Origin of the sequence: Paraburkholderia sp. Cy-641, from assembly GCF_011752945.1 — a bacterium.
Taxonomy (GTDB): domain Bacteria; phylum Pseudomonadota; class Gammaproteobacteria; order Burkholderiales; family Burkholderiaceae; genus Paraburkholderia.
The window spans coordinates 115,344-170,202 of record NZ_VWWM01000007.1 but is presented as its reverse complement, the minus strand read 5'-3'; the positions used below and the strand labels follow the sequence as shown (position 1 = coordinate 170,202).

Annotated in this window: 54 protein-coding genes and 1 pseudogene; 30 read left to right on the top strand and 25 right to left on the bottom strand. The window is 65.3% G+C overall.

Annotated elements, in window-relative coordinates; all coding sequences use genetic code 11:
* A pseudogene (locus tag F3J20_RS32015) lies at positions 1 to 82 on the bottom strand (IS5/IS1182 family transposase); the annotation flags it as partial.
* Positions 83 to 430: 348 nt separating this feature from the next.
* Between F3J20_RS32015 and F3J20_RS32375 the strand changes: the two are divergent.
* Both F3J20_RS32375 and F3J20_RS06275 read left to right on the top strand, forming a co-directional pair.
* Complete coding sequence (locus F3J20_RS32375) at positions 431 to 562, top strand: hypothetical protein (RefSeq protein WP_275691442.1); 132 nt, start codon at positions 431 to 433, stop codon at positions 560 to 562.
* 325 nt (positions 563 to 887) lie between these two features.
* Entirely contained in the window at positions 888 to 1,439 is a 552-nt protein-coding gene (locus F3J20_RS06275; RefSeq protein WP_167038909.1) for an NADPH-dependent FMN reductase, read from the top strand.
* A 113-nt stretch (positions 1,440 to 1,552) separates the two neighbouring features.
* Here F3J20_RS06275 and F3J20_RS06270 read toward each other — a convergent pair whose 3' ends face one another.
* The 3 genes from F3J20_RS06270 to F3J20_RS06260 form a co-directional block, all read right to left on the bottom strand.
* Entirely contained in the window at positions 1,553 to 2,665 is a 1,113-nt protein-coding gene (locus F3J20_RS06270; protein WP_167282524.1) for a hypothetical protein, read from the bottom strand.
* A 321-nt stretch (positions 2,666 to 2,986) separates the two neighbouring features.
* Positions 2,987 to 5,281, bottom strand: coding sequence for a hybrid sensor histidine kinase/response regulator (locus tag F3J20_RS06265; RefSeq protein ID WP_167038905.1), 2,295 nt, complete (start codon positions 5,279 to 5,281; stop codon positions 2,987 to 2,989).
* A 275-nt stretch (positions 5,282 to 5,556) separates the two neighbouring features.
* A complete protein-coding gene (locus tag F3J20_RS06260; RefSeq protein ID WP_167282522.1) occupies positions 5,557 to 5,802 on the bottom strand; it encodes a hypothetical protein in 246 nt (81 codons plus the stop codon).
* A gap of 33 nt (positions 5,803 to 5,835) precedes the next feature.
* Between F3J20_RS06260 and F3J20_RS06255 the strand changes: the two genes are divergently transcribed.
* The 7 genes from F3J20_RS06255 to F3J20_RS06225 all read left to right on the top strand — a co-directional run bounded on the left by F3J20_RS06255 (position 5,836) and on the right by F3J20_RS06225 (position 13,006).
* Positions 5,836 to 6,201, top strand: coding sequence for a response regulator (locus F3J20_RS06255; protein ID WP_167038903.1), 366 nt, complete (start codon positions 5,836 to 5,838; stop codon positions 6,199 to 6,201).
* A complete protein-coding gene (locus tag F3J20_RS06250; RefSeq protein WP_167282520.1) occupies positions 6,194 to 6,817 on the top strand; it encodes a chemotaxis protein CheC in 624 nt (207 codons plus the stop codon). Before F3J20_RS06255 ends, F3J20_RS06250 begins: the two co-directional genes overlap by 8 nt.
* Entirely contained in the window at positions 6,814 to 7,761 is a 948-nt protein-coding gene (locus F3J20_RS06245) for a diguanylate cyclase (RefSeq protein ID WP_167038899.1), read from the top strand. Before F3J20_RS06250 ends, F3J20_RS06245 begins: the two co-directional genes overlap by 4 nt.
* A 244-nt stretch (positions 7,762 to 8,005) precedes the next feature.
* On the top strand, positions 8,006 to 8,857 hold the full coding sequence (gene hpnD / locus F3J20_RS06240) for a presqualene diphosphate synthase HpnD (protein WP_167038897.1): 852 nt from the start codon (positions 8,006 to 8,008) through the stop codon (positions 8,855 to 8,857).
* Positions 8,858 to 8,861: 4 nt separating this feature from the next.
* Positions 8,862 to 10,130 carry a hydroxysqualene dehydroxylase HpnE gene (gene hpnE, locus F3J20_RS06235; RefSeq protein ID WP_167282518.1) on the top strand — a complete coding sequence of 423 codons (1,269 nt, stop codon included), beginning with the start codon at positions 8,862 to 8,864 and terminating at the stop codon, positions 10,128 to 10,130.
* The gene (gene shc / locus F3J20_RS06230) at positions 10,127 to 12,247 is read left to right on the top strand and encodes a squalene--hopene cyclase (protein ID WP_167282516.1); all 2,121 of its coding nucleotides are present in this window, start codon (positions 10,127 to 10,129) and stop codon (positions 12,245 to 12,247) included. Before hpnE ends, shc begins: the two co-directional genes overlap by 4 nt.
* Positions 12,248 to 12,250: 3 nt before the next feature.
* Entirely contained in the window at positions 12,251 to 13,006 is a 756-nt protein-coding gene (locus F3J20_RS06225) for a phosphorylase (protein ID WP_167282514.1), read from the top strand.
* A 157-nt stretch (positions 13,007 to 13,163) separates the two neighbouring features.
* On the opposite strand, the gene F3J20_RS06220 is transcribed toward F3J20_RS06225, so the two are convergent.
* Both F3J20_RS06220 and F3J20_RS06215 read right to left on the bottom strand, forming a co-directional pair.
* Entirely contained in the window at positions 13,164 to 14,225 is a 1,062-nt protein-coding gene (locus tag F3J20_RS06220; RefSeq protein WP_167282512.1) for a VacJ family lipoprotein, read from the bottom strand.
* 2 nt (positions 14,226 to 14,227) lie between these two features.
* On the bottom strand, positions 14,228 to 16,843 hold the full coding sequence (locus tag F3J20_RS06215) for an MMPL family transporter (RefSeq protein ID WP_167282510.1): 2,616 nt from the start codon (positions 16,841 to 16,843) through the stop codon (positions 14,228 to 14,230).
* A 212-nt stretch (positions 16,844 to 17,055) separates the two neighbouring features.
* On the opposite strand from F3J20_RS06215, the gene F3J20_RS06210 reads away from it, so the two are divergent.
* Positions 17,056 to 17,658 (top strand): ABC transporter substrate-binding protein, encoded by a 603-nt coding sequence (locus tag F3J20_RS06210; RefSeq protein ID WP_167038884.1) that lies wholly within the window; start codon positions 17,056 to 17,058, stop codon positions 17,656 to 17,658.
* A 160-nt stretch (positions 17,659 to 17,818) separates the two neighbouring features.
* On the opposite strand, the gene hpnH is transcribed toward F3J20_RS06210, so the two are convergent.
* Complete coding sequence (gene hpnH, locus F3J20_RS06205; RefSeq protein WP_167282508.1) at positions 17,819 to 18,973, bottom strand: adenosyl-hopene transferase HpnH; 1,155 nt, start codon at positions 18,971 to 18,973, stop codon at positions 17,819 to 17,821.
* Between the two features lie 10 nt (positions 18,974 to 18,983).
* Positions 18,984 to 19,928, bottom strand: a complete 945-nt coding sequence (gene ispH / locus F3J20_RS06200) for a 4-hydroxy-3-methylbut-2-enyl diphosphate reductase (RefSeq protein WP_167282500.1) — start codon at positions 19,926 to 19,928, stop codon at positions 18,984 to 18,986.
* Positions 19,929 to 20,285: 357 nt separating this feature from the next.
* Between ispH and hpnC the strand changes: the two genes are divergently transcribed.
* A complete protein-coding gene (hpnC, locus tag F3J20_RS06195) occupies positions 20,286 to 21,152 on the top strand; it encodes a squalene synthase HpnC (protein WP_167038879.1) in 867 nt (288 codons plus the stop codon).
* Between the two features lie 11 nt (positions 21,153 to 21,163).
* A complete protein-coding gene (locus F3J20_RS06190) occupies positions 21,164 to 22,336 on the top strand; it encodes a glycosyltransferase (RefSeq protein WP_167038877.1) in 1,173 nt (390 codons plus the stop codon).
* A 138-nt stretch (positions 22,337 to 22,474) separates the two neighbouring features.
* Here F3J20_RS06190 and F3J20_RS06185 read toward each other — a convergent pair whose 3' ends face one another.
* Together F3J20_RS06185 and hpnA are read right to left on the bottom strand one after the other, a co-directional pair.
* Positions 22,475 to 23,044 (bottom strand): hypothetical protein, encoded by a 570-nt coding sequence (locus tag F3J20_RS06185; RefSeq protein WP_167282498.1) that lies wholly within the window; start codon positions 23,042 to 23,044, stop codon positions 22,475 to 22,477.
* 120 nt (positions 23,045 to 23,164) lie between these two features.
* Positions 23,165 to 24,175, bottom strand: a complete 1,011-nt coding sequence (gene hpnA, locus F3J20_RS06180) for a hopanoid-associated sugar epimerase (RefSeq protein ID WP_167038874.1) — start codon at positions 24,173 to 24,175, stop codon at positions 23,165 to 23,167.
* Positions 24,176 to 24,312: 137 nt separating this feature from the next.
* Between hpnA and F3J20_RS06175 the strand changes: the two genes are divergently transcribed.
* Positions 24,313 to 24,606, top strand: a complete 294-nt coding sequence (locus F3J20_RS06175) for an acylphosphatase (protein WP_167038872.1) — start codon at positions 24,313 to 24,315, stop codon at positions 24,604 to 24,606.
* A gap of 62 nt (positions 24,607 to 24,668) precedes the next feature.
* On the opposite strand, the gene egtD is transcribed toward F3J20_RS06175, so the two are convergent.
* The gene (egtD, locus tag F3J20_RS06170; RefSeq protein WP_167282496.1) at positions 24,669 to 25,673 is read right to left on the bottom strand and encodes an L-histidine N(alpha)-methyltransferase; all 1,005 of its coding nucleotides are present in this window, start codon (positions 25,671 to 25,673) and stop codon (positions 24,669 to 24,671) included.
* Between the two features lie 586 nt (positions 25,674 to 26,259).
* On the opposite strand from egtD, the gene rarD reads away from it, so the two are divergent.
* A complete protein-coding gene (gene rarD / locus F3J20_RS06165) occupies positions 26,260 to 27,162 on the top strand; it encodes an EamA family transporter RarD (RefSeq protein WP_167282494.1) in 903 nt (300 codons plus the stop codon).
* A gap of 39 nt (positions 27,163 to 27,201) precedes the next feature.
* Here rarD and F3J20_RS06160 read toward each other — a convergent pair whose 3' ends face one another.
* Entirely contained in the window at positions 27,202 to 27,741 is a 540-nt protein-coding gene (locus F3J20_RS06160) for an Mpo1-like protein (protein ID WP_167282492.1), read from the bottom strand.
* A gap of 101 nt (positions 27,742 to 27,842) precedes the next feature.
* On the opposite strand from F3J20_RS06160, the gene F3J20_RS06155 reads away from it, so the two are divergent.
* Positions 27,843 to 28,556, top strand: coding sequence for a Crp/Fnr family transcriptional regulator (locus tag F3J20_RS06155; protein WP_167038864.1), 714 nt, complete (start codon positions 27,843 to 27,845; stop codon positions 28,554 to 28,556).
* Positions 28,557 to 28,684: 128 nt separating this feature from the next.
* Here the strand turns inward: F3J20_RS06155 and F3J20_RS06150 are convergent, their stop codons facing one another.
* The 6 genes from F3J20_RS06150 to F3J20_RS06125 all read right to left on the bottom strand — a co-directional run bounded on the left by F3J20_RS06150 (position 28,685) and on the right by F3J20_RS06125 (position 33,711).
* Complete coding sequence (locus F3J20_RS06150) at positions 28,685 to 29,071, bottom strand: hypothetical protein (RefSeq protein ID WP_167038862.1); 387 nt, start codon at positions 29,069 to 29,071, stop codon at positions 28,685 to 28,687.
* A gap of 481 nt (positions 29,072 to 29,552) precedes the next feature.
* Positions 29,553 to 29,813, bottom strand: a complete 261-nt coding sequence (locus F3J20_RS06145; RefSeq protein WP_167038860.1) for a hypothetical protein — start codon at positions 29,811 to 29,813, stop codon at positions 29,553 to 29,555.
* Positions 29,806 to 30,555, bottom strand: a complete 750-nt coding sequence (locus tag F3J20_RS06140; protein WP_167038858.1) for a DNA/RNA non-specific endonuclease — start codon at positions 30,553 to 30,555, stop codon at positions 29,806 to 29,808. The genes F3J20_RS06145 and F3J20_RS06140 overlap by 8 nt, the downstream gene beginning before the upstream one ends.
* A 449-nt stretch (positions 30,556 to 31,004) precedes the next feature.
* Positions 31,005 to 31,367: a DUF3564 domain-containing protein gene (locus F3J20_RS06135; protein ID WP_167038856.1), complete on the bottom strand. Its 363-nt coding sequence runs from the start codon at positions 31,365 to 31,367 to the stop codon at positions 31,005 to 31,007.
* Between the two features lie 219 nt (positions 31,368 to 31,586).
* On the bottom strand, positions 31,587 to 33,299 hold the full coding sequence (locus F3J20_RS06130; RefSeq protein WP_167282490.1) for an acid phosphatase: 1,713 nt from the start codon (positions 33,297 to 33,299) through the stop codon (positions 31,587 to 31,589).
* Between the two features lie 106 nt (positions 33,300 to 33,405).
* On the bottom strand, positions 33,406 to 33,711 hold the full coding sequence (locus F3J20_RS06125) for a hypothetical protein (RefSeq protein WP_167038851.1): 306 nt from the start codon (positions 33,709 to 33,711) through the stop codon (positions 33,406 to 33,408).
* 222 nt (positions 33,712 to 33,933) lie between these two features.
* On the opposite strand from F3J20_RS06125, the gene F3J20_RS06120 reads away from it, so the two are divergent.
* Positions 33,934 to 34,905, top strand: coding sequence for an IclR family transcriptional regulator (locus F3J20_RS06120; RefSeq protein WP_167282488.1), 972 nt, complete (start codon positions 33,934 to 33,936; stop codon positions 34,903 to 34,905).
* A 107-nt stretch (positions 34,906 to 35,012) separates the two neighbouring features.
* Here the strand turns inward: F3J20_RS06120 and F3J20_RS06115 are convergent, their stop codons facing one another.
* Positions 35,013 to 36,086 carry a porin gene (locus tag F3J20_RS06115; protein WP_167282486.1) on the bottom strand — a complete coding sequence of 358 codons (1,074 nt, stop codon included), beginning with the start codon at positions 36,084 to 36,086 and terminating at the stop codon, positions 35,013 to 35,015.
* A gap of 445 nt (positions 36,087 to 36,531) precedes the next feature.
* Here F3J20_RS06115 and F3J20_RS06110 point away from each other — a divergent pair, with 445 nt between their 5' ends.
* The 14 genes from F3J20_RS06110 (at position 36,532) to F3J20_RS06045 (ending at position 49,987) form a co-directional block, all read left to right on the top strand.
* The gene (locus tag F3J20_RS06110) at positions 36,532 to 36,846 is read left to right on the top strand and encodes a non-heme iron oxygenase ferredoxin subunit (protein ID WP_167038845.1); all 315 of its coding nucleotides are present in this window, start codon (positions 36,532 to 36,534) and stop codon (positions 36,844 to 36,846) included.
* A 1-nt stretch (position 36,847) separates the two neighbouring features.
* Positions 36,848 to 37,159 carry a recombinase-like helix-turn-helix domain-containing protein gene (locus F3J20_RS06105; RefSeq protein WP_167038843.1) on the top strand — a complete coding sequence of 104 codons (312 nt, stop codon included), beginning with the start codon at positions 36,848 to 36,850 and terminating at the stop codon, positions 37,157 to 37,159.
* 48 nt (positions 37,160 to 37,207) lie between these two features.
* Positions 37,208 to 38,299, top strand: a complete 1,092-nt coding sequence (locus F3J20_RS06100) for an aromatic ring-hydroxylating dioxygenase subunit alpha (protein WP_167038842.1) — start codon at positions 37,208 to 37,210, stop codon at positions 38,297 to 38,299.
* A complete protein-coding gene (locus F3J20_RS06095) occupies positions 38,292 to 39,059 on the top strand; it encodes an SDR family oxidoreductase (protein ID WP_167282484.1) in 768 nt (255 codons plus the stop codon). Before F3J20_RS06100 ends, F3J20_RS06095 begins: the two co-directional genes overlap by 8 nt.
* Positions 39,060 to 39,085: 26 nt before the next feature.
* Positions 39,086 to 39,634, top strand: a complete 549-nt coding sequence (locus F3J20_RS06090; RefSeq protein ID WP_167038837.1) for a cupin domain-containing protein — start codon at positions 39,086 to 39,088, stop codon at positions 39,632 to 39,634.
* 83 nt (positions 39,635 to 39,717) lie between these two features.
* The gene (locus F3J20_RS06085) at positions 39,718 to 40,596 is read left to right on the top strand and encodes an alpha/beta fold hydrolase (protein ID WP_167282481.1); all 879 of its coding nucleotides are present in this window, start codon (positions 39,718 to 39,720) and stop codon (positions 40,594 to 40,596) included.
* 23 nt (positions 40,597 to 40,619) lie between these two features.
* Positions 40,620 to 41,495 (top strand): IclR family transcriptional regulator, encoded by an 876-nt coding sequence (locus tag F3J20_RS06080; protein ID WP_167038833.1) that lies wholly within the window; start codon positions 40,620 to 40,622, stop codon positions 41,493 to 41,495.
* Entirely contained in the window at positions 41,495 to 42,304 is an 810-nt protein-coding gene (locus F3J20_RS06075) for an SDR family oxidoreductase (RefSeq protein WP_167038831.1), read from the top strand. Before F3J20_RS06080 ends, F3J20_RS06075 begins: the two co-directional genes overlap by 1 nt.
* Positions 42,297 to 43,955, top strand: coding sequence for a thiamine pyrophosphate-binding protein (locus tag F3J20_RS06070; protein WP_167038829.1), 1,659 nt, complete (start codon positions 42,297 to 42,299; stop codon positions 43,953 to 43,955). The genes F3J20_RS06075 and F3J20_RS06070 overlap by 8 nt, the downstream gene beginning before the upstream one ends.
* Complete coding sequence (locus F3J20_RS06065; RefSeq protein WP_167038827.1) at positions 43,948 to 44,778, top strand: aspartate dehydrogenase; 831 nt, start codon at positions 43,948 to 43,950, stop codon at positions 44,776 to 44,778. The genes F3J20_RS06070 and F3J20_RS06065 overlap by 8 nt, the downstream gene beginning before the upstream one ends.
* A gap of 43 nt (positions 44,779 to 44,821) precedes the next feature.
* On the top strand, positions 44,822 to 46,312 hold the full coding sequence (locus F3J20_RS06060) for an aldehyde dehydrogenase (protein WP_167282479.1): 1,491 nt from the start codon (positions 44,822 to 44,824) through the stop codon (positions 46,310 to 46,312).
* Between the two features lie 22 nt (positions 46,313 to 46,334).
* On the top strand, positions 46,335 to 47,300 hold the full coding sequence (locus tag F3J20_RS06055) for a VOC family protein (RefSeq protein WP_167282477.1): 966 nt from the start codon (positions 46,335 to 46,337) through the stop codon (positions 47,298 to 47,300).
* A complete protein-coding gene (locus tag F3J20_RS06050) occupies positions 47,293 to 48,558 on the top strand; it encodes an FAD-dependent oxidoreductase (RefSeq protein WP_167282475.1) in 1,266 nt (421 codons plus the stop codon). Before F3J20_RS06055 ends, F3J20_RS06050 begins: the two co-directional genes overlap by 8 nt.
* A gap of 25 nt (positions 48,559 to 48,583) precedes the next feature.
* Complete coding sequence (locus F3J20_RS06045; protein ID WP_167038819.1) at positions 48,584 to 49,987, top strand: MFS transporter; 1,404 nt, start codon at positions 48,584 to 48,586, stop codon at positions 49,985 to 49,987.
* Positions 49,988 to 50,100: 113 nt separating this feature from the next.
* Here F3J20_RS06045 and F3J20_RS06040 read toward each other — a convergent pair whose 3' ends face one another.
* The 6 genes from F3J20_RS06040 to F3J20_RS06015 form a co-directional block, all read right to left on the bottom strand.
* Positions 50,101 to 50,562, bottom strand: a complete 462-nt coding sequence (locus F3J20_RS06040; protein WP_167282473.1) for a GNAT family N-acetyltransferase — start codon at positions 50,560 to 50,562, stop codon at positions 50,101 to 50,103.
* 226 nt (positions 50,563 to 50,788) lie between these two features.
* Positions 50,789 to 50,992 (bottom strand): DUF3562 domain-containing protein, encoded by a 204-nt coding sequence (locus F3J20_RS06035; RefSeq protein WP_167038815.1) that lies wholly within the window; start codon positions 50,990 to 50,992, stop codon positions 50,789 to 50,791.
* A 185-nt stretch (positions 50,993 to 51,177) separates the two neighbouring features.
* Positions 51,178 to 52,287, bottom strand: a complete 1,110-nt coding sequence (locus F3J20_RS06030; RefSeq protein ID WP_167282471.1) for a DMT family transporter — start codon at positions 52,285 to 52,287, stop codon at positions 51,178 to 51,180.
* Between the two features lie 121 nt (positions 52,288 to 52,408).
* Entirely contained in the window at positions 52,409 to 53,707 is a 1,299-nt protein-coding gene (locus F3J20_RS06025; protein ID WP_167282469.1) for a TAXI family TRAP transporter solute-binding subunit, read from the bottom strand.
* Positions 53,708 to 53,832: 125 nt separating this feature from the next.
* Complete coding sequence (locus tag F3J20_RS06020; protein ID WP_167282467.1) at positions 53,833 to 54,123, bottom strand: contact-dependent growth inhibition system immunity protein; 291 nt, start codon at positions 54,121 to 54,123, stop codon at positions 53,833 to 53,835.
* The gene (locus F3J20_RS06015) at positions 54,116 to 54,397 is read right to left on the bottom strand and encodes an RNase A-like domain-containing protein (RefSeq protein WP_167282465.1); all 282 of its coding nucleotides are present in this window, start codon (positions 54,395 to 54,397) and stop codon (positions 54,116 to 54,118) included. The genes F3J20_RS06020 and F3J20_RS06015 overlap by 8 nt, the downstream gene beginning before the upstream one ends.
* Positions 54,398 to 54,859 lie beyond the last annotated feature (462 nt).

Here is a 54,859-nt window from a genome sequence, read left to right as displayed (position 1 = left end):
CGCTCATCAGGACGAGGTACGGAGCGGCAAAGCTCCACTCCTCGTCCGATACATCTGTTGGGTACGGTTTGCGTTCTGGCATTGCGCCAGGTTACCAGGTTTGGCACAAAGTGCCTAACACGCTCTAGATCTCCGGTCTGCGATCGCCAGATAGCTTGGTCGCGCGACGCGGCAGCTTATGACAACGGCAAGAGATTATTTCGAAAAATGAAATTAAAGTCGTGGGGCGAAACGGTGGTCAATCGGCAGCACGGCAAACAGGCATGCGCCGTTCTGCCACCGAATTGACACAGAGGGGCAATGCCGATTATTTCATTTTATAAGAAAATATCTTCCCATCTTCGCTGTTTGTGGGCAGTGAGCGGCTCGCTATGCTTCACGCCAACGATCACCCGAGATCGCAAACCACACGCTGACGAGGACCTTTGCCATGAAACGCATTCTTTCCGCCCTGATCGCTTCCGCCGCCCTGTTTGCCGCTGCTTCCGGCGTGGCTCACGCTGCCGCTCCGGCCGCGTGCAACGGCCCCCCGTCGTACTGCAACGTGTTCTTCGGCAACTGATCGAAGCACGCGCAGGGCCGGACAGGACATCGACCCGGTCCGGTCCTCGATAAATGCATTGCATCGCTTTGCCTCAAATCGTCCCGGCCCGGGGGCGGGCTTGATTGACAAGGCAAAAGTCTCAGTTATCCACAAGGTTATTCAGTGAATTTGTGGATAACTTTCAGGGATAAATCGTTATCCACCGGCACGATCTCCGTAGCCGCCTTCCGGCCTGTCCCGCTCCGCCAATTTGTCGCCCCGCGTCGCCACTCGCGCGGCTTTTGCCTATGATGAACACCTCGTACTCTTTGCGCGTCGAGCGCCTTACCCGAGGAAGCGAACCATGGCTTATCACATTGCAGTTGTCGTTGGCAGTCTGCGGCGGGATTCGTTCAATCGCCAGTTGGCCCAAGCGGTCATTTCCCTTGCTCCATCCGATTTCACCTTCGAGTTCATCGATATCGGCTCCTTGCCCCTCTACTGCCAGGACTACGATGCCGACTATCCCGAAGCCGGTAAAAAGCTCAAGGAACGGGTCGAGGCCGCGAACGGCCTGCTGTTCGTGACGCCCGAATACAACCGCTCGATGCCGGGCGTGCTGAAGAACGCGCTCGACTGGGGTTCGCGCCCGTGGGGCACGAACTCGTGGGGCAACAAGCCCGGCGCGATTATCGGCACGTCGCTTGGCGCAACCGGCACGGCGCTCGCGCAGCAGCATCTGCGCAACGTGCTCGCCTACCTCGACGTCGCCACGCTTGCCCAACCCGAAGTCTTCATCAAGCACGATCTGTCGGTCATCAACGAAAAAGGAGAGATCGTGAACGACGGCACGCGCAAGTTCCTGCAAACCTTCGTCGACCGCTACGTCGCCTGGGTCAAGCGGCACGCGGCGTAACGGGCCGTTTCGCTAACGCAACAACCGGCGGCGCGTCGCATGCCCGAAGGCCGCGCCCGCGTGTGAGAGGCCCACGCGGGCGGCGACCACAGCCTGATCCGCCGCTCGCCTGTCTAGGCGTGGTGATGTCCCGTCACCCGCTCCCACCCATGACGCACCGCGAGCTTGAAGCGCTCCCACGTGCTCTCCGGCGACGTGGTTTCCCAGTAGCGCCGCGCTTCGGGCTCGATCTCTTCCCACGGACGATCGCGGAATCGCGCATCGTTGCCGATCTCCGCGCCATAGCGATAAGCCGGCACATAGTCCTCGTAACGCGGGTTGTCGGACGCGTACTGTTCGTCGTAATGGGCGCGGAAATCTTCTTCGTACTCCAGATACTCGTTAGGCATCCGGGCACCGGGCTCCGCAGTCGGCTGCCCGCGTTCGGGGATGACTTCCGGCGGCTGCATGACCGCGCCCGAGCCCGGCACCAAGCCGGCGGCAATCGCGCTGCGGTCCACGTCGCTGGCTCGCGCGTTCAGCGGATCGGACTTCGGATGCTCGTCGAGCGGCGACGGCGCGAACGGTTCGGCTCGGAGGCTGTCCGGCGGCGTGGTGTGGCGCGGATCGCGTGGCGTGGCACCCATCGGCACAGTCGCGCTCGTCGTTCCGGCTACACCGGTGTTTTCACTTGCCGCGGTGGCGGGCGCCGCGCCAGCCGCACCCGGCGCCCCCGCCGCCCGCAGTGACGTAGCCGCCCCGGCCGCCGCCGTCGTTGCGCTGGACGTGTGCGGCGTGCCCGGCATCACCGCGCCGATGCCCAGTTCGTCGAGCACCGAATATTCGCGCCGTGCCGCGGCCTGCGCACCTGCTGTCTGCGCGTCCCAATCGGGCAGGCGGTCGTCGACCTCGGTCGCACCGAGCCGCACGAGCGTATTGCGCGCAAGCTCCGCATGCGATTCGCTCGCGGCATTGACGCACACGAGCACTGCGCCGCGCCGCAGCGCTTCCGCGTAGCGCGTGGTGTCCAGCGCGCGCGAACCGGTCGCGAACAGGCTCGACAGAAAGCGCTCGATATTCGCAAACATCCCCGCATTGGTGACATCGTCGCTCGCCGGGCCGGCGGACGGCTCGGGGTTCGTCCGCAGATCGATCGCCTCGCGTGCAAAACCGGTCTGCACGAGCGTGTCGCGGGCGCTTTCGGCTTGCACGCGGGTGTCGAATAAACCCATCACGGTGTGTTGCATGGCTATCTCCCGACATGTTCAGGCGGAACGGGCAGCGCCGCACGCGCTATCCGCCTTGCCCCCGTGGACGCCGCAACGATCGTGCCGGAGCGTGGCCGCGCGCTCGCGTATCCGCTGTGATCTGCCGTGAGGCCACGCCGCGTGGGGCGTCCATGCAAAAAAGCGCGGCGTGTCGCCGCCGCGCTTTTACAAGTCCTGGTAAATGACGCCTGAGTGACGCCTGAGTGACGTGCGGGTGATGCCTGCATGACCCCCGGATTCAGGCGCACGGAGCACACGGCCGAGAAGCTGCGAGGCCATGAGGTCAGGAGGCCCCGCCCCTCAGGAATCGGCCGGATGCGTCACCGGATCGTTATCCGTCTGCGCGAGATTGCGCTGGATCGTTTCGAGCAGCTTCTCGAGCAGACCGATGTCGAACGGCTTGGACAGCACGCGCACGTTCACATGCCGCGCGCGGTCGAGTTCTTCCGCGTAGCCGGTGACGAGAATGACCGGCAGTTGCGTATCGAAGGCGAGCACCGCTTCTGCCAGATCGATGCCGTTCAGCTTGCCGGGCATGTGAATGTCCGACAGCACGAGATCGAACGGCAGCGGCTCGCCGGTGTCCGCGCGCTTCGCGCGGGCGTCGTCGAGCAGGCGCAGCGCGAGGTCGGCGTTGAATACGCCGGTGACCTTGTGGCCCATCATCTGCAGTAGCGCTTCGGTGCCGGCGGCCACTTCCTGGTTGTCCTCGACGAGCAGCACGCGCAGCCCCTGCGGCGCTTCGATCTCCTGCGGACCCGCTTCGTCCGGGCTGACGCTTTGCGGCTCGGCCGACGCGCGCGGCAGATACAGGCGCACCGAGGTGCCCGCGCCGATCGCGCTGTCGATCGCGGCAAGCCCGCCCGAACTCTCGCAGAACGCAAACACCTGCGGCAGCCCGAGGCCCGTGCCCATGCCCTTCGGCTTGGTCGTGAAGAGCGGCTCGAAGGCGCGCGCGAGCACCTCGGGCGCCATGCCGGTGCCGGTGTCCTCGAGCGAGATCTGCACGAATTCGCCGGTGAGCGGGAAACCGTCCTCGTGACGGAACACCACGTTGCTCGCGCGCACCGCGAAGCGCCCGCCGTTGGCCATTGCGTCGCGCGCGTTCACGGCGACGTTGATGAGCGCGAGCTCGAGTTCCGCGACGTCGACGCGCACCGGCCACGTATCGGCGCCGCTGTCGATCACGAGCGACACCTTCGCGCCGAGCGACGCGCGCAGCAGTTCGCGGCAGGTCGGCAGCCAGCGTTCGAGCGACAGCGTCTCGGTGCGCAGCGGCTGCTTGCGCGCGACGCCGAGCAACTGCCGCGTGAGCGACTGGCCGCTCTTCAACGCGCGCTCCATCGCCGAGAGTTCGCGCTCGACCCCGCCGACGCCGCGCCGCCGCACGATCTGCACGTTGGCGGAGAGGATCATCAGCAGGTTGTTGAAGTCGTGCGCGACGCTGCCGACCAGCGTGCCGAGCGCTTCCATCTTGCGCGACTGGCGGTATGCCGATTCGATCGAGCGGCGCATCGACGCCTCGGCCTGCCAGCGCTGCCACGCTTCCTCTTCGGCGCTCAGACGCCGCAGCGACAGCCAGATCACGCACCACAGCGCGATCGACGGCGTGAACATCGACAGGATCAGCACGCTCAGGTGCGTGTACCAGGCGGTCCAGATCGCCGAGGTGCGGTAGCCGCACAGCACGTACACGGGATACGAGCCGACGCGCCGGAATGCGACGATCAGGTTGCCGCCGGCGAGGGGCGAATGCATCCGCACGACGCCCGTGCGCTGGCCTTGCGCGACCGCTTTCGTGAACGGCGTGTCGGGCGAGATCGCCGTCGCCTCGCGCGGGCCGGGCGGATAGTGCGCGAGAACCGCGCCGTCGGTGCGCACGAGACTCATGATCATCGGCGTATCGCCGCTGCCGCCGAGCAGTTCGCGATAGAACGCGTCGAAATAGCTCGGCCGCAGCGCGATCGACACGACCCCCGCGAACGAGCCGTCGGGCATCTTGCGCTCGACGCCCATGTTGAACACCTCTTCGCTCGCCACGCGTCCGCTCATCACCTTCGAGACGTGCTGGAGTTCGTTGCCGTCGCGGATGCCGACGAAGTCGTCGCGCTCGCCGATCGACAGCACCGGTGATGGATAGAAGCGGCTGCTCGCGAGCAGGTCGCCCCCGAGCCCGAAGATCGACACCGCGGCGACCTGCGGATAGCCGCCGCCCATCGTGCGCAGCTTGTCGTGAATCGTGTGTTCGCGCCCGCGAATGCCGTCGTCGTCGAGGCCCGCGGTCAGATCGACGATGCGCGAGTTGAGCGTCTCGTTCATGTCGAACACCTTCAGCGCGTGTTCTTCGGCGACGCGCACGGTACGTCGCGTCATGTCGGTCGCGTCGGCCTCGCGCGAGCGCAGATCGGTGAACGCCATCGCCGCGACGTAGACGAACGGCAGCACGACGGCCGCGACCAGCAGCGCGATCAGCGTGATGCGCCGCACATGGAAATTCTGTTCCGGCACGGCGGGGAACGAGGCGTCGTCCTGTTCGCGGACAGAACGGCGGGGAAGGCGGCTCGCACGTGGTGAGTCGACCCGGTCAGGTGTCATTTTCGTTGATGCCAAAAGTCATTTGAAGCGGGCAGCCCCGTAGCGGCCCGGTAGTTTGTCGCCGCTTTCAGAGGAAGCATAGACCCCGAGCGGCAAAAGTTGCCGCAAAGCGCCGGGAGCCAGGGTTTGCCGTTCCCGCTGTTCTTTAAAAGTAGTCTTAAAACAAACAGCGACGAATCGGCAAGCGCAAACGTACACAAAAGTATAAAGATAAAAGAATGGGCACTGGAACTAGTTAATCATTTTTAAAATCTGCTTCGCATAGAAAAATCTCATTAATGAACCTCGTCCTGGTGAGTTGCCTTTGCGCGAGTTTGCTTCGACAATCCTTGCCACGACAAAAAAGCCGTTGCCACGTCCGTGCCGCGGATCGTCAGGGTCCGCTGAACGCGTCCCGCCGCACACGCTCCCTTCTCGCCAGGCAAGCCGTATTTCGACAGGCGCCAGTGTGCTTTGTCGCGCATCGGTCGATTGCGCGCCGAAGCCCAGGCCGCCATCCGTTGCAGATACGAACGAGCCATTCCGCTTTTCAACCCGTCCGAGCCGACGTTGCCATGCTGCCCATTGTGATCGCCGACGATTCGCTGCTTGCCCGCCGTGTGCTGACGAAAGCGCTGCCGCCGGACTGGGACGTCGAGGTGTCCTACGCGGCGAACGGGCGCGAGGCGCTGGCGCTGTATCGCGCGGGCAAGGCGCCAGTGATGTTCCTCGATCTGACGATGCCGGACATGACCGGCTACCAGGTGCTCGAAACGTTGCAGCACGAGGACCTGAACTGCTTCGTGATCGTCGTTTCCGCCGACGTGCAGCCGCTCGCCCGGGCACGCGTGCGCGAACTCGGCGCGCTCGCGTTCATCGCCAAGCCCGTGACGTCCGAGGCGCTCCTGCCGGTCCTCAAGGAGTACGGGCTGTATGTCTGAGACGGACTTCACCGAGGACCAGCGCGACGCGCTGCAGGAGATCGCCAATCTCGCGATGGGCCGGGCCGCGATGCGGCTCGCGCGGCTGCTCGATTCGTTCATCGAACTCTCGGTGCCGCGCGTGCGGATGGTGGCCGTGAGCGAGGCGGCGCGCGCGCTGCGCGAGATGACCGGCATCGACGATACGGTCAGCGCGGTGCGCCAGGGCTTTCGCTCGGACATCAAGGGCGAGGCGCTCGTGATCTGCCGCAGCGACAGCATCGCGCAGCTGTGCGCGCTCGTCGGCGATCCCTACGCGCGCTCGAGCTACGAGTCGATCAGCCAGCGGGAGCTGATGTTCGACGTGGCGAATCTGCTGAGCGGCGCGTGCGTATCGTCGATACTCGACCAGCTTGGCCGCACGCCGGTGTTCTCCGCGCCGGGCCTGCTCGGCGAGGCGCTCACGCTCGACGAGGTGTTCCAGCCCGGCGTGCTGCAATGGCGCGTCGCGCTGCTTCTCGAAGTCAATTTCACGCTCGAGGATCGGGACTTCCGCGCGCATCTCGTGATGCTGATGGCCGAGGAATCGATTCTCCCCATGAACGACGCGCTCGACGCGCTGCTGTCCAGCCTATGAATGAACCGGTGGAATCGTTGAGCGACCTCGTGGTCGAGCGGGTCGGCTTTGGCATTTTCGTGCTCGACCGCGAGATGAACGTGCTGATGTGGAATCGCTTCATGCAGGACCACAGCGGGCTGTCGGCGCAACAGGTGGTCGGCCGCCCGATCTTCGCGCATTTTCCGGAGCTGCCGCGCGTGTGGCTCGCGCGCAAGATCGAGAGCGTGTTCCAGCTCGGCACCTTCGCGTTCAGTTCGTGGGAGCAGCGCCCGTATCTGTTCAGATTCGATCACGACCGGCCGATCACCGGCGGCGTCGACTTCATGCAGCAGGACTGCACGTTCATGCCGCTGATGCGCGAGCGCGAGGTGGTGGCCGTCTGCGTGACGATCTCCGACGTCACGCACGTGAGCATCGTGCAGCGCGAACGCGAGGAAGCGGTCGAGAAGCTGCGCGAATATGCGAACCGCGACGGACTGACCGGCATCGCCAACCGCCGTTTCTTCGAGACGCGTCTGCAGGACGAATTCGCGCGCTGGCAGCGCTATGGCGGCGACATGTCGATGCTGCTGTTCGATCTCGACCACTTCAAAAAAATCAACGACCAGTTCGGCCACAGCGTCGGCGACACGGTATTGCGCGTGATGACGCAGCGCGTCGCGGGCGTCGTGCGCGCGCAGGACACGTTCGGGCGCTTCGGCGGCGAGGAGTTCGCGCTGCTGCTGCCGTGCACGCCGCTCGAAGATGCGATGCGCGTCGCGGACAAGATTCGCAGCGTGATCGCCGAAACGCCGGTCGAACTGCTCGGCACGAGCGTGCCGGTGACGGCGAGCCTCGGCGGCGCGGCGGCGCGCGAAGGCGTGCCGAGCTACGACGTGCTGATCAACGAGGCCGACGCGGCGCTCTACAGCGCGAAGCGGCAGGGGCGCAACCGCTCGGTCGCTTTCCGGCCACCGGGCTGACCGGGCGGCGGGCGCGCTGGCCGCTGGCCGCTGGCCGGAGCGCCTCGCCCGGCGGCCTTCCTGTCTGTCCCTAAATGGGGCAGCGAAACTGCGGCCACCGGCAAAGGTTGTTATACTTTTCGCCGTTTCCGGCCTCCCAGCCGGATGTTTCGCGCGTGTCCGCGCGCGCGGGCCCACTGTCCTGCGGGTCGGCATAAAACCTTCTTTGAACGCCTTTCAGCAGGCGCCTCCAGCGGAGATCGTCTTGGCTGTTTCCAATCTCGTCGTGGACGACAACGAAATCGATGCCGCTGCCGCCACGTCCGGCAGCTCGTTTTATCTCGCCATGCGCATCCTGCCGGCTGCGCAGCGCGATGCGATGTATCAGGTCTATGCTTTCTGCCGCGCCGTCGACGACATCGCCGACAGCGACGACATACCGCGCGCCGAGCGCTCGGCCGCGCTCGATCAATGGCGCGCCGACATCGACGCGTGCTATGCCGGCCAGCCGCGCGCCTCGTTGCGCGCGCTCACGCGGCACATTCACACGTTTCATCTGCAACGCGAAGATTTTCACGCGATGATCGACGGCATGGCGATGGACGCCGCCGCCGACATCTGCGCCCCCGACGACGCCACGCTCGACCTCTATTGCGACCGTGTCGCGAGCGCGGCGGGCCGTCTGTCGGTGAGGATATTCGGGATGCGGGAAGAGCCCGGCCGGCTGCTCGCGCACCACCTCGGCCGCGCGCTGCAGCTGACGAACATCCTGCGCGATATCGACGAAGACGCCGGCATCAACCGCTGCTATCTGCCGCGCGAGCTGCTCGCGCGCGAGGGCATCGCGATCACGAACCCCACGCAGATCGCCGACGATCCGCTCCTGCCGCGCGTCTGCGCGACGCTTGCCGAGCGCGCGAGGCAGCACTTCGCGGCGTCCGACGCGATCATGGATCGCGAGCCGCGCGCCCACGTGCGCGCGCCGCGCATCATGTCGGGCGTCTATCGGGTGCTGTTCGAGCGCACGCTGGAGCGCGGCTTCGACATTCCGCGCACGAAGGTCCGCAAGCCGAAGCTGCGTCTGCTGTTGATCGTCGCGCGGTACGCGCTTTTCTGAGCTGATGCCGAAGCTCGTCCACGTGGTCGGCGCGGGCGTGGCGGGCCTCGCCGCCGCCGTGCAGTTGCAGCGGCGCGGCGCGCGGGTCGTGCTGCACGAGGCGCGGGACCACGCCGGCGGCCGCTGCCGTTCGTACTACGATGCGAAGCTCGGCATGACGATCGACAGCGGCAATCACATCGTGCTGTCGGGCAATGCCGCGACGCTCAACTACGTGCGCGCGATCGGCGCGATCGACGAACTGAGCGGCCCGTCGCGGCCCGAGTATCCGTTCGTGGATCTGGCGACGCGGGCGCGCTGGACCGTGCGGTTGTCGCCGGGGCTCGTGCCGTGGTGGATTTTCGATGCGCATGCGCGCGTGCCGGACACGCACCCGGCCGATTACCTGGCGCTCGTGCCGCTGCTGTTCGCCAAGCCGGCGCGCAGCGTCGCGCAGACCATGCGTTGTCACGGGCCGCTGTGGGACCGGCTGCTGCAGCCGCTGTTTCATGCGCTGCTGAACGTCGAGCCTCGTGAGGCGTCGGCCGAGCTGACCGGCGCGATCGTGCGCGAGACGCTGCTGGCCGGCGGCCTCGCCGGCCGACCGCTGGTGGCGCGCAACGGCCTCGGCAGCGCGTTCGTCGATCCGGCGCTGCGGCTGCTGCAACACGGCGGCACGACGATCCGGCTCGGCTCGCGTCTGCGCGAGATCACGTTCGCCGCCGAGCCGGCGCGCGTGCAGGCGCTGCATTTCGCCGACGAAAGCATCGCGCTCGACGCGAACGATGCCGTGATCCTCGCGCTGTCGTCCGAAGACGCACCGGCGCTCGTGCCGGGTCTGTGCGCGCCGACCCGCTTCGCGGCGGCGCTCAACGTGCATTTCGCGGTCGAGCCGCCGTTCGGCTGGCCGCAGATCACCGCGTTGCTCAACGGGACGGCCGCCTGGCTGTTTGCGTTGGACGGCCGCTTCTCCGTGACGCTGAACGGCGCGGAGAGCCTGCTCGACACGCCGCACGAAGCGCTCGCGGCGAGCGTCTGGGCCGAGGTCGCGCAGGCGGTCGATCTGCCGCTCGCGCCGCTGCCGCCGTGGCAGGTGGTGAGCGAACGACGCGCGACGTTTGCCGCGTTGCCCGATCAGGAAACGCGGCGGCCGGGCATGCGTACCCGCTGGAACAATCTCATGCTCGCGGGCGACTGGACGGCCACTGGCCTGCCCGCGACACTTGAAGGCGCGATCCGCTCCGGCCAGAAGGCTGCGGACACGCTGCTGAATCAACCGATGGAACGCCGATGAACGACCTATCTCAGAACCCGCCGCTCGACGCGGTCCTGCCTGACGCCGAAGCCGCCGGAACGGCGCCTGGGGCTGCCGCCGCGCAGAACGCGCCGGAAGCTGGCGCAACGTCAACGACCGCGCAAGCGGCGGCGCCTGAGGCGGCGGCTGCGGCGGCAACCGAAGCGACTGCTGCTGCTACCCCCGACGCGGCCTCGCTCGACGCCGCGATCACGCGCGCGACCGACGCGATCCTCGCCGCTCAGCAGCCCGACGGCCACTGGGTCTACGAACTCGAAGTCGACGTGACGATTCCCGCCGAGTACGTGCTGCTCGTCCACTATCTCGGCGAAACGCCGAACCTCGAACTCGAACAGAAGATCGCGCGCTATCTGCGCCGCACCCAGTTGCCGAACGGCGGCTGGCCGCTCTTCACCGACGGCGCGCTCGACGTCAGCGCGAGCGTGAAGGCGTACTTCGCGCTAAAGATGATCGGCGATTCGCCCGACGCCGAGCACATGGTGCTCGCGCGCGAGGCGATCCTCGCGCATGGCGGCGCGGAAAACGTGAACGTGTTCACGCGGATTCTGCTTGCGCTGTTCGGCGTGGTCTCGTGGCGCGCGGTGCCGATGATGCCGGTCGAGATCATGCTGCTGCCGACGTGGTTTCCGTTCCATTTGTCGAAGGTGTCGTACTGGGCGCGCACCGTGATCGTGCCGCTGCTTGTGCTCAACGCGAAGCGGCCGCTCGCGCGCAACCCGCGCAAGGTATGCATCGACGAAGTGTTCCGCGGCGCGCCCGTGAATACTGGCATGAACGAGCGCGCACCGCATCAGCATGCGGGCTGGTTCGGCTTCTTCCGCTGTGTCGATACGGTGCTGCGCGCGGTCGATGGCCTGTTCCCGAAGGCGATGCGCGAGCGCGCGATCCGCGCGGCGGTCGCGTTCGTCGACGAACGGCTGAACGGCGAGGACGGCCTCGGCGCGATTTTCCCGGCGATGGCGAACTCGGTGATGATGTACGACGTGCTCGGCTACCCGGCCGATCATCCGAATCGCGCCATCGCGCGCAAGTCGCTCGACAAGCTGCTCGTCGTCAAGGACGACGAAGCGTATTGCCAGCCGTGTCTGTCGCCGGTGTGGGATACCTCGCTCGTCGCGCATGCGCTGCTCGAAACCGGCGAGAAGCACGCCGAGCAGGCGGCCGAACACGGGCTCGAATGGCTGCGTCCGCTGCAGATTCTCGACGTGCGCGGCGACTGGATTTCGCGCCGCCCGAACCTGCGGCCGGGCGGCTGGGCGTTCCAGTACAACAATGCGCATTATCCCGACGTCGACGATACGGCCGTGGTCGTGATGGCGATGCAGCGCTCGGCGGCGCTCACGCAGTCCGACGCCTATCGCGAAGCGATCGCGCGCGCGCGCGAGTGGGTCGTCGGCATGCAGAGCAGCGACGGCGGCTGGGGCGCGTTCGAGCCCGAAAACACTCAGTACTACCTGAACAACATTCCGTTCTCCGATCACGGCGCGCTGCTCGATCCGCCGACCGCGGACGTGTCGGGCCGTTGCCTGTCGATGCTCGCGCAGCTCGGTGAACTGCCGCAGGGCAGCGAGCCTACGCGGCGCGCGTTCGACTACATGCTGAACGAGCAGGAATCGGACGGCAGCTGGTACGGCCGCTGGGGCATGAACTACATCTACGGTACGTGGACCGCGCTGTGCTCGCTGAACGCGGCCGGCATGCCGCATGACGATCCGCGCATGAAGCGCGCGGTGCAGTGGCTTCTGTCGATCCAGAACAAGGACGGCGGCTGGGGCGAGGGCGGCGAGAGCTACAAGCTCGACTATCGCGGCTACGAGCGCGCGCCGAGCACGGCCTCGCAGACCGCCTGGGCGCTGCTCGGCCTGATGGCGGTGGGCGAGGTCAATCACGAGGCGGTCGCGCGCGGCATCGATTACCTGCAGCGCGAGCAGCGCGAGCATGGGCTGTGGGAAGAAGAGCGATTTACCGCAACCGGTTTCCCGCGCGTGTTCTATCTGCGTTATCACGGTTATTGCAAGTTCTTCCCGCTGTGGGCGCTCGCGCGCTTCCGTCATCTGAAGCGCAACGGGTTGACGCGCGTCGCGGTCGGGATGTAACGGATGCCTTTTTCGACAGCGCGTTCCGCCGATGCGGACCGCCGCGGTTTGCCCGTGATCGTCGTGACGGGCATGGCGTTCGAGGCGCGCATTGCGCGCGGCGACGGCAGCGATGGCGTCGAGGTGGTCTACGCGGCGCGGGCCGATCTGCTCGAACGCGCGCTGAACGCGGCGCTCGAGCGCGGGGCGGCGGGCATCGTCAGCTTCGGGACAGCGGGCGGGCTTGCGCCGGACCTGGAGCCGGGCGCGCTGATCGTCGCCGATGCGGTGCATGGGCCGTCTGGGCGGATCGAAACCGACCGGCCATGGGCGGATCGGATCGCCGCTGCCGTGAGCGCGGCGGGGGCCGCGCGTGGCGTTGCCGCGCGGCTGCGGCGCGGCCCGACGGCAGCAGTCGCCGCACCGCTGATTACCGCTGCCGACAAACGCGCTCTGCACGACTCGACCGGCGCGCTCGCGGTGGATATGGAATCGCACATCGCGGGCAGGATCGCCGCCGCGCATGGGTTGCCGTTCGCCGTGTGCCGCACGATTGTCGATCCGGCCTGGCGCACGTTGCCGCCGGCCGCCACGGCTGGCTTGCGCGACGACGGCAGTACGGCGCTCTGGCCGATTCTGCGGGAATTGCTGCGGCAGCCGTCGCAACTCGGCGCGCTGCTCCAGTTGGCCGCCGACGCGCGCGCCGCGAAGCGCACGCTGGTCGAGACACGCGAGGCGCTAGGCGAGAGCGGCGCGCTGCGGATGGCGGCGGGCAACTGAGATCAGGCGGCGGCGCGTGGTGCCGTGAAGGTGGCTGACAAACGCTTTGGCCCAGACTGATTGGGATGCCCGGATGCCCAGCCGATGTAGCTCGCTCGACCGGGGCGCCCATTGCGGACGCCCCGTTTTGCTTCAAGGGCTTTCGCTCAAAGCAGCCTTATTGCGGAGCCGCCACAGCCGCCGGTTGTTTAGCGTCGGCGGGCGCGGCTTGCGGTGCTTCAGCGGCAGGCGATGCCGAAACCGGCGTTGCGCCGGGATCGCTGTAGTTGGGCAAATCGCTCGGCTCGCCCTTATCGGCTCCGGCTCCGGCTCCACCGCCGGATACCCCCGATGCTCCACCGGTCGCCGGGGCAGCCTCACCCGGATCGGTGTAATTCGGCAGATCACTCGGCGCACCCGTCGCACCCTTCGCGGCCCCAGCACCAGACGCCCCATTCGGCGCCTGCGCCGCCTCACCCGGATCCGCATAGTTCGGCAGTCCGGCCGGCGTCCCCGAACCGGACTCGCCGTGATCCTCGTAGTCGGGCAGGGGCGCGGCATTCTCGCTCGTGCCGCGCAGACGCGCGCGCCGCTGCTGCGTATAGGCGTCACGCACGAACGAGTACTTGTCGAGCGCGGCCTGCTGCAGCAGATCGGTCGCGCCGAGCAGATCGGAGCGCGTGCTCACGAACTGCAGCACATACAGCGGATTGCGCGTTGCCGGTTCCACGTAGTTGAGCGGATTGAATTTCACGTCGACGACGAGCCCCATGCTGTCGCGCACGGTGCTCGGCCCGAACAGCGGCAGCACCAGATACGGACCCGACGGAATGCCCCAATGCCCGAGCGTCAGACCGAAGTCCTGATGATGCTTCGGCAGCCCGGCCGGGGTCGCCCAGTCGAGCAGACCGCCGATACCGAACACCGAGTTGAAGGCGAAGCGCACGATGTCTTCGGTCGCGTCGGTCACATTCAATTGCAGCAGCGCGTTCGCGGCGTTGGTGAGGTCGCCGAGATTCGAGAAGAAGTTGCTGACGGCCGTGCGCAGCGGCTGCGGCGTGACCTTCTGATAGCCCTTCGCCACCGGCACCGCGACATAGCGGTCCACGCCGTCGTTGAAGTTGAAAATGACCCGGTTCACGGGCTCGAACGGATCGCCCGGCTTGCGGTCGGGCGCGGTTGCGCAACCTGAGATCAGACCGGCGGCGGCGAGCGCCAGCGCGGTGTTATACAGCTTCATGCTTAGATTCCCTTTTGCTTCGCGCGACGTTGGCGCGGCTTGCCCATCAGTACGGGCTGAAATACCACTGCACCGATCAGTGTGCAGAACAGCGAAAGCGCGAGCAGCCTCCCCATGCTGGACGTGCCTGGATGATGCGACAGCCAGAGGCTACCAAACGCGGTGGCCGTTGTCGCTGCGCTGAACAGAACTGCGTGCGTGAGGCTCGACTGCAACAGGCTCGTCTGGCCGTGGCGCCACGCCATCACGAAATAGATCTTGAAGGCCACGCCGACGCCGAGCATCAGCGGCAGCGCGATGATGTTCGCGAAGTTCAGCGGCATGCCGAACACGACGCACAGTTCCAGCGTGACGAGCGCGGAGACCAGCAGCGGCACCAGCGTGCGCAGTACGTCGCCGATGCGGCGCAGCGCGATCCAGAGCAGGATCGCGATCGACAGCAGCGCATAGATGGCGGCTTGCAGGAACGCCTTGATGATCGTGTCGGCCGAATGCAGGATCGAAATCGGCCCGCCGATCGTGCCCGGCTCCGTCTTTTTCACCGCGTGCGCGAAGCGCGCGAGCATCGTGTCGTCGTTCGGATCGACGCCGGCCGGCACCTTCGGCGCGATGTCGACGAGCGCGCGGCCACCCTTGCCGATCCATGACGCGACGATGTCCTTCGGCAAGTTCTCCTGCGTAATTTCGGTCGGTTGCAGCAGATTTTCCAGTTGCTTCAGCGCGATGCGCAGCGGCTCGGACAGCGCGGCTTCGGCACGGTCGCGCGTGGCGGCGTCGGCGGCGGCGAGCTTCTGCAACGTCGCCGACAGATGCTGCGCCTCGGCGGCGCCCGGCCCTGGATGATCCTCGGCCGCGAGCGCAAGCTGGTTAGAGGCGCGCCTGAGCGCGGCGACGCGGACCTCGTCGGTGGCCGGCGCCGCGGGCTGCTGCTGCAACGCGGGCAGCAACTGCTGCGCAGCGCTCGCGATCAGCATCATCTTCTGCTGCTGGTCGGCGGGCACGAACGTGCTCAGCGTCGTCACGCGGCCTACCTCGGGCAGCTGGCGCAGGCGCGCGGCGATGGCATCGGCGTCGGCGAGCGACGGCGCGAGCGCATGCACATTGTTGACCGCGGCTTCCGGCGAATCCTTCAGCGACAGCAGCGTCGCCATCGATTCCGTATGCGGGTCCTTCAGGTGCAGCGGATTGAAGTCGAAGCGCAGATGCGTGAGCAACGGCGTGGCGCCGATCACGACGATCAGCGTGCCGATCAGCACCGGCTTGCGATGGCGATCGAGGAAGTCGTCGACGGGTGCGAGCTGCTTGAAGCCGGGCGAGGCAGCTTCGCCCGGCGGATTGAAGACCTTCAGCAGTGCCGGCAGCAGCGTCATGTTCGTGAAGTACGCGACGAACATGCCGACGCCGGCGATCTGGCCGAGCTCGGACACGCCGCGATACGCGGTCGGCAGGAACGAGAAGAAGCTCAGCGCGACCGCGACGGCCGCGAGCGTGAGCGGCACGCCGATGCTGTGCGCGGTGTGCATGAGCGCGGCGGAGAGCCGGTCGTCGCGGTTGCGCTCCTCGCGATACTTGACGCCGAACTGCACGCCGAAATCGACGCCGAGCCCGACGAACAGCACCATGAACGCAACCGAAATCATGTTGAGCGCGCCGACCATCATCAGACCGAGCGCGGCCGTGATCGCGAGCCCGACGAACAGCGTGATGAACACGGCCGCGATCATGCGGCCCGAGCGCAACGCGAGCCACAGAATAATCAGTACGACGATGAACGTGCCGATGCCGTTGAGCACCGCGCCGTCCTGCACGGATGCGAACTCTTCGTCGGCGAGCGGTTGTTCGCCGGTCAGGCGGATCGTCGCGCCGAAGCGCGAGTCGAGATGCAGCGACGCGGCCGTCGCGCGAATCGCTTTCGAGGCGCTCGCGCCGGCTTCGAGGGCGTCGTAATTGACGACCGGCTGTACGACCACGAACGCGCGCGCGGGATCAGTGGCGACCGTTTTGTCGACGAGCGCGCGCCATGAGAAGGCGGCCGGCTGGCCGGCCAGCACACGATCGAGCGTGTTCGCGCTTTGCGAGAGCAGATGGCTCATGTCGGCGAGCTTCACCTGGCCGAGTTGCAGCGGCAGCAGCAGGCTCGTGGTTAGCGTGCCGGCGAGGCCGGTCAGGCTCGGATCGTGCGCCAGCGCGTTGACGAGCGGGCGCGACTGCACGAGTTGCGAGGTGGTGGACATCACCTCGTCGGTGGACGGAAACAGCAGGCCGTTGTGTTCGAAGAACGGCCCGCCGGCCGGCTGCGAGACCGCGGTGAACTCCTTCGAATCGGCCTTGAGCGCGGCGCTCAGCACGTTGGCGGCGGCGTCGGCGAATTCGGGCGCGCGCGCCTCGACGACCACGAGCACGGTGTCGCCGCGTTCGGGGAAGGCGGCGTCGAGCGCGTGCTCGAGTGCCGACCATTGCTTGTCGGTCTCGATGAGACGACTGATGTCCGTGTTGATCTTGAAGTTGTGCGCGACGTAGACGCCGCTCAGAACGGCGAGCACGATCGACAGCGCGATGATCCTCAGCGGATGACGCACCGAGTACGCGACGAGACGGACGATATATGACTTCAGCATGTAGGCGGACGTAGCCTTATCACGGAGATGGTTCTTGACGAAGGTGCATAAGTATACAGAGCCGCGGCAACGTAGCCCGAGTTCGGTCGCAAGCGCGGCACCCGGCCGGCTGGCCCGGTTGGGAACGCAATCCCGGCTATACTGGTCTATCCCTCATTAGCCTTGGGCTCGCGAGCCCGCCGGCGCTACTACTTTCAGGTCCTGACGCGCGTATGAAACGATATCTGACTGCTTTTCTGGCCGCGGCCGTGGTGTCCACGGCGGCATTTGCGCAAAGCGCGCCCGATGCGGTGGTAAAAAGTGCCGTCGAGGGCACGGTGACCGCAATGAAGGCCGATCCGCAGGCACGCGGCGGCGACATGGCGAAGATCACCCACGTCGTCGAAACGCACTTCCTGCCGGCCACCGACTTCCAGCGCACCACGCGTATCGCGGTCGGCAAGCCCTGGTCGACCGCCACGCCGGAACAGCAGAAGCAGCTGTACGAGCAGTTTACGCTGCTGCTCACGCGTACCTATGCCGCATCGCTGTCGCAACTGCGCGACCAGGACGTGAAGTTCAAGTTTATGCCGGTGAGCGTGCCGGGCGGCGCAACCGACATCGTCGTGCAATCGCATGTAATCAGCAACGGCGGCGACGATGCGATCGACTACCGGCTCACCCGGGGAGCGTCGGGCTGGAAGATCTACGACATCAACATGATGGGCGCATGGCTGATCCAGGTGTATCAGACACAGTTCGCCGACCAGATCGCCAAGGGCGGTATCGACGGGCTCATCAAGTTCCTGACCGAGCATAATGCGCGCGGCGCCTGAGCGGGTCGACCGTTTGCTCCGGCGGTAACGGTAAAGCAACGGTAAAACAAAAGCGCGGTGGCCTCGAACGGCCACCGCGCTTTTTTCATCTGCAGCGTACGGCGCGCGGACATTCACGCACCGTACGCGAGGCGGCGCGCAACCGCTCCGCCCGAACCACTCAGTGCGCCGCGGTTGCGGTCTGCACCTTCTTGCCCGTGCCGGCGCGCTTGATCTCGTCGAGCTTGATCTCGACGTGACGCGAGAACACGTACTCGGCGGGACGCTGCTTGTCGAGCGGGATGTCCTTCGCGAACGCGCCCGTCGTCTTCGGACCGCGCAGGCTGACCTTCAACGCCTTCAGCGGATGCGCAACCGTGTCCATCACGGCCGTTGCTTCGAAGCCGCAGTGGACCATGCAGTCGGCGCACTTCTCGTAGTTGCCGGTGCCGTACTTGTCCCAGTCGGTCGTTTCCATCAGCTCCTTGAAGGTCTTCACATAGCCTTCGCCGACCAGATAGCACGGCTTCTGCCAGCCGAACACGGTACGCGCCGGGTTGCCCCACGGCGTGCATTCGTAGCTCTGGTTGCCAGCGAGGAAGTCGAGGAACATCGCCGACTGGCTGAACGACCAGTTCTTGCCGTTGTTGCCGCGCTTGAAGATTTCGCGGAACAGCTGCTTGGTCTTGTCGCGGTTCAGGAAGTGCTGCTGGTCCGGCGCGCGCTCATACGCATAGCCCGGCGACACCGTGATGCCGTCGACGCCCATCGGCCCGAGCGTGTCGAAGAACTTCGCCACGCGCTCCGGCACCGCGTCGTTGAACAGCGTGCAGTTGATGTTGACGCGGAAGCCCCGGCGCTTCGCTTCGCGGATCGCGGCCACGGCCTTCTCGTAGACGCCTTCCTGCGACACCGAGTGATCGTGCGCTTCCTTGTCGCCGTCGAGGTGAACCGACCAGACGAAGTACGGATTCGGCTGGTAGTCGTCCATCTTCTTTTCCATCAGGAGCGCGTTCGTGCACAGGTAGACGAACTTCTTGCGCGCCATGATGCCCTTGACGATCTCCGGCATTTCCTTGTGCAGCAGCGGCTCGCCGCCCGCGATCGAGACGACCGGCGCGCCGCATTCGTCGACGGCCTGCAGGCATTCTTCGAGCGACAGGCGCTGGTTCAGGATCGGGTCTGGATAGTCGATCTTGCCGCAGCCATTGCAGGCGAGATTGCAGCGGAACAGCGGCTCCAGCATCAGGGCGAGCGGATAGCGTTTGTTGCCGGAGAGATGCTGGCGCATGATGTATGCGCCGACGCGGACTTTCTGTAGCAGCGGAATAGACAAGATGTCCTCCTTAAACTTCGCGTGCAGCGAGTGGTTGCATCAGCTTCGATGGCAACTTGAATTCGACTTTCTCTTCACGGCCCGCCATCGTCGCGACATCGACGGGCCCCAATGCGCGCAGCGCATCGATTACGTTCTTCACCATCTCTTCCGGCGCCGATGCGCCGGCCGTCACGCCGACCGTCTGCGCGCCGGCAAACCATTCGGACTTCACTTCCGAGCCGTCGGCGACGAGGTAGCTCGCCACGCCGCTTTCGCTGCCGATCTCGCGCAGCCGGTTCGAGTTGGAACTGTTGGTTGCGCCCACCACGAGCAGCACGTCGATTTCCTTGCTCAGCTCGCGCACCGCCGCCTGGCGGTTTTGCGTCGCGTAGCAGATGTCGCGCGTGTCCGGACCGACGATGTCGGTGAAGCGGCGCAGCAGCGCGTCGATGATGCCGCGCGTGTCGTCCACCGACAGCGTGGTCTGGGTGACGTAAGCGAGCGGCGTATCCACCGGCAGATCGAGCTTCGCGACTTCGGCTTCGCTTTGCACGAGCAGCACCTTGCCCGGAATCTGGCCGATCGTGCCTTCCACTTCCGGATGACCGGCGTGGCCGATCAGGATCAGCGTGCGGCCGGCGGCCACATACTGGCGGCCTTGCACGTGAACTTTCGTGACAAGCGGGCAGGTCGCGTCGAGCACGTCGAGGCCGCGTGCTTCGGCATCGCGTTCCACCGTTTGCGCGACGCCATGCGCGCTGAATATTGCCACGGCGCCCTGCGGCACTTCATCGAGTTCCTCGACGAAACGCGCGCCTTTCTGGCGCAGATTGTCGACCACGTGCCGATTGTGGACAATCTCGTGGCGGACATACACGGGCGCGCCGTGTTGTTGTAACGCGCGATCGACGATTTCGATTGCGCGGACAACGCCCGCACAAAAGCCGCGGGGCTGAGCAAGGATGACTCGCATATATTGGCGAACTCCGACTGACGCGGGTTTCGAAGAAGTCAGTGAAACTGACTTTATCGCCGCGCTCATCTTGATTAATTGACGTCTTGAGCCCCGGCGACGGGCCGGTACAGCAAAACCAAACGCGCATTCTAACGCTATCGGGGCCGCTTTGCTTTCTGGCGCAGCCTCTGTGTTGGACGCCTGCCGCCGCAGGGGCGCTTTGCACGGTGCCACGCCAAGGCTGCCACGCGGATGTCACGGCGGTGTGCCGGGCCGGGACGCTGGCTGCACCGGTTTGGCGGAACCCTTAAACTACCGGTCCTTGCGGCGCGCATGACATGCCGTGTATTACAGAATGGTTTCGAGGCTCGCTGGATGGACGTCGATCAGCACGAAAATTTTCCGATCGCGAGCGTATTGCTGCCGAAGACGCTGCGCGCGCCTGTCGGCATTATCTACCAGGTTGTGCGCACCGCGGCCGATATCGCCGGCGAAGGCGACTGGAGCGCTGCCGAGCGCCATGCGCGCCTCGCCGATTTCCGCGCCGGACTCGACGCGGTCGCGCAGCGGCGCGCGGCGCCCGTGCATGCGCTGCTGTTCGGCAAGCTCGCGGGCGTGATCGCGCAATATACACTGCCGCTCGGGCCGTTTTACGACCTGCTCGACGGCTGCGCGCAGGACATCGATACAAAGCGTTACGCGGATCGCGCCGCGCTCGTCGACTATTGCCGCCGCTCGGCGCATCCGGTCGGGCATCTGATGCTGCACCTGATCGGCGCGGCGACGCCGCGCAATCTCGCCGACGCCGACGCGATCTGCACCGCGTCGCAGCTCATCAGCTTCTGGCTCGACGTCGCCGCCGACTGGAAACGGCAGCGCGTGTACCTGCCGCAAGCGGATTTGCGGCGCTTCGGCGTGAGCGAGGCGCAGATTGCCGGCGGTGTCGTCGATGATGCATGGCGCGCACTGATGGCGTACGAGGTGGACTTCGTGCGCGATACGCTCGTGCGCGGCGCGCCGCTCGCGCTGCGCATGCCGGGGCGGCTCGGCATCGAGTTGAGCGCCGCCGTGCATGCGGGTTTGCGCTTTCTCGAACGCATCGAGCGCGCGGGCTACGATGTGTTTCGCGAGCAGCCGGTGCTCACTCCGTTCGACTGGTGCGTGGTCGCGGCGCGCACCGTGGCGATGCAACTGTCCAGACGCGTCGGCGTGACGGCGCGTTCAATCGAGGGTAATGCTTAATGGCGGGCTCAATGGCGGCGGTCCTGTTTGTTCTTTCGTGTGTTTCCCTGCTGATCTGGTGCGTGCTGCTGTTCGCGCGCGGCGGCTTCTGGCGCGCGCGTCCGGCCGCGCCGCTGACCGTCGCGCCGCGCGTCGCATGGCCGGCGGTCGCGGCCGTGGTGCCGGCGCGCAATGAGGTCGACGTGATCGCCGAGGCGGTGACGTCGCTGCTCAAGCAGGACTATCGCGGCGCGTTTCACGTGATCGTCGTCGACGATCACAGCACCGACGGCACCGCCGACGCCGCGCGGGCCGCCGCGCTCGCCCTGCAATGCCCGGAGCGCCTCACGGTACTGGGCGCGAAGCCGCTGCCGCCGGGCTGGTCCGGCAAGGTGTGGGCGCAATCGCAGGGCATCGAGGCGGTGCGCGCGCTCGGCCTGCCGGCTGACTACCTGCTGCTGACCGACGCCGACATCGGCCATCCCGCCGATGCGCTCGTGCAGCTCGTTGCGCGTGCCGACGCGGAAAAGCGCGACCTCGTCTCGCTGATGGTGCGGCTGCGCTGCGATTCGTTCTGGGAAAAAGCGCTGATTCCGGCTTTCGTGTTTTTCTTCGCGAAGCTCTATCCGTTCGCGTGGGTCAACAATCCGCGCAACCGTACCGCGGCGGCCGCCGGCGGCTGCATGCTGGTGCGCCGCGCGGCGCTCGAGGAAGCGGGCGGCATCGAGTCGATCCGCGCCGAATTGATCGACGATTGCAGCCTCGCCGCGCGCATCAAGCATCGCGGCACGGGGCGTCATCCGATCCGGCTCGACGTGGCCGCGAAGAGCGTGTCGCTGCGTCCGTACGATAGCTGGCGCGAGATCTGGAACATGATCGCGCGCACGGCCTTCACGCAATTGCGCTATTCGCCGCTGCTGCTCGCGGGCACGCTCGCCGGCATGGCGATCATCTATCTGCTGCCGCCGGTCGCCGCGCTCGTGCTCGGGCCGCTCGGCTGGCCCGCATGGCTCGCGTGGGCAGCGATGTGCTGCGCGTATGCGCCGATGCTCGCCTACTATCGCCGCTCGCCGTTGTGGGCGCCGTTTCTGCCGCTGGTGGCGCTGTTCTATGTCGGCGCGACGTTCGCGTCGGCGGTGCGCTACTGGCGCGGCAAGGGCGGGCAGTGGAAGGCGCGCGTGCAGGCGCCCGTGCAGGAGCGTTGAAGGCCGGCGATTGACGGTGCCTGACGGTGGTTTGCTTCGGGCGATGCGCGCAGGCATAAAAAAAGCGGCTTCATCAAGCCGCTTTTTTTGCGCTCGGCGTTTCGCTTGCCTCACGCGCTTTTCGTCAGGTACTGCGCGTCATGCGTTCGTGAGCATCATGTACATCTGGATCACCACGTCCGGCGAGAACGTGAACGGCACCCAGCCGTGGCCGGTATGGCGCATCACGAGCAGGCGGTCGCCGTTCGACTGCTTCTGCACCGCCATGACCGGATTTTTCGTCGACACGAACTGCCAGCCCGGCGGAATGCCCTGCGGCTGTTCGGGTGTCATCGAGGCGCGCGCATTCGACAGTTCCTCGATCAGCCGGCCGATCTGGTCCGGACGCAGTGCGACCGTCTGATTGCCGATCGTCATCGTGATTTCGTCGCGCGCGGGGCGGTTGATTGCGAGCGTCGGCTGGAATTGCGGGGCGGCCGCATCCGCCGGAGTGCCCGCGGGCGGGGCGGCGGGTTCAGCGGCTGCGTTGGCGGGCGCGCCGGCCACAGCGTCCGGCGCCGTCTCGGTCGCCTCTGCATTTGCTGCCGCTTGCGATGCCGCGGTCTGCGCGGGTGTCTCGGGAGTGTTGTCGGCCTGCCTGGCCACGACAGCCTGAATGAGCTGATCGACGCCCACTTCCAGCACGCCGAGCTGTTCGTGAAGATTCATGCGAGGTTTCTCTGATAAGACCCGCGATTTTACCTGCTGCGCGCGGGCTTGGACCCGTCGCGGGTGCGGGACTTGTAACAAAATGCTTACGCCCCCGCGCAAGCGGGACTCAGCCCTTCATCAGCCCTTCAGATACCCCGCCTGCCGGAACCATTCGAGCGCATCGGCAAGACCCTCGCGATACGGCCGCGCGCGATAGCCGAGCTCGCGCTCCGCCTTCGCCGAGCTGAAATACATCTTGTTCTTCGACATTTTCAGCCCGTCGACGGTCACGAACGGTTCGCGCTTCGTGAATTTGGCGACCGCTTCCGCGCCCATCGCGAGCGGATACAGCGGCCAGCGCGGCAGGCTCAGCGTCGGCGCCTTGCGGCCGGTCAGCGCGGCGATGTCGGCGAGCATCTGCTGCAGCGGCAGGTTCTCGCCGCCGAGAATGTAGCGCTCGCCGATCTTGCCGCGTTCGAGCGCGAGGAAGTGGCCGGCCGCGACGTCGTCGACGTGCACGAGGTTCAGGCCCGTATCGACGAACGCCGGAATCTTGCCGAGCGCCGCTTCCAGGATGATGCGGCCGGTCGGCGTCGGCTTCACGTCGCGCGGGCCGATCGGCGTGGACGGATTGACGATCACGGCGGGCAGGCCGTCCTCGGCGATCATGCGCTCGACCGCGCGCTCGGCGAGCACCTTGCTGCGCTTGTACACGCCGATTGCCTGCGCGGCCGTGAGCGGCGAGGTTTCGTCGGCGGACTGGCCCGAACTCGTCACCTTCAGCGTTGCGACGCTGCTCGTGTAGACGATGCGCTCGACGCCTTCCTTGAGCGCCGCGCGCATCGTCGCTTCGGTGCCTTCGAGATTCGCGCGCTCGATCTCGCCAGGGTCGGGCGCCCACAGCCGGTAATCGGCGGCCACGTGCAGCAGATAGCGCACGCCGCGCAGCGCGTTGCGCATCGACGTTTCGTCGCGCATGTCGCCGACCACGATTTCCGCATCGAGCGATTCGACGTTTTTGCGCGGACTCGTCGCGCGCACCAGCACGCGCACGCGAAAGCCCTTGCTTTGCGCGATACGCGCCACCGACGAGCCGACGAAGCCGGACGCACCGGTCACAAGCACGAGATCGCGATTCTGTTCGGTCATTCTGTTTCCGTTTCCTGCATGAAGGTCGACGGATTGTACGTGGCGCGTGAGCGGGATGGGCGTTCTCGGGCACGCGCGCCGTGAGGCGACTAGAATGCCGGCTTGAAGACTGCGATGCATTAAAAGGAGAGAGCGGCATGGCCCCGGATCTGGATGAGCGGATCGAAACGTATTACGTGCGGGTGCGCGGCACCGTGCAGGGCGTCGGTTTTCGCCACGCGACGGTGCGCCAGGCGCACGCGTTTGGCATCAAGGGATGGGTCGCGAATCTCGACGACGGCTCCGTCGAAGCGATGTTGCAGGGACCGGCCAATCAGATCGACCGCATGCTGTCGTGGCTGCGTCACGGACCGCCGGCGGCGCGCGTGAGCGAAGTGAGCGGCGAGGAACGCACGACGGACAAACGCTACGAGCGCTTCGAGCAGCATTGAGCGCCACGTAAAAAAACGGCGCGCCATCCAGCGGCCGGCGCGCCGTTTTCGTCATCCTGCCTTTATGTATGCGTGAGTGAGGCAGGGCGTGCCACCAGCAGACTCTCCGCGAATCCCCACTCCTGCTCGACCCACTGATGACTGCACACGAAGCCGGCGCCGTCGGCGATCGCGGGCAGTTCTTCCGCGCGATATTTGTGGCTGCTCTCGGTCCAGATCGTTTCGCCAGCCTTCAGCGACACCGTCAATTGCGCGGCGCGCACGTGCGCGGTGAGATCGCGCTTCGCACGCAGATGCATCTCGATGCTGCGCGCGTCCGGGTTGAAGCGCGCGACGTGCTCGAACGCATCGAGCGGGAAGTTGCCGTCGAGCTCGCGATTGATGCGCGCGAGCAGATTCAGATTGAACGAGGCCGTTACGCCGACCGCATCGTCGTAGGCGGCGATCAGCTTCGGCGTCGGCTTGATGAGGTCGGTGCCGAGCAGCAAGGCGTCGCCGGGCGCGAGCATATTGCGGATATCGCGCAGAAAACGCGTGGCCGCGAGTCTGCCGAAATTACCGATCGTGCTGCCGAGAAACAGCACGAGTAAGCGCTCGCCGTCCTTGCGCTGCTTGCTCACTTCGGCAAGACCGGCCAGATAGTCGCGCTCGTAGCCGACGATCGAAATCCGCTCGATGTCGCCGAGTTCGCGCCGGCATAACTGCAACGCGCTGCGCGAAATTTCAATTGGGCAGTAAGAAGTAGGGCGTTTTTTACACAGCGCTTCGAGGATGCGCCGCGTTTTACGGCCGCTGCCGCTGCCGAGTTCGGCGACGGTCACGTCGTGCGGCAAATGCTCGACGATCTCGGCCGCGTGCTTCGTGAGCAGCCGTTCCTCGGCGCGTGTCACGCCGTATTCGGGCAATACGGTAATCACTTCAAAAAGCGCGGAGCCCACTTCGTCGTACAGATACTTCGACGGCAGTTCTTTTTGCGGCGCGTGGGTGAGTCCGGCGCGCACGTCGGCGGCGAAGGCGGCGCGCAGGTCGGAGGGCGAGTGGCTGAGCGATAGGGCTGGCTGGGTCATGCTGGCTCCAGTAGTCACATTCGTTGAGCGGGATGGCTGGCCGGGGTGGCATGCGCGCTGAAACGCGGTTGACGCATGCCGCGGGCGAGAAGCGCGGGCGCGGTCCGCGCGGCGGTCTGCGGACGGTGCCCGCGACAGCATGCGGGGCTGCATGGGCCGGCCCGGCTCGTGAGTGCTGCTCGTGCGGTCGCGGACGACGTGCAAAGCTTCGTAGCAAGATTCGCGCTCGAGCCGGGATTGAACCGGAATCGTACGCGAGTTGAGCGGCGCTTGCCGCGCAACCGGGTGCGTCCGTGGCGGCGCATGAAGTTATGTTCTAGTGCATCGACACGCGATGCGCACGGACAAATTGCAGCTCGTTGGCGAAAAAGCGCCGACCCCGCTGGCCGATAACCCGTCTAGAATGCCGGCTTGTACCGTCGATCCAGAACAAAAACGCAGCGTCTGCCGCATGAAACGCGGGGCTGCCTGCTTGCGAGACTTCAGTTCCAATGACAACAACGAATGCCGCGCGTCCCCACACCGCGCCGCCAGCCCACACGCCCTCAGCCGTAGCGCTGGCGCGCGACGTCCGCCGGACCGCGCGATGAACCCCAACCACCAGGACGTCAGGCGCGGGATTGCGCTCTCGGTCGGCGCGTCCGCGTTGTTCGCCTTACTGTCTGCTTACGCGACGCTGCTTGCGCCGCTCACCGGGCTCGACATTTTCGCGTGGCGCATCATATGGACCGCGCCGGGCGCGTTGCTGCTCGTCGCGGTGCGCAAGCGTCTGCCGATTCTGCGCCAGCTTCTTTGCCGCATGATGACCGAGCCGAAGCTCGGCGCCGTGATGATCGTGAGCGCGGCCTTGCTCGGCGTGCAGCAGTGGCTATTTCTATGGGCGCCGCTGCATGGACGGATGCTCGAAGTCTCGCTCGGCTATTTTCTGCTGCCGCTCGTGATGGTGCTGGTCGGCCGTTTTTATTATCACGAACGGCTCGATGCATTGCAGTGGCTCGCCGTCGCGTGCGCGGCCGTGGGCGTCGGCCACGAACTATGGGCGACAGGCGCGTTTTCATGGCCGACGCTGATCGTCGCGCTCGGTTATCCGCCGTACTTCGTGCTGCGTCGCAGGATCAACCAGGATTCGCTCGCGATGTTTACCGTCGAGGTGGCGTTGCTGGTGCCGGTCGCTATCGCGTTCGTCATCAGCGGCGGCTCGCTGCAGGCGGTTGCCGGCCGCGCGGCGATGTGGGGGCTACTGCTGCCGGGCCTCGGCGCGCTGAGCACGCTGGCGCTTGCCTCGTATCTGAAGGCGAGCCGTCTTTTGCCGCTTGCGCTGTTCGGCATTCTTGGCTACGTCGAGCCCGTGCTGCTCGTGTTCGTGTCGATTACGCTGCTGCGCGAAACGCTCACTTCGACGCAACTGGCGACGTATGTGCCGATCTGGTTTTCGGTCGCGTTGGCCGCGCTGCATAGCGTGAGACTGATCCGCTTCGCGCCGGACTGATCGGCGAGTCGCGCCCTATACGGCCGGTGCGATGAGCGCTCAGCGATGCGCTTCGGCGCGCCCGGCCGCGCCGCGCGTCGGACCGGCCTGCGCGTCGATCGCCGCGCGCAACTCGGGACGCCAGCCGAAGCCGAACAGCGCTTCGGCGAGCACGAAGAGCGGTCCGATCAGCAGGCCGATTACGTCGTCGACGAAGGCAGGTTTGCGGTGTTCGTACGCGACGTGGCCGACGAACTGGAACACCCAGCCGATCACGAACAGACCGATGCCGGCGGCGAGCCACACCAGTGTCGATTGCGCGGCGAGCCACGCGCCGAACGCGACGCACAGCGCCGACACGCAGGCCATCGTCACGCCGAGCGGCACGTCGAGCGCGAGGTAGTAGACAGTGGCCGCGACGAACAACAGCCAGGCCGGCGACAACGTGACCGGGAACATGCCGGCGCTGAAAGCGGGGCGGCTCAGCAGCACGGCGAGCGCGAGCACGATCAGCGGAATGCCGACGAAGTGCGTGGCGATATTGCGCCGGTCGCGATGATAGGCCGCGTATTGCGTGAGCTGCTGCGTCAGCGTTCTCATGAGTGCCGCTCCTGTGTCAAAGTCAGCATAATCGCGGGCAGCGGAATTTGAAACCATCGGGTAGCCGACAATCGGCGACAATCGCGCACGGATGCTGTCCCATGACTGAGCGTTTTTCATCGAACGAGCTTGCCGAGCTGCTTGAGCGTAGCGCATGGTTTCGCGCGGCGCCTGCCGATATGCGGCGGCAGTTGATCGAGGCGGGGCGTATCGAATGTCTCGCCGCCGGTCAACGGCTCTTTACGCGCGGCGATGCCGACGACGGGCTCTACTGCGTGCTCGACGGCCTCGTGAGAATCGGCGCGGCGAGTTCGACGGGCAAGGAAGCGTTGCTCGCGGTGATCGAGCCGGTGAACTGGTTCGGCGAGATCGCGCTGTTCGACGCTCGGCCGCGCACGCACGACGCCTACGCCGAGCGCGACTCCGAACTGTTGCATGTGCCGCGCGCGGCGCTTGCCGCGTTGCTCGAACGCACGCCGGCTTACTGGCATGTGTTCGGACTGCTGCTCACGCATAAGCTGCGTCTCGCGTTCGAGGCGATCGAAGAGGCGGCGCTGCTGCCTGCCGCGCCGCGCGTGGCGCGCCGTCTGTTGCTGATGGCAGGCGGTTACGGCGAAGCCCACGCGTTGCGCCGCGTGCTCCGGGTCCCGCAGGAAGACCTCGCAATGATGCTCGCGTTGTCGCGTCAGACGATCAATCAGGTGCTCAAGCACTTCGAGACGCAAGGCGCGTTGAAGCTCGGCTATGCGGAGATCGAGATCGTCGATGCGGACAAGCTGCGCGCATTGGCGAACGAAGCGGGTGCGGCTTCGTAGCCGGCGCGGCTCACATGAAAAAAGGCGAGTCATGCGACTCGCCCTCCCTGAACGGCACAGCCCGGCTTCGATCAGCTTCTATTGCAACGACATTGGCGTGGCCGGTAAGCGCCGGAACCGATCACGTGTTATTGCGTTTTCGTCGTGCCGGTTTGTGCGCCGTCGGCTTTGGCCGCGGCATTGCTGGTCTCTTTCGCGCTCTCCGTTTTAGTCTTGGCGGCGCTCGTTTCCACGGCGTTCTTCTTGCTCGACTTGTGGGCCTTCTTCGTATGGGTGGCGGTCTTTTTCACATGCGACTTCGAGGTGGCCTGCGCGGGCGCTTTCGTCGCGGTTGCGCTTTCGCCGGTGGCGCCGGTTTGCACGGCGGTGCTCGCCTTCAGATTCGCCTGAGCGGCGGGCTGCGTTTGCGTGGCTTGCGCGGGTTGTGCCGATGGCGTCGTCGACGGTGCGGCCGTTTGAGCAAAGGCGGTCGACACGAGCAGGGCGGAAGCGAGAGCGGCGAAAAGCGTCTTCATGATGTGACTCCTTGGTTGAACCGGTGGATTCTTGTGTCGCGGCTGAATCATTTCAGCGCTGCCGGTTTAACGTAGGGCCGAATACCGTAGTTGACGCTGCCGTGGTGACAAAACGTAACGGGTGCATCGTCGCTGATACAAGTCGGAATGCCGGTTTTAGCGGGTGGTGCCAGGAAGAGCGAGAAGAGAGAAGCGCAACGGAAAAGAGCGCAAAAGAAAAGGCGGAAGAAAAGTTCTCCCGCCTTTTGACGATGCTTTGCATTCAGCGCGGTATATGCATCAGCGACACGCTTACCGATTTCGGAGCAAATTCGTAGTTAACCCCGTGCCATACGAAAGTGCGGAATCCAATCACGAGGCACGCCAGGAATACGATCAGTGCGATTACAAAAAGAATTCTGGTTGCGCGTCCCATGTCAATTCCTTCTTTAATTCCGTCCCGTTCGCAGCGTATTCTAAAGCGTGGTGAACACCGCCGGCATCATTGAAACGGATTTTGCACCACACCCGGTTTCGCATCCGGCTCGTCCTTCACTTTCGCCGGCAAGCTTGCCTCCGCCTGCAGATTCGCGACGATCGCATCGACCGCTTCCTTCAGCGCGAGCGCCGCCTTCAGCCCGCGCTGATCGCGCGTCAATTCCAGCGTGCCGTTCAGCACGACGCGCGTGGTGCCGTTGCTCAGCGTGAGCGCGTCGCCCTGAATGTTGAGCACGTCGTCATCGTTCGAATAGGGTTTAAACACCTTTCAGTCCTCCTGGCCGCTGGTCCTTAAGGTTCTCCGGAATGCCCGGAAAACGGATGCCCGATACCGCTTCGAGTTCGTGAATCGTCCGGATGTCGTAACGGTTGGTCGAGACATTATCGACCACGACCGCGAACGCCATCCGTCGCGACGGCACATAGACGACCTTGTATAACTGTGTCGGTACGAAGACGCGCGTGGGTCCGATCGTCCGCAACTGCTGACCGGAGAAGATCGGACCGGTGACGACGTAGGTGTCGCCGTAGGACAGCGCGATCTTGCGTACCGAGGTTTCGATGCGCGACCACAATCGTTGGTTGTTCTGACGGTCTTGCGGCACGACGTTGGCAAGCGAGAACGATTGCGCCATCGCCTGCTCGTTCCAGCGATTGCCGGCCGGGCTCATATGGCCGCGATCGAAACCGCTGCGCTTATAGTCGGCGAGCGTCGCGCCTTCGCCGTCGGGCAAACGCGCGTCTTCGAAGAACTTGTTCGTGCGGACCATCTCTTTGGCCGCTTCGATATGATCGCGCGTCAGATGCTCGGCGGACCACAGCGGACCGTGCGTGATACCCGAATGCAGCACCGCGAAATCGCTATAGCAGAGCAGGCGCGTTTTCGGCGCCATCTTCTGATTGGCGAGAACGGGCCATTGCGCATTCGGCGTGAACTGGGTGCAGGAAGGCGCCGCGCTCGCGTGAGCGGCGACGGCGAATAACAGACTGGCAAGCCACTTCTTCATGTGTCGGGGGATCGGATCGATGGACGGGGGGCGCAAGTATAGCGTCGCGGCTCGCATCGAGCGACCTCGAAAGACCCATCGAACTCAGGGAAATGGAGCAGGCGGAAGCGGAAGAACATCGGGCTGCGAATGAACGGTACTTTGGCTTCGGTACCGGATTCGCTGCTGCATCGCGGCGCGCAGAACGCAGCGCAAAAACATGGGGCAGAACGCAGCAGAAAAGCGCAGCGGAAAAACGCAGTGCAAAAAAAAATGGGCCGCTTTGCAGCGACCCGAATGCGTGGACTTCCGACTCTACGTACACAAGCTTAAGACCATCTTAAGTGCTGCAACGCCACGTGCAGCCGTGTGCGTTTGCGTACGCGCAGATTGATGCCTGCGAACAGGCGTTCGCGTGTGAGCCGGAAGTTTCGACCGGAAAGCGCGCGACAGATAAATCGCGCTAGAACTTAATTACCGAATACGCTGTGTTCCGCGCGGACCTTTTGACGGTCCACCGCCTGCAGGCGCCAGAATCCGCTGGTTGCTTGATGCGTGCGTAACGTGGTCCATGCGGCGGCGCCTTGTGCCGCGCTCACGCGTTCCTTGCGATCGACGTGCAGGCCGCGCAATGTACAGAGCGGCGCATCGGCACTCGGCGCGCAGAGCGTGGTTACGCCGTCTTCGTCGTCGTGTAGCTCGCCCCATGGGGGCAGGTCGATCCCTTGATGCGCTTCTCTCGACCACCGGTGTTCGTCGGTGTCGAGCCAGAGCACAGCATAGTCGTGGCTTACGGTGGGATCGGAACCGTTGATCAGGATGGTCAGTCGCATGTCAGTTCCGTGCAAAGTGCAGTTTGCGAAGTGCTTTATCAGTCTAGGTGGCGCCGCGCGTTATGCAAGGCAAAAGACATGACCTGAATCAAAGACGAAAGTAAAGTGCGCGCACGACGTGTGTGGCGTCGTGCGCGCACATCAACAGCGCAAGAAACGAGCAGAAATACACTCGATAAAACGTGCTCGATCGCGCCTCGAAAACGTTCCGACACTCGCTCAGGCGAGATCGAGCGAAGCCGTCAGATCGCCGAGCGGCGCGAGACCGTTGCTCGCAAACGCTTTGTCGCGCGCAACCACGCCGTCGAGCGGCGCGAGTCCGTGCACGCGGGTGATGAAGCGCAGGATCGAGTTCGTGTCGTACACGGTGTGATCGACGTAGCCTTTCTTCGCGAGCGGCGAGATCACCAGCGCGGGAACGCGCGAACCCGGACCCCAGCGGTCGCCGACCGGCGGCGCGACGTGGTCCCACCAGCCGCCGTTTTCGTCGACGGTGACGATCACGACCGTGTTCTGCCATTGCGGGCCGCGCTGGATGTGCTCGATCAGCGTCGCGATATGGCGGTCGCCCGATTCGACGTCCGCGTAACCCGCGTGCATGTTCAGGTCGCCTTGCGGCTTGTAGAACGTGACGGTGGGCAAGCGGCCCGCATCGATATCGGCGATCAGGCGATTGGTCGACGCATCGTTGCCGAGGCCGCCGTCGCGCAGATAGCGGCGCCGTGCCTCGGTGCCCGGCGCGTAATTGGCGAAGTAGTTGAACGGCTGATGGTGGTACTGGAAGTCGGGCACCGCACCCGTGTCGCGATGATCGAGCGCGTATTGCCACGCGCCGCTATACCACGCCCAGTCGACACCCCTGGCCGTCAGGCGATCGCCGATCGTCGCGTAGTGCTGCGGCGGCATCACGCGCGGGTCCGACGGGTCCGCGAAGGCCGTGTCGCCGCCTTCGGCCGGGCGCACGCTGCTCGGCTGATACGGCGGGGCCATCGTGTTGACGCCGTAGCCGTCGGGCGTGAACGCGCCGTCGTTGACGAATTTCGGCGGACCGTCGAGCGCCGAGGCGGGCGAGTTCGCCGCGAGTTTCAGGCGCGTGCCGGCCGGGTCGTCGCCGTCCAGGACCGACACCATTTTCTTCGCCGGGCTGTTGTGGATGTCGGGGTAGTACGGCGCCTGCGCCGAGATCAGGAAGATGTGGTTCAGCCACGAGCCGCCGAAAGCGGCCATGAAGAAGTTGTCGCACAGCGTGTATTGCTGCGCGAGATTCCACAGACGCAGCGTGTCGGCAGAGCTGCGGTAGTGCCCCATCACGAGGCCGCCCGAGTCGCCCCACGCGGCGAACTGGTTGTTGCGTCCCGCGTTGATCTGCATCTGGTTCTGATAGAAGCGATGGATCAGGTCGCGCGTGATGACGCCGTTCGGCAGCGGCTTGCCGTGCGCGTCGACAATCTGGAACGGCCGGTTGTGCAGAGGCTCGAGGTCCTTTTCGCCGATCATGTAGCGCTTGCCGCCCACTTCCTGCGCCTGCGGCACGAGCCCGCCCCAGATCGCCGGCAGGCGCGGCAGCGGCGTCTTGCCGTCGCGGTCGAGCTGCACGTAGCGTTCGGCGCCGACCGCATCGAGCGGATGCTGCACGCCCGGGTAATGGCCGTACAGGTTCGCGAAGCTGCGATTCTCGGCGTAGATCACCACGATGTTCTTCACCTGATCGTGCAGCGCGGCATCGAGCCGCAGATCGGCGGCGCTGCGCGGCGGCCCGTTGCCGGCAAGACCCTCGCCGGTCTTGCAGCCGGCCAGCGCGAGGCCGATGCCGACCGCCGCGAGACCGGTGAGGACGCGCCGGCGTTCGGGATCGTCGGGAGTGTCGGCGGCGTTGTCGATGCCGTTGGCGTTGTCGAGATGCGGCGGCTGGTGTGGATCGTGGTCGGTCATCGGTAAGTTCCGGTTGGACGTGACGCTTGCATCCGCGACGCACGAGGCGGCGCGCGCGACACCGGTTGCGAGTGCGCGGAGGCCGGCTGGCCTCGCGGTTTACCGCTTATGGCAGCCGACGCTTCACACGCCAGCTGCTGTGCGTCGCGTCGACGGCAAATAGTAGCCAGTGGCGCGCGGCCACGGGATGACGTTTTTGTGTCGCATAGCCGTCGACGGTCAATTCGAGTTCGTCATGCGCGCGCCGGTGGCAGGTGGCATGCGCGCCCGAGCCGTCCGCGAATTCGACGATCGCCTCGGCGCGGCTGGCCGCCTCAGTCGCGGCCGCGGGTTCGGGCAGATGCGCGATGCGCACCGCGCAGCCCGGATAAAGATGCGAGTCGGCAACCTGAATCTGCACGGCATCGGACATGGCATGCTCTCCCTACGCATGGGCGGCGCGAGAGCGCGGCAGTGCAGCATGCCGCGCAATGGACCGGCACAAAGAATAGCACCGCATCGGTGCGCCACGATGCGCCCGACGCGTGCGCGTCGCGCGCCGCGCACGCCGAACCGGCCGCATGGCCGGGCGCCGCATGCTTCGCGCTATGATGACGATCTATACACAGTGAATCGCAGAGAAATGGCAGCCAAGATGGCAAAAGAAGACCAGACAGGCGTGGGACGCAAATCGCTGAAGTCGCGCGCGGCGGCGGTTTCGACTGCACACAGCGAAGCGGCGCAGCCGCTCACGGAGAGCGTCGACGCAACCGGCGCCGACGACGACGAAAACACCGGCGGCTCGACCTATCTGGTGCCGGGCCTCGAACGCGGCCTGCGCATCTTGGCCGAATTCAGCGCGCGCGAGCCGGTGCTTGGCGCGCCCGAGTTGTCGAAGCGGATCGGCATTCCGCGCACCACCACGTTTCGCCTGCTGCAGACGCTCGAAGCGCTTGGCTTTCTCGAGCGCGCCAACGGCGACCGCTATTTCCGCCTGAGCGTCGCGGTGCTGCGGCTCGGCTTCGAGTACCTCAGTTCGCTCGAACTGACCGACATCGGCACGCCGATCCTCGAACGCCTGCGCGACACGACTGGCCTCAGCACGCATCTGCTGATCCGCGATCAGCGCGACGTCGTGTTCGTGGCGAAGGCGCAGACGCACGAGCCGATGTTCAGTTCGGTGAAGGTACACGTCGGCACGCGCCTGCCCGCGCATGCGACCGTGCATGGCCAGGTGCTGATGGGCGATCTGAGTTTCGAGGAATTGCGCCAGCTTTATCCGGAACCGCAGCTTCAGCGCTTCACCGAGCGCACGCCCGCGACGGTCGAAGAACTGTACGGGCGGGTGCGCGAGAGCGCGGCGCTCGGCTATGCGGTGAGCGAGGCGTCGTTCGAGCGGGGCATTTCCGTGGTGAGCGCGCCGGTGCGCGATCAGAGCGGCAAGATTGCCGCCGCGCTGACGATCACGATTCCGCGCTCCGACATCGGTGAAGTCGCCGAGCGCGAACCGCTCGTCATTGCCGTGTGCCAGGCGGCGCTCGATCTGTCCGAGCGTCTCAGCTACCGTCCGCGCCCGGACGATCCGACCGCGATGCAGGCGCGGCGCCGGCGCGTCGCGGCTCATTGACCGCACGCCGACCGTACGCGCTTATTTCAGCGCTTGCTTCAGATCCTCCGGCGAGTCCCGCTGCCCTGCGCAGCCGGACTCGCCGTTTCACATCGTCGGGCAGGTAATCAGAACGAGTGGTGGATGCCGCTCAGGACGATCGCCTGATTGCGGCCGCTCGACACGCCCGCGGTGAAGAACGCCGCATCGGTATTCGAACCCGCGCGCTGATACAGCGCGTTGACGTAGACCTGCGTCGACTTCGACAGCGCATAGATGTCGCCGATCATGAATTGCGTCCAGCGATGGCCGGCGAGCGTCGTGGTCGCGGCGCCGCCGGCGATCGTGTTGTACGGCGTGATCATCCAGTTCGCGCCGCCGTCGTAGCTCTGGTAGGTGTCCGAATGGCCGGCGCTTTCGAGCTTCACGCGCGTGTACAGGCCGTGCACGAGTACCTTGCCGAACTGGTACGACAGACCCGCGCCCATGTTCTGCAGCTTGTCGGCCATATAGGTCGCGGCCGGCTGACCCTGGAAGCTCGTGATGCCGGTCGTGACGATCGACGGCGTGCGGTTGTTTTCGTCCGAGTAGCTCGCGCCTGCCTTGAAGCCGCCGTTCGCATACGTTGCCGCGAAGCCGTATTCGCGGCCGGTCGCGAAGTTGGTCTGGTTGCCGAGGCCCATCATCGCGCCGACCGTGAAGCCGCCGAACGTCGCCGAGCGGAATTTCACCGAGTTGTCGTAAGGCACGATGGCGGTGTTGGCGAGCGCGTCGATGTTGCCCGGGTGGAACGCATACCAGCTCGCGCCCAGATAGGCGGTGCTGAACGTGCCGAGCACGTCGAAGCTGAACGGCGTCTGATGGCCGAAGGTCAGCGTGCCGATCGAGTCCGACGAGAGGCCCACGAAAGCCTGGCGATTGAACAGCGTGCCCGCTTTCGCCATCGCGCCGGTGTTCGTATAGAAGCCGTTTTCGAGCTGGAACACCGCCTTCAGGCCGTTACCGAGGTCTTCGACACCCTTCAGGCCCCAACGATCGGGCTGCGTGTTGCCCTGTTCCATCATCCACTTCGAGCTGCCGCCCACGTTGCTGATGTAGGCGACGCCGGCGTCGAGGCTGCCGTATAGCGTCACACTGCTCTGCGCCCATGCGCAAGGGGTCATGCAAGCTGCCGTCAAGCCGGCCGCAATGATTTGCTTCACCGTTGGTTCTCCTGGTCCCTGATCCCGCGGCGCGGACTCTCGCCGGATGCGCCGTCGCTGACCTGTACTTGGGGTTGTCGATGCCGTTCTGATTTCTTTGCCAGAACCTCGTGGGTCTTACGTTCCATATATGGACATACGTATCGCCTATGGAAAGTATAGTGAAGCCTCGAACGAGTAAATTAAATTTTGAGATCGGTATAAACCCGCACGCGGGGCGGCGCGTCCCTCTGCGGATTGCGCTCCGGCCATATCCATCAAAGGCCCGCGTGGTATGCGGTTGCGCGCGGCATGCGGCGCCTCGATGTATCGCCGATGCGACAGTCAGTGTTTTCCCCTAAGGAGCGATTTTTTTATTTTCTCCGCGCGGGACGACTCCTATAATTGACCATATACGAACTGATGTTCCTTATATGGAACGCAGAGGCTCAGGAGAAGGCGAGAAATGACTGAACAATGGCGCTGCGCCGGACATGCCGGCGAACTGTCCGAAGACTCCCCGCTCGAGTTCAAGCTCGACGACACGGAAATCGGCATCTACAAGGTGGGCGACGAAATCTACGCGATGGAAAACGTCTGCCCGCACGCGTACGCGTTGCTGACGCAAGGCTTTGTCGACGGCGACACCGTCGAATGTCCGCTGCACGAAGCCGTGTTCCATATCCCGACCGGCAAGTGTCTGAAAGAGCCGGGCGGCCGTGACCTGAAGATGTACGCCGTACGTCTCGCAGGTGAAGAAATCCAGATCAAGGTGGAATGACATGCGAGAGGTAGCCGTGAATTTCAATCCCTTCCTGAAGCCGTGGCTGGCGCCGCAACCGAACAACGTCGCGGGTAAAGGCCTGATCGAAAAGCCGGGCGAGAGCAGCAACATGATCTGGCAGAACCGCAAGGCCGAGCCGACCCAGTACGAAAACGACTTCGGCGATGCGCTCGAACGTGTTTTCGAAGCCGGTGCGACGGAATTGCAGGAAGTCGCCGATGGCCTGAACCGCGACGGTTTCCGCACCGCCGAAGGCACTCAGTGGAACGCCGAGCGCCTCGCCGCCGAATTCCGCCTGCTCGCCGACTAGGCGCGCTCTCCCGAACACGTTTCATCGCATCCGTACTGGAGTCTCTTCATGACGTCCCCCACTACAACCGAAGGCACGGCTGATCCGATCAAGTCGTACCTCGACCAAGGTCTCCGCAATTACTGGTATCCGGTCGCCCCGAGCTGGCAGGTCGGCAACGCGCCGATCGGCGTGACCCGTCTCGGCGACCAGATCGTGCTGTGGCGCGATCAGGAAGGCAAAGTCCACGCGCTCGAAGACCGCTGCCCGCACCGTGGCGCGCGTCTGTCGCTCGGCTGGAATCTCGGCGGCAGCGTCGCATGCTGGTATCACGGCATCCAGGTGGACGGTAGCGGCACGGTCGTCAACGTGCCGGCGGTCGCGAGCTGCCCGCTCGAAGGCCAGAAGTGCGTGAAGTCGTATCCGGTCGAAGAACACGCCGGCGCGATCTTCCTGTGGTTCGGCGACGAAGCGCACAAGGAACCCGTGCCGCTCGTGCTGCCGGAAGAACTGGTCGGCGAGGAATACGCCAGCTTCCTGTGCATGTCGAACTGGAAGTGCAATTACCAGTACGCGATCGACAACGTGATGGACCCGATGCACGGCGCCTATCTGCACGCGACCTCGCACTCGATGGCCGAAGGCGACAAGCAGGCCGACATGCGCGTGCGCAAGACCGAAACCGGTCTGATGTTCGAAAAGATCGGCCAGCGCGACGTCAACTTCGACTGGGTCGAACTCGGCGAAACCGGCGCCCTGTGGATGCGCCTCGCGATTCCCTACAAGAAGAAGTTCGGCCCGGGCGGCAGCTTCGGCATCATCGGCTTCGCGGTGCCGGTCGAGGGCGACAATTGCCAGGTCTACTTCTGGCGTACCCGCAAGGTGCAGGGCTGGCAGCGCGACGCATGGCGCTTCCTGTATCGCAACCGCCTCGAAGGTCTGCACTGGGACGTGCTCGAACAGGACCGCTACGTTCTCGAAAGCCTCGCGCCGAACGCGCGCGATCACGAGTTCCTGTATCAGCACGACGTCGGCATGACGCGCGTGCGCCGCATGCTGCGCCAACGCGCGCAACAGCACGTCACCGACCTCGACGCCTATCGCGCGGCAGCGGCCGCTGCCGCGCCGGCCACCACCGAAGCCGGTCACAGCCATGCATAACGAAGCACTCGCAGCGCTCAAGGGCCGGCGCGTTCTCGTCACGGGCGGCGCGCGCGGTCTCGGCGCGGCGTTCGTCCGCGCGCTCGTGGAAGCCGGTGCCCAGGTCGTGTTCGGCGACGTGCTGCACGACGCGGGCCGTGCGCTCGCGGCATCGCTGAAGGAACAGGGCCACGCGGCGACCTACCTGCCGCTCGACCTTGCCGATCCGGCCAGCGTCAAGCAGTTCGCCGAGCAGGGCGCGGCGCAGTTCGGCGGCCTCGACGCGCTGATCAACAACGCGGCAATCACCAATTCCGGCGGCAAGTTCGCGGACGAGCTGACGGTCGATACGTGGGACGCCGTGATGAACGTCAACGTGCGCGGCACCTGGCTCATGAGCACCGCCGCGCTGCCGTATCTGCGCGACTCGGGCCGTGGCGCCGTCGTCAACATCGCCTCGGACACGGCGATGTGGGGCGCGCCGAAGCTGCTCGCGTACGTCGCGAGCAAGGGCGCCGTGATCTCGATGACGCGCTCGCTTGCGCGCGAATTCGGCGCGCACGGCGTGACCGTCAACGCGATCGCGCCGGGCCTGACCGAAGTCGAGGCGACCGCCTACGTGCCGGCGGAGCGCCATCAGTATTACCTGCAAGGCCGCGCGCTCACGCGCGCACAAGTGCCCGACGACGTAACCGGGCCGGTGTTGTTCCTGTTGTCCGATGCCGCCCGCTTTGTGACCGGCCAATTGCTGCCGGTCAACGGCGGCTTCGTGATGAATTGATCTTGTCGAATCGAAAGGAGAAACAGATGGCGGACGTTGACAACGAACGCAAGTCCTGGGACCAACCCGCGGACGCGAACTTCCAGCAGTGGCTGGACGGCCGCGTCGCGCGCTTCGAAACGCGTCGCTACGACTGGGACGCGCTGAAATTCCAGGCCGACTACGACCCGAAGTATCGCCGTGCGCAGATGCGCTACGTCGGCACGGGCGGCACGGGTGTCGCGAAGGACATGAACACCGTGCCGGCAGGCGGCTTCACGTTCTCGACGATGGTGATCCCGGCCGGCAACATCGGTCCGAGCCATATTCATATGGATGTCGAAGAAATTTTCTTCGTGCTGCGCGGCAAGATGAAGGTGGTCTGCGAGCGTGACGGCGAAACGTGGGAAGCCGTGCTCGGCGAGCGCGACCTGATCTCGGTGCCGCCCGGCGTGTACCGCTCGGAGATCAACGTGGGCGAGGAAGACGCGCTGATGTGCGTGATGCTCGGTTCGCCGAAGCCGATCACGCCGACGTATCCGCCGGATTCGCCACTCGCGAAGATCAAGCGCGATCTGGCTGCAAACAAGGCGTAACCGCAGCACCACTGAAGCGCAATTGAAGTACCGCGCCATCGTCGAGCCGTTCACGTCGTTTCACTTCACCCGCGAAGGCAATCATGTCCGTAGTCCCGTCCGCCAATGCCGATCAGCATGCCGCGCTCGAAGCGCGTCTCGCGCGCTATCCGGCGCAGCACAGCAGCCTGGCCGCGCAACGCGTCGTGAGCTATCGCGAAGCCGGCCAGGCCGGCAACGATGCGCTGCCGCTCGTGCTGCTGCATGGCATCGGTTCGGGCGCGGCATCGTGGGTGCAGCAGTTCGACGCGCTCGGCGCGACACGCCGCGTGCTGGCCTGGGATGCGCCGGGGTATGGCGCATCCACGCCGGTCGCGGCGGCTTCGCCGCTCGCTCAGGACTACGCGGCCGTATTGAAGGAATGGCTCGACACGCTCGGCATCGAACGCTGCGTGCTGGTCGGGCATTCGCTCGGCGCGATTATCGCCGGCGCATTCGCGCTTGCGCATCCGCAGCGTCTTGCCGGTCTGCTGCTGCTGTCGCCCGCGGGCGGCTACGGCGCGGCGTCCGCTGAAGTGCGCGACGCGAAACGCGCTCAGCGTCTCGCGATGCTCAACGAACTCGGCCCGCAAGGGCTCGCCGAAAAACGCAGCGCCAACATGCTGTCCGCTCACGCGAACGACGCGGCGCGCGCATGGGTGCGCTGGAACATGGCGCGCGTGATCCCGCACGGTTACGCGCAGGCCACGCATCTGCTCGCCAACGCCGATCTCGCCGGCGACCTCGCGCGCTACGAAGGCCGCGTCGACGTCGCGGTCGGCGCCGAAGACACGATTACCGCGCCCGAAGCCTGCGAAAAGATCGCGCTCGCCGCGCGCACCCGCCTGCAGATCGTGCCGCGCGCGGGACATGCGGGCTATATCGAAGAACCCGCCGCGTACACCGCGATCATCGATACGTTCAGCCGCGCAAGCGGCATCTAACCGAGCCAACGCGGAGCCATGCAATGACGCCCGATACGCCTGATGCGCCCGACGCCGAGCGCAACGAAACCAGCAGCGATTCCGGCTACCGGGTGCCCGGTCTCGAACGAGGCCTGAACATCCTGATGGAGTTCTCGCCGCGCGAGCCGGTGCTCGGCGCGCCGGAACTGTCGCGCCGCCTGAACATTCCGCGCACGACGGTGTTCCGTCTGCTGCAGACGCTCGAATCGCTCGGTTTTCTCGAACGCGCCGACAAGGACCGCAACTATCGCCTCGGCATCGCGGTGCTGCGGCTCGGCTTCGAATACCTGAGCTCGCTGGAGCTGACCGACCTCGGCCTGCCGATCATCGAGCGGCTGCGCGACGACACCGGCCTCACGAGCCATATCGTGATTCGCGACGGACGCGACGTGGTGTTCGTCGCCAAGGCGCAAAGCCATGCGCCGATTTTCAGCTCGGTGAAGGTCAACGTCGGCACGCGCCTGCCCGCCTATGCGACGACGCACGGCCAGGTGCTGATGGGCGACCTGACGCTCGACGACCTGAAGAAGCTCTATCCCGAGCCGGAACTGGAGCGCTTCACCGCGCAGACGCCGGCGACGGTCAACGAACTCTACGAACGGATTCGCGACGACGCGCGGCGCGGCTTCGCGATCAGCGAGTCGTCGTTCGAGCGCGGCATTTCGGTGGTCAGCGCGCCGGTGCGCAACGACACGAACCGCATCGTCGCGGTCATCACGACGACGATCCCGCGCCGCGAGATCGACGTGTCGCTGCTCGACGGCGGGCTCGTCGACAAGGTGCGCCGCGCGGCCGAAGAACTGTCGCAGCGGCTCAATTACCGGCCGAAGCTCGGACCGAACGCAGGCAACAAATACATGAAGGCACTGGGGCTCTGATGATCCAAATCGATTTGACCGGACAGGTGGCGGTGGTGACGGGCGGTTCGTCCGGCATCGGTCTCGCGACCGCCGAACTGTTTCTGCAAGCGGGTGCGTCGGTCGCGATCTGCGGCCGCGACAGCGAGCGTCTCGCGAAAGCGCAAGCCGCGCTCGTCGCGAAGTTTCCCGGCGCGCAACTGCTCGCGCAGCGCTGCAACGTGCTCGATGCCGACGAAGTGAGCGCATTCGCGCAGGCCGTGCAGCAGCGCTTCGGCCGCACCGACATGCTCGTGAACAACGCGGGCCAGGGGCGCGTCTCGACCTTCGCCGACACGAGCGACGACGCATGGCGCGAAGAGCTCGACCTGAAGTATTTCGGCGTGATCCGCCCGACGCGCGCGTTTCTGCCGATGCTCGACGACACCGCCGGCGCCGGCCGCAACGCGGCCATCGTCAACGTGAATTCGCTGCTCGCGCTGCAGCCCGAGCCGCACATGGTGGCGACCTCGTCGGCGCGCGCGGGTCTGCTGAGTCTCACGAAGTCGCTCGCGGTCGAACTCGCGCCGCAGCGCATCCGCGTCAACTCGATCCTGATCGGCATCGTCGAGTCGGGGCAGTGGCGCCGCCGCTACGAGACCCAGGCGCAGCCGGGTCAAAGCTGGGAAGACTGGACCGGCGAGCTGGCGCGCAAGAAAAACATTCCACTGGGCCGTTTCGGTCGTCCCGAAGAGGCCGCTCAAGCGCTTTTTTATCTGGCTACCACGCTGTCGTCGTACACGACGGGCAGTCACATCGATGTTTCTGGAGGCGTTGCACGACATGTCTAATAAAACCACCGTTGGCGAACTGATCGCCGCCTTTCTCGAGCAATGCGGCGTCCAAACCGCATTCGGCGTGATCTCGATCCACAACATGCCGATCCTCGACGCAATCAACACGCGCGGCAAGATCCGCTATGTCGGCGCGCGCGGCGAAGCCGGCGCGGTGAACATGGCCGACGGCCTTGCGCGCGTCTCGGGCGGCCTCGGCGTCGCGTTCACGAGCACGGGCACCGCGGCGGGCAACGCAGCGGGCGCGATGGTCGAAGCGCTGACGGCGGGCACCGCACTGCTGCACGTGACCGGCCAGATCGAAACCGAATACCTCGACCAGGACCTCGCGTATATCCACGAAGCGCCGGACCAGCTCTCGATGCTGCAATCGATCTCGAAGGCCGCGTTCCGCGTGCGTTCGGTCGAAACCGCGCTGCCGACGATCCGCGAAGCCGTGCGCGTCGCGCAAACGGCGCCGAGCGGCCCGGTCAGCGTCGAGATTCCGATCGACATCCAGGCGGCCGAAATCGAGTGGCCGAACGATCTCGCCGCGCCGCACGTGACGACGCTCACGCATTGCAAGGACCGCGTCGCGCAACTCGCGGAGCAACTGACGAAGGCGAAGCGCCCGCTGCTGTGGCTCGGCGGCGGCACGCGCCACGCGCGCGCGGCGGTCGAGCGTCTGGTCGCACTCGGCTTCGGCGTCGTGACGAGCGTGCAGGGCCGTGGCGTGCTGCCGGAAGATCATCCGGCCACGCTCGGCGCGTTCAACGTGCACTCGGCGGTCGAGAGCTTCTACAAGACCTGTGACGCGCTCGTCGTGGTCGGCTCGCGTCTGCGCGGCAATGAAACGCTGAAGTACAAGCTCGCGCTGCCGCAGCCGCTGTATCGCATCGACGCCGACGCGCTGGCCGACAACCGCGGTTATCGCAACGAGATGTTCATTCACGGCGACGCCTCCGCGGTGCTCGAGGAACTCGCGACGCTGCTCGAAGGCAGGCTGAAGGTCGATCCGCAGTTCGCGCAGGACCTCGCTGCCGCGCGCGAAAGCGCGGTTGCCGACGTCGCCAAGGGTCTGGGTCCGTACAAGCGTCTCGTCGACGCGCTGCAGGACGCCGTGGGCCGCGACTACAACTGGGTGCGCGACGTCACGATCTCGAACAGCACGTGGGGCAACCGCCTCTTGAAGATCTTCTCGCCGCGCGCGGGCGTGCATGCGCTCGGCGGCGGCATCGGCCAGGGCATGCAGATGGGCATCGGCGCGGCGCTCGCGGGCAATGCGGCGAAGACCGTCGCGCTGTGCGGCGACGGCGGCTTGATGGTCAACGTCGGCGAACTCGCGACGGCCGTGCAGGAAAACGCCAACGTGATGATCGTGCTGATGAACGACCAGTGCTACGGCGTGATCCGCAACATCCAGGACGCGCAATACGGCGGCCGCCGCTGCTACGTGCAACTGCATCAGCCGGATTTCGCACAGTTCTGCGCGAGCTTGAAGCTGCCGCACTACCGCATCAAGTCGCTCGACGACGCCGCCGCGATCATCCGCGAAGGCATGGCGCAGACCGGCCCGGTGCTGGTCGAGGTGGACATGCTGTCGGTCGGCACCTTCGCGACCCAGTTCGCGGGCCCGCCGGTCAAGGAAAAGGAGCCGCAACATGCATGAGGTCGGCTACGCGGGGCATCACGCGCCCCTTGATGTCGCGATGATCGGCTTCGGCGCGATTGGCCAGGCGGTGTACCGCTCGGTCGCCGGCGATCCGGCCGTGCGCGTCTCGCATGTGATCGTTCCCGAGAAGCAGCTGACGTCGGTGCGCGACATGGTGGGCGCGGGCGTCGACGTGGTGTCGTCGGTGGCGGCGCTCAGCACGAAGCCGCAGTTCGCGCTCGAATGCGCGGGCCACAGCGCGCTCGTCGATCACATCGTGCCGCTGCTGAAGTCGGGCACCGATTGCGCGGTTGCGTCGATCGGTGCGCTCTCCGACGTCGCGCTGCTCGACGCGCTCGCCGCCGCGGCCGATGCGGGCGACGCGACGGTCACGCTGCTGTCGGGCGCGATCGGCGGTATCGATGCGATCGCCTCGGCGCGTTTCGGCGGTCTCGACGAAGTGCTGTACACGGGCCGCAAGCCGCCGATCGGCTGGCTCGGCACGCCGGCCGAAGAGGTCTGCGACCTGCGCACGCTCGCCGAAGAGAAGGTGATCTTCGAAGGCACCGCGCGCGATGCGGCGCGGCTCTATCCGAAGAACGCCAACGTTGCCGCGACGATCGCGCTCGCCGGGCTCGGCCTCGACAACACGACGGTCAAGCTGATCGCCGATCCGAACGTGACGCGCAACGTGCATCGCATCCTCGCGCGCGGCGCGTTCGGCGAGATGTCGCTCGAAATGAGCGGCAAGCCGCTGCCGGACAACCCGAAGACGTCCGCGTTGACCGCTTACAGCGCGATCCGCGCGCTGCGCAATCGCGCCGCGCGTTGCGTGATCTAAGACCCACCAGGCCCCCGGCCTGCAAGCAACCGGAATGACCGACATGACTCACTTCGATACCAGCCTCGTGCCCAACGGCGATATTTTTATCGGCGGCGAATGGCGGCAAGGGCGCGGCAACCCGTATAAAAGCCTGTATCCGGCGGATCAGTCGGTCAACATGGAAATCTCGACGGCCAGCGCCGACGACGCGCGCGAGGCGGTCGAAGCCGCCGACGCCGCGTGGCGCAAGCCGGACTGGTCGGGTCTGAAGCCGCATCAGCGCGCGCTGATCCTGTACCGCATCGCCGACCTCATCATGGCGCGCCACGAAGCGCTCGCGAATCTGCAGCGCCGCGACAACGGCAAGCCGATCGGCGAGACGCGCGTGCTGGTCGCGAGCGCGGCGAATACGTTCCGCTATTTCGCGGCCTGCCTCGAAACGCTCGACGAAGAAGTCACGCCGTCGCGCGGCGACTATCTGACGATGAGCCTCTACGAGCCGATCGGCGTGGTTGCGGCGATCACGCCGTGGAATTCGCCGATCGCCTCCGACGCGCAGAAGCTCGCGCCGGCGCTCGCGGCCGGCAACGCGGTGGTGCTGAAGCCCGCCGAAGTCACGCCGCTCGTCTCGCTCGCGCTCGCGCGCATCTGCGAGGAAGCGGGCGTGCCGAAGGGTGTAGTCAGCGTGCTGCCGGGCAAGGGCTCGGTGATCGGCGACGTGCTCGTGCGCCATCCGCTCGTGAGGAAAGTGTCGTTTACGGGCGGCACCGAAGTGGGCCGCGGCATCGCGCGCATCGCGGCGGACAAGCTGATGCCTGTGTCGCTCGAACTCGGCGGCAAGTCGCCGACCATCGTGTTCGACGACGCCGATCTCGATCACGCGGTCAACGGCGTGCTGTACGGCATCTTCAGCTCGTCGGGCGAGGCGTGCATCGCGGGCTCGCGTCTGTTCGTGCAGCGCTCGATCTACGACACATTCATGCAGCGTCTCGTCGAAGGCGCGCGCAAGCTGCGCGTCGGCGATCCGTCGCGCGACAACACGCAGATGGGTCCGCTGATTACGCAGGCGCATCGCGAATCGGTCGAGCGTTATATCGCGCTCGGCCTCGAAGAAGGCGGCCGTCTGCTGTGCGGCGGCGAGCGTCCGGTCGGCGACGGCCGCGAAGCGGGCACCTATCTGCAACCGACGATTCTCGACGGCCTCACTAACGAGGCGCGCATCTGCCAGGAGGAAATCTTCGGGCCGGTGCTCGTCGCGATGCCGTTCGACGACGAAGCCGCGCTGCTCAAGGCAGCGAACAACAGTGTGTTCGGCCTCGCCGCCGGCATCTGGACGCGCGACTACAAGCGCGCCTACCGCACCGCGCGCGCGCTTGAAGCCGGCACGATCTGGATCAACACCTACAAGCTGTTCTCGATCTCGACGCCGTTCAGCGGCTGGAAGGAGAGCGGTATGGGACGCGAAAAGGGCCGTCTCGGCATTCGCGAATACATGCAACAGAAGAGCCTCTACTGGGGCTTGAACGAAGCGCCGTTGGCGTGGGCGAACTAAGGCAGCAAGGAAGAGGCACGTTATGACGATTCTCGGCATTGAACAGATTACCTACGGCGTGACGGATCTCGCCACCTGCCGCCGGTTTTTCTCGGACTGGGGTCTCAAGGAGACCGCGTTCGACGACCAACACGCGCGTTTCGAAACGATGAACGGCTGCACGGTGCTCGTCGTCGACGCGAACGACGCGGCGCTGCCGCCCGCGTTCGAGGACGGCCCGACGCTGCGCGAAGTGACGTGGGGCGTTGCGACGAAGGCGGAACTCGATGCACTGCGCGGCCGCTTCGCCGGTCAGCCCGGCCACTACGAAACCGACGACGCGCTCGGCTGCATCGACCCGAACGGCATGGCGATTCGCGTCGAAGTGACGCGCAAGCGCGCGGTCGACGTGCAGGGTTCGCCGTCGAACGTGTGGGGCAAGACGCTGCGCGTCGATCAGCCGTCGCCGGTCTACGAACGCGCGGAGCCGGTCGAAGTCGGCCACGTCGTGTTCTTCACGAACCAGCTCGCCGAACAGGAAAAGTTCTATCACGAACTGCTCGGCTTCGAGACCTCGGACCGCTATCCGGGCCGCGGCGCGTTCATGCGCTGCGCGCCGCACGGCGGCCACCACGACCTCTTCCTGCTGGCCTTGCCGAACGGCAAACGCGGCCTGAACCATGTCGCGTTCACCGTGCGCGACATCCACGAAGTGTTCGGCGGCGGTATGCACATCAACCGTTGCGGCTGGGAAACGCAGCTCGGGCCGGGGCGTCATCCGGTGTCGTCGGCGTACTTCTGGTACTTCAAGAATCCGGCCGGCGGCCTGATCGAGTACTACGCCGACGAAGATCAGCTCACGCCCGAATGGCAGCCGCGCGAATTCGAACCGGGTCCGACCGTGTTCGCCGAATGGGCGATCGAAGGCGGCATCGACGGCAATACGCGCCGGCAGAAAGACGCGAAGGCGCCGGAAGGCAAGTTCATGACGGAGCGCAAAAATGACTGACGCCGCCACCGCAAAGGCCCGGGCCGCGCATGCGGGGCTCGAAGCGCCGCGCACGGTCGTCGTGATCGGCGGCGGCCAGGCGGCCGGCTGGGTCGTGAAGACGTTGCGCAAGGAAGGCTTCGACGGCCGCCTCGTGATGATCGCCGACGAAGTGCATCTACCCTACGAGCGCCCGCCGCTCTCGAAGGCCGTGCTGGCCGGCGAAGCCGATATCGAAACCGTGCGCCTCGTGAAGCCCGACGACTTCGACGCGCTGAACGTCGAAGCATGGCAGCCCGATTGCGCGACCTCGATCGATCGCGAACAGCGCATTGTGCGCACGCAGTCGGGCCGCGAAGTGCAATACGACCGCCTCGTGATCGCGACCGGCGGCGCGGCGCGCCGTTTGCCCGACGCGCTCGTGAAGACCTCGCATCTCGCCTATCTGCGTACGCTCGACGAAGCGGTCGCGCTCGGCGAACGGCTGCGCGCGAGCCAGCGCGTGCTCGTGGTCGGCGGCGGCTGGATCGGTCTCGAAGTCGCGGCGACCGCGCGCAAGCTCGGCGTCGAAGCCTGTGTGGTGGAAGGCGCGCCGCGTCTGTGCGCGCGCTCGCTGCCGCCGCTGGTGTCGGACTTCCTGCTCGACCTGCATCGCGCGAACGGCGTGGACGTGCGCCTGAACGCCTCGCTCGTCGCGCTCGAAGATCACCCGGACGACGCAAAGCGGATTCGCGCGACGTTCGCGGACGGCTCGACGCTCGACGCCGATTTTGCGGTGGCCGGCATCGGTCTCACGCCGCACACGGCGATTGCCGAAGCGGCGGGCGTGAAGGTCGAGAACGGCATCGTCGTCGATCATTTCGGCGCGACCGACGACCCGCGCATCTTCGCCTGCGGCGACGTGGCGAATCATCCGAGCGCATGGCTCAAGCGCCGCGTGCGGCTGGAGTCGTGGGCCAACGCGCAGAACCAGGCGATTGCCGTGGCCAAGGCCTTGCTCGGCAACTTCGAAGCGTATGCGGACATTCCGTGGTTCTGGTCCGATCAGTACGACGTGAACCTGCAGATTCTCGGCGACATTCCGGCCGATGCGCCACTCGCGGTGCGCGGCGATCTGTCGACGCGGCGCGCGACGCTGTTCTATCTGGAAGACAACACGATTCGCGGCGTGATCGCGATCAACACTCCGCGCGAACTGAAGCTCTCGCGCAAGTGGATGAATCAAGGCCGGATCATCGACCTTGCCACCCTGACTGACGCCTCTACGGCGCTTGCCTAACCATTTTTACGGACGGCACCTTGGCATGAGAACCATCGATAACTCAACAGGAGACCGCAGCAGCGCCGGTGTTTCAGGCGCCGTGACGCAGGGCTCGATCATCGCGAGGCTCGAACGCCTGCCGGGGAACGCGCTGCAAGTACGTGCCCGTATCCTGATCGGTCTCGCGACGTTCTTCGACGGCTTCGACGTGATCGCAATCGCGACGACGCTGCCGCTGCTGATTGCGAAGTGGCACCTGACGCCGTGGGACGTCGGCTTTTTGCTTGGCTCCGGCTCCATAGGACAACTGATCGGCGCGTTCCTGTTTCCGTGGTATGCGGAGCGCGGTGGACGCGTGAAGGCAATTGCGCTGAGCTCGGGCATCATCGGTATCACGAGTATTGCGTGCGGTTTTGCGCCGACGTTCGCCGTATTCGTCGTGCTGCGCATTATCCAGGGGCTGGGACTCGGCGGCGAATTGCCGGTGGCCGCGACCTATATCAACGAGATCAGCCGCGCGCATGGCCGCGGGCGTTTCGTGCTGCTGTACGAAATCGTCTTCCCGATCGGGCTGCTCGCATCGAGCGCGATGGGGGCGTGGATCGTGCCGCGTTTCGGCTGGCCGGCGATGTACTTCATCGGCGGCATGCCGCTGATCCTGTTCTTCGCGCTGCGCAAGCTCGTGCCGGAATCGCCGCGCTGGCTCGCCGTGCGCGACCGGATGGCCGAAGCCGATTCCGCCGTGCTCGCATTCGAACGGGCCGCCAAGGTGCCGCTGCCGCCGGTGGCAAGCTCGGCCGAATTCGACGAGATGGTCAATCGCCATCCGAAGCGCAGCGTCTCGGACCTGTTCGGCCCGGCCTACCTGAAGCGCACGATTGCCGTGGCGATGCTGTGGGTGACCTGCGGCTTTATCCAGTACGGTCTGTCCACCTGGCTGCCGACGATCTACCGCACGATCTATCACGCGCCGTTGCAGCTTGCGCTGAACCTGGCCGTGGCGGCTTCGGTGCTCGGCGTGGTCGGCTCGCTCGTCTGCGCGCTGCTGGTCGATGCGGTGGGACGCAAGCCGATCATCAACATCTCGTTCATCCTGTGCGCGGTGTCGCTGGCGATGGCGGGCGTGTTGCACGACTCGTCGGTGTACGTGGTCGCAACCTTCTGTGCATTCGCGCTTGGCTTCCTCGCGAGTGGCTTCATCACCGCTTACGTGTACACGCCGGAGCTGTACCCGACGAGCATCCGCGCGATGGGTTGCGGCGTGGGCGGCGCCTGGCTCAAGATCGCGGCGATCTTCGCGCCGGCCATCGTGTCGAAGACGATGATCGGCGGCAATCTCGAAGTGGCGTTCTATATCCTCGCTGCCGTGCCGTTCGTCGCGGCGATCGCGGTGCACTTCCTCGGCATCGAAACCAAGGGCAAGGTGCTGGAGCAACTCGAAGCCTGATATCGCATTGCTGACGCGGTTTCGAGAAAACGAAAAGGCGCACCACGTGGTGCGCCTTTCGTCTTTCCGGCTGCTTTTTTTGCGTTCGCTGCGGAATTGCGACGCGTGGTGCGTCACAGCGCTTTGCGATACACGACGAAGCCCGACCTGTCCGCGACCTTGTCGTAAAGCTTCATCGCGGTCTGATTCGTCTCGTGCGTTTGCCAGTAGACGCGTTCCGCGCCATCGGCCTGGGCGCGCGCATACACGGCTTCGATCAGCGCGCGGCCGACGCCCTTGCCGCGCTCGGTGTCGAGCGTGTAGAGGTCCTGCAGATAGCAGATCGGTCCGGCCAGCGTCGTGTGACGGTGATAGAGAAAGTGCACGAGGCCGACCAGTTGCCCGTCGCGCTCGGCGACGAACGCGTGCATCGGCTCGTAGCCGTCGAAGAAGCGCTGCCAGGTGATGCGCGTGATGTCGCGCGGCAGCGCGGTCTCGCCCGAGCGGCCGTAGAACGCGTTGTACGCATCCCATAGCGGCAGCCATGCGTCGAAATCTTCGCGAATGACGGCGCGAATCAGGATCTGGGCGGACATAGGTGCGGTTCCTTATCGAATGAGGCGGGCAACAGCATGCCTGCCGGGAACGATCGAACCGTCAGCATAGAAAATTCGTGGCGCCATTGTTAGCTCCACGAGGCGCGCAAAATCTGGAACCACGGGTCGAATGGTTCCGCGCGGCGTGTGTTTTTTTAGGGTGGGTGCGCGCGTGACCGCGCGCCGGTGGTGTCACTGCGGGTGCAACCAGGCGGTCAAGGTGCCTTCAGTGACCGCGATCCGGGTTGTGACGAAGCTGGGCGCGTACCTTCTTCGCGGCGAATAGCGGCACGTAATCGAATACGCGGGCGTCCTGCCGGTAATTGGCGAGCGTATCCGCATACAGGCGGGATACCGTTTCGGCTGGCGTGTCGGTTTCTTCGGCGATGCTTCTCACCAGTTCGTCTACATTGGGCTGAGGCTGCGACATGGATCTCTCCGGATGGGGCGGCGGGCTGGGTGGACGGAACGTAAACACAACGTGAACGGCAGGAGTCCATTACAGGACGCGACCCGCCACTATGCCAATTGAATTGGCCTATCGCACGACCCGTTCCACAGAGATTTTTATCTTGCGTCGCAGCAAACGGTTGCCCGATGGGAGCGCGCGGAAAATCAATGGGTGTGGCGGTGGTGGATATCCGGGAAATGCCTATGAGCATGCGTGATCGGCGCATGGTGATGCGGATGGGTATGCGGTTCCTCGCCGTCCCATGCGAAATCGTGCTCGTGCTGATGATGCGCGTCGTGCCGATGGCGATGCGTGTGGTCGAGCGCCTCGTGCGTGTGCGCATGCTCGTGGCGTTCCCGCACATGCAGCCACACGCCGAGCGTCATTAGCGCGGCCGCTACCCAGAATTGCGAAGTCGGCAGTTCGGGCCAGAGCAGCCACGACAGCGTGACGCCGAATAGCGGCGCAACGGAGAAGTACGCGCCGGTTCGCGCGGAGCCGAGATTGCGCAGCGCGACGACGAACAGCACGAGGCTCGCGCCATATCCCGCGAAGCCGGTCAGCATCGCGAGCGCGACGCTCCACGCGGTCGTGCCGTGCGGCCAGCTCGCGCCAACGGCGAACGCCAGCGCCACGTTCACCGGGCCCGCAACGAGCCCCTTCACGCAGGCGATGAAGGTCGCGTCGTGCGTCGACACCTTGCGGGTGAGATTGTTGTCGACGGCCCAGCACGCGCATGCGCCGGCGAGCAGCAGCGCGCCCGGCGGCAGGTCCGCCGCGCCGGGCTGCCAGGCCAGCACGACGCCGCCCGCGACGATGGCGAGCATGCCGACGAACACCGGCAGGTCGACGTTTTCGCGGAATACGATCCATGCGATCAATGCGGTGAACACGCCTTCGAGATTCAGCAGCAGGGAGCCGGTGGCGGCCGGCGTGGTGTTCAAGCCGAGCATCAGCAGCGCAGGCCCGGCGACGCCGCCCGCGGCGATTGCGCCGGCCAGCCACGGTACGTCGCGCAGCGGAAAGCGGTGCGGTTCTGTTGGCTGGGCGGCGGCGGGCGATGTCGAGCGCTGGGCCGAACGACGCGTCGTTCGACGCACCACGCGGCGCGCCAGCATCACGATGCCAAGGCCGACCCCGCTGCCGAGATAGAACAGGCCCGCCAGCAGAAACGGCGATAGCGAATCGAGCAGCGCTTTCGCGAGCGGCGTGGTCGCGCCGAACAGCGCGGCGGCGAGTAGGGCGGTAAAGGCGGCGCTATGGCGGGACGGCATCGGCGGATCGGCGCTTGAGCAGGGGGAAGGCGGACACGATACCGCGATTGGCGAAGCGGCGCGAGGATCGGGCGCAAGCGGTTACCGCGCCGTAAGCTGCAAGGCCCGCGCGCGTGAGCGTCTACTTCTGCGCCCTCTCCGCCGCGTGGGCGATCCGGTCGCGCACGATGCCGATCGCCTGCTTGAGCGCGTAAACGTCCTGAAAGTAGCGATACGGAATCCGTATCTGGCTCGCGCTTGCGTCGATGCTCTCGATCTCGTCGCGCCATTGCGCGATTTGCGCGCGAGTCGGCGCGAAGTTTTTCCATACCTCGTCTTCGAGCGCCTTGATCTCGCGATACCAGACCTCGAGCCGCTTTTTCATGCGCGCTTCGAGCGTGCGCGGCAGCGCCTGTATGAGACCGATCAGAAGCGCCATGAACGGCAGCAGGATCAGCAGCCGCCGTTCGATGAGACTCGCGAGCCAGAACGGCAGATAGCGGTACAGGAACGGCCGGCCCGATTTGAAGTAGCGGATGCTTTCGTCGGAGATCGGGAATTCCTGGGTGTGCAGATTCGGAAACGTGCCGATCGGCGTGAAGTAGTCCTCGCCGCCGTGGACCGTGCGCGCCGCATCGAGCAGCAGATAGAGGAGCGCCGGATGCAGCGTGTCCTTCGAGACGAGCAGCGCCGTGGCCGCGAGCAGCGTGACGTCGGCGCGCGGCAGATCGTCGGCGACGCTGGCCGAGGCGCGCGGCAGGACGATCTTCGAGAGCGACGGGAATTTCTGCACGAGCGCGTCGGCCTGCGCGAAGTTCATCAGCTTCAGGTTGCTCGTGAGCAGCGTGCGCTGCATGTCGGCGTCGGGTCTGCCGATAAAGAACGCCGCGTCGATCCGACCGCTTTGGAGCCCTTGATAAGCAGCGTTCGCATCCATTTGCAGCAGCGTCGAGTTCCGGCTCGTGATGCCGCTATAGCCGAGCAGGACCTGCGATACGTTGAGCAGACCGCTGCCGGGCACGCCGAGCGAAATGCGCTTGCCGCGCAGTTGCGAGAGAAGGTCGATCGTCGCGTCGCCGCGATAGAACACCCAGATCGGCTCGTACGAGACGGCGGCGATCGTTTGCAGGTTGTCGGTGTCCTTGGGGTTGGTCGTGCCCGACTGGATGAAGCCGACTTCGTAGGCGCTGTCGGGGTCGGTGAGCCGCTGATAATTTTCGATCGAGCCCGACGAGCTGCGAATGTCGAGCTTGATGCCTTCGTGCTTCAGCAGCGGTGCGTAGCGATCGGCAAAGCCGCGATAGATGCCGCCGTCGGCACCGGTCGTGATGACGATCGTGCGCTGGAACGCGGGCTGAAGCACGAGCGCGAGTATCCAGCCGAGGACGACGATCAGCAGGATCGCGCCGACGATCAGCAGGCGCTTGCGTGCCCGCGTCATGGGGGCTTTTTGACTGCGTTGAAGCGCGGGGTGGGGTCTCGGCATCGTTACCTGTTTCGGTTCAGGTTCGGCTTGGGTGGGTGATGGCTGGACGCGGCGCGCCCACGGCTGCGACAACCCGCGGATTACTCGCTCAGAAGATGTTTCAATTCGTCAAGGAACGAGGCCGTAGTGTGGTCCCAAAGAGCCGGGTCGCAATGGCAGCCAAAAAGATCGTCAAACGCCCTGTCCAGACAATTCACATTGGCCTTCTGGAATCGGGCTATCTCTTCCAGCGTCGCGATTCTTTCGTCCTCGGTCATTTCCGCTTTATAGGAGAGAACCAGTTCAGGTATCGAATTCCCATAGAGCGAATAGTCCTCATGGAATCGAGCCATGACCAGCTGTTCGAGATGGCTATAAGCTCCGTCATTCATGATCGAATAGTACCAAGTCGTGGCGCGGTACTGTTGCCCACGTCTCTATTTTCGTGACATTGGCGCGCATCGCTTCCGCGATGGCCCACTCTGCCTGCCTGATATCTGTGAATGATGATGCAGCGGGAATATACGGGCCTCGCCTCAGTTGCTCCTTGAGCCATGCTTCGTCCTTGTCGACGTGCTTCAGCGTGTGTCCGCCCAATTCCGGGTTGAGTGCTTTTGCCTCATGCATGGCTTGTGACGCATTACTTTTCGCCGCAGCAATTGCCACGACAACCCGGGGATAATTCGATCTCAACGCGCCTGATCTTTCCAGGTGGTTCGGTCAAGTGGACAAGAGGCTTGTAGATTCTGGCGCGAACATCGTATGGAACCTGAGTCAGACCGAATTGCATCAACATGGCTTTTGCCGAATTGGCCCGTTGCAGTGCCAATTTTTCTGGTTCTTTTTCATTTGATTCAGCCAATCAGCCGATGGACAGTACCTCTTGAATGGGATACCGAAGGCGCATGTCGATAGCCCAATTCGCCATCTTTAAAACTTGATCTGCCGATATCTGAGCCGAATTTCTTTCGAAATATACGTCGATGTTTTGACCTGGGAGGTTCTGAGAGGTATTGCATGCGAGAGCGCTGGTTGGCAGTAGTACAAGCACCAGATCGATTAGCCTGATAATCATCTACGACATACTCCGCGCGGTCGTTTGCAATATTGCTTGTTGCGACGATAGGA

What these genes read in the sequence shown, in the direction of transcription:
- F3J20_RS32375 (WP_275691442.1), top strand. Translation starts at nt 431, where the DNA reads ATGAAACGCATTCTTTCCGCCCTGATCGCTTCCGCCGCCCTGTTTGCC.
- F3J20_RS06275 (WP_167038909.1), top strand. Translation starts at nt 888, where the DNA reads ATGGCTTATCACATTGCAGTTGTCGTTGGCAGTCTGCGGCGGGATTCG.
- F3J20_RS06270 (WP_167282524.1), bottom strand. Translation starts at nt 2,665, where the DNA reads ATGCAACACACCGTGATGGGTTTATTCGACACCCGCGTGCAAGCCGAA.
- F3J20_RS06265 (WP_167038905.1), bottom strand. Translation starts at nt 5,281, where the DNA reads ATGACACCTGACCGGGTCGACTCACCACGTGCGAGCCGCCTTCCCCGC.
- F3J20_RS06260 (WP_167282522.1), bottom strand. Translation starts at nt 5,802, where the DNA reads ATGGCTCGTTCGTATCTGCAACGGATGGCGGCCTGGGCTTCGGCGCGC.
- F3J20_RS06255 (WP_167038903.1), top strand. Translation starts at nt 5,836, where the DNA reads ATGCTGCCCATTGTGATCGCCGACGATTCGCTGCTTGCCCGCCGTGTG.
- F3J20_RS06250 (WP_167282520.1), top strand. Translation starts at nt 6,194, where the DNA reads ATGTCTGAGACGGACTTCACCGAGGACCAGCGCGACGCGCTGCAGGAG.
- F3J20_RS06245 (WP_167038899.1), top strand. Translation starts at nt 6,814, where the DNA reads ATGAATGAACCGGTGGAATCGTTGAGCGACCTCGTGGTCGAGCGGGTC.
- hpnE (WP_167282518.1), top strand. Translation starts at nt 8,862, where the DNA reads ATGCCGAAGCTCGTCCACGTGGTCGGCGCGGGCGTGGCGGGCCTCGCC.
- shc (WP_167282516.1), top strand. Translation starts at nt 10,127, where the DNA reads ATGAACGACCTATCTCAGAACCCGCCGCTCGACGCGGTCCTGCCTGAC.
- F3J20_RS06225 (WP_167282514.1), top strand. Translation starts at nt 12,251, where the DNA reads ATGCCTTTTTCGACAGCGCGTTCCGCCGATGCGGACCGCCGCGGTTTG.
- F3J20_RS06220 (WP_167282512.1), bottom strand. Translation starts at nt 14,225, where the DNA reads ATGAAGCTGTATAACACCGCGCTGGCGCTCGCCGCCGCCGGTCTGATC.
- F3J20_RS06215 (WP_167282510.1), bottom strand. Translation starts at nt 16,843, where the DNA reads ATGCTGAAGTCATATATCGTCCGTCTCGTCGCGTACTCGGTGCGTCAT.
- F3J20_RS06210 (WP_167038884.1), top strand. Translation starts at nt 17,056, where the DNA reads ATGAAACGATATCTGACTGCTTTTCTGGCCGCGGCCGTGGTGTCCACG.
- ispH (WP_167282500.1), bottom strand. Translation starts at nt 19,928, where the DNA reads ATGCGAGTCATCCTTGCTCAGCCCCGCGGCTTTTGTGCGGGCGTTGTC.
- hpnC (WP_167038879.1), top strand. Translation starts at nt 20,286, where the DNA reads ATGGACGTCGATCAGCACGAAAATTTTCCGATCGCGAGCGTATTGCTG.
- F3J20_RS06190 (WP_167038877.1), top strand. Translation starts at nt 21,164, where the DNA reads ATGGCGGCGGTCCTGTTTGTTCTTTCGTGTGTTTCCCTGCTGATCTGG.
- F3J20_RS06185 (WP_167282498.1), bottom strand. Translation starts at nt 23,044, where the DNA reads ATGAATCTTCACGAACAGCTCGGCGTGCTGGAAGTGGGCGTCGATCAG.
- hpnA (WP_167038874.1), bottom strand. Translation starts at nt 24,175, where the DNA reads ATGACCGAACAGAATCGCGATCTCGTGCTTGTGACCGGTGCGTCCGGC.
- F3J20_RS06175 (WP_167038872.1), top strand. Translation starts at nt 24,313, where the DNA reads ATGGCCCCGGATCTGGATGAGCGGATCGAAACGTATTACGTGCGGGTG.
- egtD (WP_167282496.1), bottom strand. Translation starts at nt 25,673, where the DNA reads ATGACCCAGCCAGCCCTATCGCTCAGCCACTCGCCCTCCGACCTGCGC.
- rarD (WP_167282494.1), top strand. Translation starts at nt 26,260, where the DNA reads ATGAACCCCAACCACCAGGACGTCAGGCGCGGGATTGCGCTCTCGGTC.
- F3J20_RS06160 (WP_167282492.1), bottom strand. Translation starts at nt 27,741, where the DNA reads ATGAGAACGCTGACGCAGCAGCTCACGCAATACGCGGCCTATCATCGC.
- F3J20_RS06155 (WP_167038864.1), top strand. Translation starts at nt 27,843, where the DNA reads ATGACTGAGCGTTTTTCATCGAACGAGCTTGCCGAGCTGCTTGAGCGT.
- F3J20_RS06150 (WP_167038862.1), bottom strand. Translation starts at nt 29,071, where the DNA reads ATGAAGACGCTTTTCGCCGCTCTCGCTTCCGCCCTGCTCGTGTCGACC.
- F3J20_RS06140 (WP_167038858.1), bottom strand. Translation starts at nt 30,555, where the DNA reads ATGAAGAAGTGGCTTGCCAGTCTGTTATTCGCCGTCGCCGCTCACGCG.
- F3J20_RS06135 (WP_167038856.1), bottom strand. Translation starts at nt 31,367, where the DNA reads ATGCGACTGACCATCCTGATCAACGGTTCCGATCCCACCGTAAGCCAC.
- F3J20_RS06130 (WP_167282490.1), bottom strand. Translation starts at nt 33,299, where the DNA reads ATGACCGACCACGATCCACACCAGCCGCCGCATCTCGACAACGCCAAC.
- F3J20_RS06125 (WP_167038851.1), bottom strand. Translation starts at nt 33,711, where the DNA reads ATGTCCGATGCCGTGCAGATTCAGGTTGCCGACTCGCATCTTTATCCG.
- F3J20_RS06120 (WP_167282488.1), top strand. Translation starts at nt 33,934, where the DNA reads ATGGCAAAAGAAGACCAGACAGGCGTGGGACGCAAATCGCTGAAGTCG.
- F3J20_RS06110 (WP_167038845.1), top strand. Translation starts at nt 36,532, where the DNA reads ATGACTGAACAATGGCGCTGCGCCGGACATGCCGGCGAACTGTCCGAA.
- F3J20_RS06105 (WP_167038843.1), top strand. Translation starts at nt 36,848, where the DNA reads ATGCGAGAGGTAGCCGTGAATTTCAATCCCTTCCTGAAGCCGTGGCTG.
- F3J20_RS06100 (WP_167038842.1), top strand. Translation starts at nt 37,208, where the DNA reads ATGACGTCCCCCACTACAACCGAAGGCACGGCTGATCCGATCAAGTCG.
- F3J20_RS06095 (WP_167282484.1), top strand. Translation starts at nt 38,292, where the DNA reads ATGCATAACGAAGCACTCGCAGCGCTCAAGGGCCGGCGCGTTCTCGTC.
- F3J20_RS06090 (WP_167038837.1), top strand. Translation starts at nt 39,086, where the DNA reads ATGGCGGACGTTGACAACGAACGCAAGTCCTGGGACCAACCCGCGGAC.
- F3J20_RS06085 (WP_167282481.1), top strand. Translation starts at nt 39,718, where the DNA reads ATGTCCGTAGTCCCGTCCGCCAATGCCGATCAGCATGCCGCGCTCGAA.
- F3J20_RS06080 (WP_167038833.1), top strand. Translation starts at nt 40,620, where the DNA reads ATGACGCCCGATACGCCTGATGCGCCCGACGCCGAGCGCAACGAAACC.
- F3J20_RS06075 (WP_167038831.1), top strand. Translation starts at nt 41,495, where the DNA reads ATGATCCAAATCGATTTGACCGGACAGGTGGCGGTGGTGACGGGCGGT.
- F3J20_RS06070 (WP_167038829.1), top strand. Translation starts at nt 42,297, where the DNA reads ATGTCTAATAAAACCACCGTTGGCGAACTGATCGCCGCCTTTCTCGAG.
- F3J20_RS06065 (WP_167038827.1), top strand. Translation starts at nt 43,948, where the DNA reads ATGCATGAGGTCGGCTACGCGGGGCATCACGCGCCCCTTGATGTCGCG.
- F3J20_RS06060 (WP_167282479.1), top strand. Translation starts at nt 44,822, where the DNA reads ATGACTCACTTCGATACCAGCCTCGTGCCCAACGGCGATATTTTTATC.
- F3J20_RS06055 (WP_167282477.1), top strand. Translation starts at nt 46,335, where the DNA reads ATGACGATTCTCGGCATTGAACAGATTACCTACGGCGTGACGGATCTC.
- F3J20_RS06050 (WP_167282475.1), top strand. Translation starts at nt 47,293, where the DNA reads ATGACTGACGCCGCCACCGCAAAGGCCCGGGCCGCGCATGCGGGGCTC.
- F3J20_RS06045 (WP_167038819.1), top strand. Translation starts at nt 48,584, where the DNA reads ATGAGAACCATCGATAACTCAACAGGAGACCGCAGCAGCGCCGGTGTT.
- F3J20_RS06040 (WP_167282473.1), bottom strand. Translation starts at nt 50,562, where the DNA reads ATGTCCGCCCAGATCCTGATTCGCGCCGTCATTCGCGAAGATTTCGAC.
- F3J20_RS06035 (WP_167038815.1), bottom strand. Translation starts at nt 50,992, where the DNA reads ATGTCGCAGCCTCAGCCCAATGTAGACGAACTGGTGAGAAGCATCGCC.
- F3J20_RS06030 (WP_167282471.1), bottom strand. Translation starts at nt 52,287, where the DNA reads ATGCCGTCCCGCCATAGCGCCGCCTTTACCGCCCTACTCGCCGCCGCG.
- F3J20_RS06025 (WP_167282469.1), bottom strand. Translation starts at nt 53,707, where the DNA reads ATGACGCGGGCACGCAAGCGCCTGCTGATCGTCGGCGCGATCCTGCTG.
- F3J20_RS06020 (WP_167282467.1), bottom strand. Translation starts at nt 54,123, where the DNA reads ATGAATGACGGAGCTTATAGCCATCTCGAACAGCTGGTCATGGCTCGA.